At 44.6% G+C, this 55,898-nt stretch carries 63 protein-coding genes, 1 tRNA gene and 1 riboswitch (1 of these 65 running past the window's edge); of the genes, 11 read left to right on the top strand and 53 right to left on the bottom strand.

Annotated elements, in window-relative coordinates:
* A protein-coding gene (locus OKX56_RS12885; RefSeq protein ID WP_287896778.1) for a DEAD/DEAH box helicase crosses the window boundary here: on the bottom strand, nt 1-3,130 show its 5' portion. 173 nt of this gene lie to the left of the window's left edge; only the first 3,130 of its 3,303 coding nucleotides appear in the window; the start codon lies at nt 3,128-3,130; its stop codon lies off the left edge, out of view.
* An 809-nt stretch (nt 3,131-3,939) separates the two neighbouring features.
* Here OKX56_RS12885 and OKX56_RS12880 point away from each other — a divergent pair.
* The 3 genes from OKX56_RS12880 to OKX56_RS12870 all read left to right on the top strand — a co-directional run bounded on the left by OKX56_RS12880 (nt 3,940) and on the right by OKX56_RS12870 (nt 5,700).
* Entirely contained in the window at nt 3,940-4,539 is a 600-nt protein-coding gene (locus tag OKX56_RS12880; protein ID WP_287896776.1) for a MerR family transcriptional regulator, read from the top strand.
* Between the two features lie 93 nt (nt 4,540-4,632).
* Nucleotides 4,633-5,019, top strand: coding sequence for a hypothetical protein (locus tag OKX56_RS12875; RefSeq protein ID WP_287896774.1), 387 nt, complete (start codon nt 4,633-4,635; stop codon nt 5,017-5,019).
* A gap of 237 nt (nt 5,020-5,256) precedes the next feature.
* Nucleotides 5,257-5,700, top strand: coding sequence for a hypothetical protein (locus OKX56_RS12870; protein WP_287896772.1), 444 nt, complete (start codon nt 5,257-5,259; stop codon nt 5,698-5,700).
* A gap of 370 nt (nt 5,701-6,070) precedes the next feature.
* Here the strand turns inward: OKX56_RS12870 and OKX56_RS12865 are convergent.
* Together OKX56_RS12865 and OKX56_RS12860 are read right to left on the bottom strand one after the other, a co-directional pair.
* Nucleotides 6,071-6,146 (bottom strand) — tRNA-Thr (locus tag OKX56_RS12865).
* 275 nt (nt 6,147-6,421) lie between these two features.
* Nucleotides 6,422-6,844, bottom strand: a complete 423-nt coding sequence (locus OKX56_RS12860) for a sigma factor-like helix-turn-helix DNA-binding protein (RefSeq protein ID WP_287896770.1) — start codon at nt 6,842-6,844, stop codon at nt 6,422-6,424.
* Between the two features lie 552 nt (nt 6,845-7,396).
* Here OKX56_RS12860 and OKX56_RS12855 point away from each other — a divergent pair.
* Nucleotides 7,397-7,723, top strand: coding sequence for a helix-turn-helix transcriptional regulator (locus OKX56_RS12855; RefSeq protein WP_287896768.1), 327 nt, complete (start codon nt 7,397-7,399; stop codon nt 7,721-7,723).
* Nucleotides 7,724-7,819: 96 nt separating this feature from the next.
* Nucleotides 7,820-7,908: riboswitch (cyclic di-GMP riboswitch) on the bottom strand.
* A 281-nt stretch (nt 7,909-8,189) separates the two neighbouring features.
* On the opposite strand, the gene OKX56_RS12850 is transcribed toward OKX56_RS12855, so the two are convergent.
* From OKX56_RS12850 to OKX56_RS12830, 5 genes are all read right to left on the bottom strand, one after another.
* Nucleotides 8,190-8,561, bottom strand: coding sequence for a hypothetical protein (locus OKX56_RS12850; RefSeq protein ID WP_287896766.1), 372 nt, complete (start codon nt 8,559-8,561; stop codon nt 8,190-8,192).
* The gene (locus OKX56_RS12845; RefSeq protein ID WP_287896764.1) at nt 8,561-9,016 is read right to left on the bottom strand and encodes a hypothetical protein; all 456 of its coding nucleotides are present in this window, start codon (nt 9,014-9,016) and stop codon (nt 8,561-8,563) included. Before OKX56_RS12845 ends, OKX56_RS12850 begins: the two co-directional genes overlap by 1 nt.
* A gap of 106 nt (nt 9,017-9,122) precedes the next feature.
* Complete coding sequence (locus OKX56_RS12840) at nt 9,123-9,551, bottom strand: hypothetical protein (protein WP_287896762.1); 429 nt, start codon at nt 9,549-9,551, stop codon at nt 9,123-9,125.
* An 88-nt stretch (nt 9,552-9,639) separates the two neighbouring features.
* Nucleotides 9,640-10,380: a DUF4367 domain-containing protein gene (locus OKX56_RS12835; protein WP_287896760.1), complete on the bottom strand. Its 741-nt coding sequence runs from the start codon at nt 10,378-10,380 to the stop codon at nt 9,640-9,642.
* Nucleotides 10,373-10,933, bottom strand: coding sequence for an RNA polymerase sigma factor (locus tag OKX56_RS12830; RefSeq protein ID WP_287896758.1), 561 nt, complete (start codon nt 10,931-10,933; stop codon nt 10,373-10,375). The genes OKX56_RS12835 and OKX56_RS12830 overlap by 8 nt, the downstream gene beginning before the upstream one ends.
* 252 nt (nt 10,934-11,185) lie before the next feature.
* Between OKX56_RS12830 and OKX56_RS12825 the strand changes: the two genes are divergently transcribed.
* Nucleotides 11,186-11,545 carry a hypothetical protein gene (locus OKX56_RS12825; protein ID WP_287896756.1) on the top strand — a complete coding sequence of 120 codons (360 nt, stop codon included), beginning with the start codon at nt 11,186-11,188 and terminating at the stop codon, nt 11,543-11,545.
* Between the two features lie 38 nt (nt 11,546-11,583).
* Nucleotides 11,584-11,715 (top strand): hypothetical protein, encoded by a 132-nt coding sequence (locus tag OKX56_RS12820; protein WP_287896754.1) that lies wholly within the window; start codon nt 11,584-11,586, stop codon nt 11,713-11,715.
* Between the two features lie 143 nt (nt 11,716-11,858).
* Here the strand turns inward: OKX56_RS12820 and OKX56_RS12815 are convergent, their stop codons facing one another.
* The 21 genes from OKX56_RS12815 to OKX56_RS12715 form a co-directional block, all read right to left on the bottom strand.
* Complete coding sequence (locus tag OKX56_RS12815; RefSeq protein ID WP_287896752.1) at nt 11,859-12,848, bottom strand: radical SAM protein; 990 nt, start codon at nt 12,846-12,848, stop codon at nt 11,859-11,861.
* 107 nt (nt 12,849-12,955) lie between these two features.
* Entirely contained in the window at nt 12,956-13,732 is a 777-nt protein-coding gene (locus OKX56_RS12810) for a hypothetical protein (protein WP_287896750.1), read from the bottom strand.
* A 1-nt stretch (nt 13,733) separates the two neighbouring features.
* The gene (locus tag OKX56_RS12805; protein ID WP_287896748.1) at nt 13,734-14,927 is read right to left on the bottom strand and encodes a U32 family peptidase; all 1,194 of its coding nucleotides are present in this window, start codon (nt 14,925-14,927) and stop codon (nt 13,734-13,736) included.
* 15 nt (nt 14,928-14,942) lie between these two features.
* Entirely contained in the window at nt 14,943-16,403 is a 1,461-nt protein-coding gene (locus tag OKX56_RS12800; protein ID WP_287896746.1) for a radical SAM/SPASM domain-containing protein, read from the bottom strand.
* An 11-nt stretch (nt 16,404-16,414) separates the two neighbouring features.
* Nucleotides 16,415-17,242 carry a hypothetical protein gene (locus tag OKX56_RS12795; protein ID WP_287896744.1) on the bottom strand — a complete coding sequence of 276 codons (828 nt, stop codon included), beginning with the start codon at nt 17,240-17,242 and terminating at the stop codon, nt 16,415-16,417.
* Complete coding sequence (locus OKX56_RS12790; RefSeq protein ID WP_287896742.1) at nt 17,223-17,489, bottom strand: hypothetical protein; 267 nt, start codon at nt 17,487-17,489, stop codon at nt 17,223-17,225. The genes OKX56_RS12795 and OKX56_RS12790 overlap by 20 nt, the downstream gene beginning before the upstream one ends.
* Nucleotides 17,490-17,531: 42 nt before the next feature.
* On the bottom strand, nt 17,532-18,059 hold the full coding sequence (locus OKX56_RS12785; protein ID WP_287896740.1) for a prepilin peptidase: 528 nt from the start codon (nt 18,057-18,059) through the stop codon (nt 17,532-17,534).
* 14 nt (nt 18,060-18,073) lie between these two features.
* Nucleotides 18,074-18,598 carry a TadE/TadG family type IV pilus assembly protein gene (locus OKX56_RS12780; RefSeq protein ID WP_287896738.1) on the bottom strand — a complete coding sequence of 175 codons (525 nt, stop codon included), beginning with the start codon at nt 18,596-18,598 and terminating at the stop codon, nt 18,074-18,076.
* A gap of 11 nt (nt 18,599-18,609) precedes the next feature.
* A complete protein-coding gene (locus OKX56_RS12775; protein ID WP_287896736.1) occupies nt 18,610-19,077 on the bottom strand; it encodes a TadE/TadG family type IV pilus assembly protein in 468 nt (155 codons plus the stop codon).
* Nucleotides 19,078-19,125: 48 nt separating this feature from the next.
* Nucleotides 19,126-19,302 carry a hypothetical protein gene (locus tag OKX56_RS12770; protein ID WP_287896734.1) on the bottom strand — a complete coding sequence of 59 codons (177 nt, stop codon included), beginning with the start codon at nt 19,300-19,302 and terminating at the stop codon, nt 19,126-19,128.
* A gap of 21 nt (nt 19,303-19,323) precedes the next feature.
* Nucleotides 19,324-19,503: a hypothetical protein gene (locus tag OKX56_RS12765; protein ID WP_287896731.1), complete on the bottom strand. Its 180-nt coding sequence runs from the start codon at nt 19,501-19,503 to the stop codon at nt 19,324-19,326.
* A 14-nt stretch (nt 19,504-19,517) separates the two neighbouring features.
* Complete coding sequence (locus OKX56_RS12760; RefSeq protein WP_287896729.1) at nt 19,518-20,420, bottom strand: hypothetical protein; 903 nt, start codon at nt 20,418-20,420, stop codon at nt 19,518-19,520.
* A gap of 6 nt (nt 20,421-20,426) precedes the next feature.
* Nucleotides 20,427-21,383, bottom strand: coding sequence for a type II secretion system F family protein (locus OKX56_RS12755; RefSeq protein WP_287896727.1), 957 nt, complete (start codon nt 21,381-21,383; stop codon nt 20,427-20,429).
* Nucleotides 21,380-22,804, bottom strand: a complete 1,425-nt coding sequence (locus OKX56_RS12750) for an ATPase, T2SS/T4P/T4SS family (RefSeq protein WP_287896725.1) — start codon at nt 22,802-22,804, stop codon at nt 21,380-21,382. The genes OKX56_RS12755 and OKX56_RS12750 overlap by 4 nt, the downstream gene beginning before the upstream one ends.
* Nucleotides 22,805-22,832: 28 nt before the next feature.
* Nucleotides 22,833-23,663 carry a CpaE/TadZ family protein gene (locus OKX56_RS12745; protein WP_287896723.1) on the bottom strand — a complete coding sequence of 277 codons (831 nt, stop codon included), beginning with the start codon at nt 23,661-23,663 and terminating at the stop codon, nt 22,833-22,835.
* 24 nt (nt 23,664-23,687) lie between these two features.
* A complete protein-coding gene (locus OKX56_RS12740) occupies nt 23,688-24,458 on the bottom strand; it encodes an SAF domain-containing protein (RefSeq protein WP_287896721.1) in 771 nt (256 codons plus the stop codon).
* A gap of 85 nt (nt 24,459-24,543) precedes the next feature.
* The gene (locus tag OKX56_RS12735) at nt 24,544-26,469 is read right to left on the bottom strand and encodes a C40 family peptidase (RefSeq protein WP_287896719.1); all 1,926 of its coding nucleotides are present in this window, start codon (nt 26,467-26,469) and stop codon (nt 24,544-24,546) included.
* Between the two features lie 43 nt (nt 26,470-26,512).
* Entirely contained in the window at nt 26,513-26,920 is a 408-nt protein-coding gene (locus OKX56_RS12730) for a DUF6075 family protein (protein ID WP_287896717.1), read from the bottom strand.
* Between the two features lie 69 nt (nt 26,921-26,989).
* Complete coding sequence (locus OKX56_RS12725; protein WP_287896715.1) at nt 26,990-29,326, bottom strand: VirB4-like conjugal transfer ATPase, CD1110 family; 2,337 nt, start codon at nt 29,324-29,326, stop codon at nt 26,990-26,992.
* Nucleotides 29,319-29,684 (bottom strand): PrgI family protein, encoded by a 366-nt coding sequence (locus OKX56_RS12720; RefSeq protein ID WP_287896713.1) that lies wholly within the window; start codon nt 29,682-29,684, stop codon nt 29,319-29,321. The genes OKX56_RS12725 and OKX56_RS12720 overlap by 8 nt, the downstream gene beginning before the upstream one ends.
* A gap of 57 nt (nt 29,685-29,741) precedes the next feature.
* A complete protein-coding gene (locus tag OKX56_RS12715; protein ID WP_287896711.1) occupies nt 29,742-29,939 on the bottom strand; it encodes a hypothetical protein in 198 nt (65 codons plus the stop codon).
* 91 nt (nt 29,940-30,030) lie between these two features.
* On the opposite strand from OKX56_RS12715, the gene OKX56_RS12710 reads away from it, so the two are divergent.
* Nucleotides 30,031-30,447 carry a hypothetical protein gene (locus tag OKX56_RS12710; protein WP_287896709.1) on the top strand — a complete coding sequence of 139 codons (417 nt, stop codon included), beginning with the start codon at nt 30,031-30,033 and terminating at the stop codon, nt 30,445-30,447.
* A 30-nt stretch (nt 30,448-30,477) separates the two neighbouring features.
* On the opposite strand, the gene OKX56_RS12705 is transcribed toward OKX56_RS12710, so the two are convergent.
* Nucleotides 30,478-31,317, bottom strand: coding sequence for a VirB6/TrbL-like conjugal transfer protein, CD1112 family (locus OKX56_RS12705; protein WP_287896707.1), 840 nt, complete (start codon nt 31,315-31,317; stop codon nt 30,478-30,480).
* Nucleotides 31,318-31,770: 453 nt separating this feature from the next.
* Between OKX56_RS12705 and OKX56_RS12700 the strand changes: the two genes are divergently transcribed.
* Together OKX56_RS12700 and OKX56_RS12695 are read left to right on the top strand one after the other, a co-directional pair.
* Nucleotides 31,771-32,667 (top strand): hypothetical protein, encoded by an 897-nt coding sequence (locus tag OKX56_RS12700; protein ID WP_287896705.1) that lies wholly within the window; start codon nt 31,771-31,773, stop codon nt 32,665-32,667.
* Between the two features lie 4 nt (nt 32,668-32,671).
* Nucleotides 32,672-33,625, top strand: a complete 954-nt coding sequence (locus tag OKX56_RS12695) for a DUF1848 domain-containing protein (protein ID WP_287896703.1) — start codon at nt 32,672-32,674, stop codon at nt 33,623-33,625.
* Between the two features lie 265 nt (nt 33,626-33,890).
* On the opposite strand, the gene OKX56_RS12690 is transcribed toward OKX56_RS12695, so the two are convergent.
* The 17 genes from OKX56_RS12690 to OKX56_RS12610 all read right to left on the bottom strand — a co-directional run bounded on the left by OKX56_RS12690 (nt 33,891) and on the right by OKX56_RS12610 (nt 51,589).
* Complete coding sequence (locus OKX56_RS12690; protein ID WP_287896701.1) at nt 33,891-34,118, bottom strand: hypothetical protein; 228 nt, start codon at nt 34,116-34,118, stop codon at nt 33,891-33,893.
* 5 nt (nt 34,119-34,123) lie between these two features.
* Entirely contained in the window at nt 34,124-34,405 is a 282-nt protein-coding gene (locus tag OKX56_RS12685) for a glutamyl-tRNA amidotransferase (RefSeq protein WP_287896851.1), read from the bottom strand.
* 52 nt (nt 34,406-34,457) lie between these two features.
* The gene (locus OKX56_RS12680) at nt 34,458-36,221 is read right to left on the bottom strand and encodes a VirD4-like conjugal transfer protein, CD1115 family (protein WP_287896699.1); all 1,764 of its coding nucleotides are present in this window, start codon (nt 36,219-36,221) and stop codon (nt 34,458-34,460) included.
* Nucleotides 36,208-36,456 carry a hypothetical protein gene (locus tag OKX56_RS12675; protein ID WP_502851341.1) on the bottom strand — a complete coding sequence of 83 codons (249 nt, stop codon included), beginning with the start codon at nt 36,454-36,456 and terminating at the stop codon, nt 36,208-36,210. Before OKX56_RS12675 ends, OKX56_RS12680 begins: the two co-directional genes overlap by 14 nt.
* 39 nt (nt 36,457-36,495) lie before the next feature.
* The gene (locus OKX56_RS12670; protein ID WP_287896698.1) at nt 36,496-37,167 is read right to left on the bottom strand and encodes a PcfB family protein; all 672 of its coding nucleotides are present in this window, start codon (nt 37,165-37,167) and stop codon (nt 36,496-36,498) included.
* Nucleotides 37,118-38,515 carry a relaxase/mobilization nuclease domain-containing protein gene (locus OKX56_RS12665; RefSeq protein WP_287896696.1) on the bottom strand — a complete coding sequence of 466 codons (1,398 nt, stop codon included), beginning with the start codon at nt 38,513-38,515 and terminating at the stop codon, nt 37,118-37,120. Before OKX56_RS12665 ends, OKX56_RS12670 begins: the two co-directional genes overlap by 50 nt.
* A gap of 3 nt (nt 38,516-38,518) precedes the next feature.
* Nucleotides 38,519-38,848 (bottom strand): plasmid mobilization protein, encoded by a 330-nt coding sequence (locus OKX56_RS12660; RefSeq protein WP_287896694.1) that lies wholly within the window; start codon nt 38,846-38,848, stop codon nt 38,519-38,521.
* A gap of 131 nt (nt 38,849-38,979) precedes the next feature.
* Nucleotides 38,980-39,171, bottom strand: a complete 192-nt coding sequence (locus tag OKX56_RS12655; RefSeq protein ID WP_287896692.1) for an aspartyl-phosphate phosphatase Spo0E family protein — start codon at nt 39,169-39,171, stop codon at nt 38,980-38,982.
* Between the two features lie 489 nt (nt 39,172-39,660).
* A complete protein-coding gene (locus OKX56_RS12650) occupies nt 39,661-40,620 on the bottom strand; it encodes a nucleotidyl transferase AbiEii/AbiGii toxin family protein (RefSeq protein ID WP_287896690.1) in 960 nt (319 codons plus the stop codon).
* The gene (locus OKX56_RS12645) at nt 40,607-41,377 is read right to left on the bottom strand and encodes a type IV toxin-antitoxin system AbiEi family antitoxin domain-containing protein (RefSeq protein ID WP_287896688.1); all 771 of its coding nucleotides are present in this window, start codon (nt 41,375-41,377) and stop codon (nt 40,607-40,609) included. The genes OKX56_RS12650 and OKX56_RS12645 overlap by 14 nt, the downstream gene beginning before the upstream one ends.
* A 227-nt stretch (nt 41,378-41,604) precedes the next feature.
* A complete protein-coding gene (locus tag OKX56_RS12640; protein WP_287896686.1) occupies nt 41,605-41,868 on the bottom strand; it encodes a DUF6809 family protein in 264 nt (87 codons plus the stop codon).
* 150 nt (nt 41,869-42,018) lie between these two features.
* Nucleotides 42,019-42,765, bottom strand: coding sequence for a hypothetical protein (locus OKX56_RS12635; RefSeq protein ID WP_287896684.1), 747 nt, complete (start codon nt 42,763-42,765; stop codon nt 42,019-42,021).
* Between the two features lie 42 nt (nt 42,766-42,807).
* The gene (locus OKX56_RS12630; RefSeq protein ID WP_287896682.1) at nt 42,808-43,356 is read right to left on the bottom strand and encodes a hypothetical protein; all 549 of its coding nucleotides are present in this window, start codon (nt 43,354-43,356) and stop codon (nt 42,808-42,810) included.
* Nucleotides 43,357-43,361: 5 nt separating this feature from the next.
* On the bottom strand, nt 43,362-43,994 hold the full coding sequence (locus OKX56_RS12625; RefSeq protein WP_287896680.1) for a hypothetical protein: 633 nt from the start codon (nt 43,992-43,994) through the stop codon (nt 43,362-43,364).
* A 212-nt stretch (nt 43,995-44,206) separates the two neighbouring features.
* Entirely contained in the window at nt 44,207-45,157 is a 951-nt protein-coding gene (locus OKX56_RS12620; protein WP_287896678.1) for a DUF3991 and TOPRIM domain-containing protein, read from the bottom strand.
* Between the two features lie 10 nt (nt 45,158-45,167).
* Complete coding sequence (locus OKX56_RS14995) at nt 45,168-48,548, bottom strand: helicase-like domain-containing protein (protein WP_502851392.1); 3,381 nt, start codon at nt 48,546-48,548, stop codon at nt 45,168-45,170.
* Nucleotides 48,549-51,247: 2,699 nt separating this feature from the next.
* Entirely contained in the window at nt 51,248-51,589 is a 342-nt protein-coding gene (locus OKX56_RS12610) for a TnpV protein (RefSeq protein ID WP_287896845.1), read from the bottom strand.
* Nucleotides 51,590-51,665: 76 nt separating this feature from the next.
* Between OKX56_RS12610 and OKX56_RS12605 the strand changes: the two genes are divergently transcribed.
* Both OKX56_RS12605 and OKX56_RS12600 read left to right on the top strand, forming a co-directional pair.
* Nucleotides 51,666-51,854, top strand: a complete 189-nt coding sequence (locus OKX56_RS12605; RefSeq protein WP_287896676.1) for a hypothetical protein — start codon at nt 51,666-51,668, stop codon at nt 51,852-51,854.
* A 234-nt stretch (nt 51,855-52,088) separates the two neighbouring features.
* On the top strand, nt 52,089-52,385 hold the full coding sequence (locus OKX56_RS12600) for a hypothetical protein (RefSeq protein WP_287896674.1): 297 nt from the start codon (nt 52,089-52,091) through the stop codon (nt 52,383-52,385).
* Between the two features lie 77 nt (nt 52,386-52,462).
* Here OKX56_RS12600 and OKX56_RS12595 read toward each other — a convergent pair whose 3' ends face one another.
* The 6 genes from OKX56_RS12595 to OKX56_RS12570 form a co-directional block, all read right to left on the bottom strand.
* Nucleotides 52,463-52,762: a hypothetical protein gene (locus OKX56_RS12595; RefSeq protein WP_287896672.1), complete on the bottom strand. Its 300-nt coding sequence runs from the start codon at nt 52,760-52,762 to the stop codon at nt 52,463-52,465.
* Between the two features lie 12 nt (nt 52,763-52,774).
* A complete protein-coding gene (locus OKX56_RS12590; RefSeq protein WP_287896671.1) occupies nt 52,775-53,383 on the bottom strand; it encodes a hypothetical protein in 609 nt (202 codons plus the stop codon).
* A gap of 60 nt (nt 53,384-53,443) precedes the next feature.
* Nucleotides 53,444-53,626, bottom strand: coding sequence for a hypothetical protein (locus OKX56_RS12585; RefSeq protein ID WP_287896669.1), 183 nt, complete (start codon nt 53,624-53,626; stop codon nt 53,444-53,446).
* A gap of 167 nt (nt 53,627-53,793) precedes the next feature.
* Complete coding sequence (locus OKX56_RS12580) at nt 53,794-53,967, bottom strand: hypothetical protein (protein WP_287896668.1); 174 nt, start codon at nt 53,965-53,967, stop codon at nt 53,794-53,796.
* Between the two features lie 86 nt (nt 53,968-54,053).
* Nucleotides 54,054-54,968, bottom strand: a complete 915-nt coding sequence (locus OKX56_RS12575) for a ParB/RepB/Spo0J family partition protein (RefSeq protein ID WP_287896843.1) — start codon at nt 54,966-54,968, stop codon at nt 54,054-54,056.
* Nucleotides 54,946-55,767, bottom strand: a complete 822-nt coding sequence (locus OKX56_RS12570) for a ParA family protein (RefSeq protein ID WP_287896667.1) — start codon at nt 55,765-55,767, stop codon at nt 54,946-54,948. Before OKX56_RS12570 ends, OKX56_RS12575 begins: the two co-directional genes overlap by 23 nt.
* Nucleotides 55,768-55,898 lie beyond the last annotated feature (131 nt).

The raw sequence follows: 55,898 nt of genomic DNA, 5'->3' as shown, positions 1-55,898 counted from the left end.
AGAGCTGCTTCATCTCTCCTTTCAAAAACCGAGTATACCCTTCTCTAACCCATATTTCGTGGCGGCGCTTTAGGTCGTTATATAGACGTGTCATTCCTAAATGTTTAACTGTTATGCTTTTTTGAGCCTGTCCGCAAACAGTATAGAAATTATCAATCTCGCCTGAAATTTGACCACCGATAGCACCCTTGCAATGAACCAAGCACAACTTAATCGTACTGTCATCAATGTCTTTTAAGCAGACAAGGTCACCGGCCTCGCCCTTACCGTCATCATTAAAAACAACATCAAATTCGTTTTCAACAGCCTGAAAGCTTTTATATTGTATCGTATTTGTGTTTCCGTTTTTGCCTATTGATTCCCTGTTCAGCGGTATTGATTCCCAATCCCAAGATTCAATCCGGTCTCTTGGAAACTCTCCTGCATTCATTGGTACTGGGATATGATAGCAGTTATACGAATATGTGCCGTCTGAATACCTGATTATCACAGGATCAACCACGAAGTATTCATGTAAAGCAATGTTTGTGCCATTAGCCTTTTGAAAATAAACATCCTGTCCTGAATGCTTAATATAGCGGTATCCAGCAGGAATGCTGCCATCAATCAAAAAACTGTATTCTGAAGATACATTGTCACTCGACAAACGAATAATAATTTCACCGTTGCCTTTTACTTCAGAGATTTCAAGCTCAGCCAGATAAAGAGGAACTTCCGTTGTGCCAAACACGATATACTGATCGCTTAATGCTACCTGTGCTTGCTCGCCCCATTGTACACTTATCGGATATTCAATATGGGGGGCATTTAGTCTGTTTGGTCGCAGAAAATCATTCGTGATATTCGCTGCGTCAATCTCATCCTCATTGGACACTTTCTCCCATGTTCGTGTTGTCCAATCGATCCACTCTGCAATCGTTCCTGCAGACTGTTGCCAGACCTTGCCTCTCTTTTGGGTACCGCCCCAGAGCACCCGATCACCATTTTCGTAGCCAACACAAGCGATATTGTTCAAGGCAGACTCTGCTCGCTCAATTAACGCAAGGCCTTCTGTGACATTAGGTCCGAAATATGACGTAAAACTGATTGCACCAATTCGTGAAGATCCAAGATTTTTTACAAGCGGAAGCTCAACATTATTTAAGATATTAAAAATCACTGGTCCTTGTATAAGAATCGTTCTATCGTCAGTTATTGCTTTTACCATTTCAATACTTTTTAAGCCGTCATAGTCGCTTGCATAAATGAAAAGAGCACCATTGTCTCTGTCCCATCTTGCCAGCAACAAATGATATTGCCGATCAAGTATATCTTGGTAATTGCCCCAGCGTACGCGAGTTTTGCGGTGGACTACCGCAACAAGTATATTATTATCGTTGCTAATAGCATGCCAACTTTCTGAATCATTGGGAAGAACGTCAGCATACTTTTCAGGGTTCCAATCTGTGCATTGTGTTTTGAAAATCTGGGTTGATAATGACGGACGTAAATTCCAAAGCGATAGGTAAGCATGGAGGTCTCCGCCTTCACGTAATTTATGTATCACATCCTGCAGTCGGAGTTCCTGCTCGATACGCTCTTCACTCAACCTTTTTATTAAGCCATCCCAGTCAGCGCCTTCAGCATATAAGGCCTCAATTTTTTTCTCCGTAGCGGGATCAGCAATATTGGCAACGACAGTAGCCTCACCAATTTGTTGCCAGTTGCCTTTGCGTGTAAAGCGCCCGACAAACTGCAACGTGATAGCAAGAGATTTATGAGCGTCATGTAAAGCAGCAACTTTTAGATTTGGCAGGTCAAATCCTTCTCCCAGCATATCAACGCAGACAACAATATGAGCGGCGTTCTCATCCCTATTAATCAGTTTAGCAAGCGCCTCACGGTTTTCACGCTGACGTCCTGCTCCAGAGTAAACAAGCTGAGGAAGCATCTCAGGAGCAAGCTCCTGATAGAGCCGAAACACCTTTATAGCACGATCCTTGCCCTCACATCGTGCCATAAGTATGTGGTCGAGATGCAGTTCGTTTCGGTCATGCCGAAGTGCAGTCAGGGCTTCTTCCGCAATACTTCTGTCGCGTTGTTCTTCGTCTCCGAACTCCTCTATGGTTTTCAAATGTATGGGGCGATAATATCCGGCAGCCTGAGCATCACCAAGCTTATAATTGAAGATAATCTTCCCATCTACACGCTTGTTGTCCCTTCGAAAAGGTGTAGCAGTAAACTGTGTAATCCGTTTTTCCGAAAACATTTGACGCACATTTGACCACTGAGAAGCTGGGATATGATGGGCTTCATCTACTATGAGATCTGTGCAACTCTCAGTAAGAACCCGCAGAGCTTCAGGTGTTGAAGCGCTTAGTGATTGAGGTAGGGCAACAATAATATTCGATTTTTCAATTATTGCCCTCGCCGCACCTTCTGAACGAATGCCATTCTTTAACACTGCAACATTCGGCCCAATTGTCTCTGACGGTATAACTTTAACATCAGGCATTACTCCCAAGGTCATGAATTTTTTCGAAATTTGTGTTCTAAGTGCATCGCTTGGCACGATAACAAGTGTTCTCGGAAGCCTCTTGTAGACCTGCAGAGAGAGCATCGTTTCCGTTTTTCCTGTTCCTGTAGGCAATACAACCGTAGCAGGTTCAAAGCTGTTTCCAACTGCAAAATGTGCAGACAACGCATGCAATGCGCCAAGTTGAGGAGAACGCAAACCTTTAGTGCCATCTTCTTCATTCTCTTCTCGGAAGAAAAACTTACCCTTCCAGCTTTCAAGAACCTGTTCAGGAGTGGAAAATCTATTATTGAGAAGACCAAGGTCATCCCATTTTAATCGGGTATCTACCCCAAGATCATGAAGTCTTCTTAGTTCGGGGGCTAAAAGCACTAACCGTTCATCATTAGTCTCTATCCGCCGTGATCCTTTAAGTCGCATCATTATTTCATCGAAGGGGAATGCTAAGCCTGTTCTTATAATGTAGTAATTGCCGTTATCAGATGCCTCAGCAAATGCACTTATTCGCAGCCCTCGAAACGCCTGCTGAAACAAGACATTTTTACCGATAGCCACTTTTTTTAGTGGGCTTTTCGGTATTGTGATATCCCCTTGCCAATCAGGAAACAATCTCATTACAAATCACCCCCGAAACAAAATAAATTACCTCGCAGGGAAGTAATTTAAGTAGTTCAAGATTATAATCCCATCGAATTCGAAGAGTTTTAATCGTTTGAAGGTTCTGCTATATTGGATTTATTATAACAAAAATTTCCTTTTTTCTCAATTCGTATTCTATCAGGCAATCTCTTCTGCAAGTTCCTTTGCTTTGGCTATCAGCGCATCATCAATCTCGACATCCTTCGCCATCGCCATGACCATCGGTAGCCCGAAAGTCGCTTGTACGGTTCGGGAAGGGGCGGGTTACTTTGTTAATCCGCCTATTTCATTCAGCAACACACCAATACCGTCAATCTTTTTTAATAGCTATACATTTTCCGATATATTTTCATTCGGAACTTTGTCAGCCTGAGTGCTTTAAAGGACTGCTCTATAAAGTCTCCGACCTTATCAAACAGGAATTTGTCTCCGTCGAAAAAGCTGAAGGTCACATATTGTACGCCATCAATAATTGTACAATTATCTCTGAAACCTCCTTTGAATAAAACATAATCTTCTTCTCTTTCAAACCCCGTCCATGACCCCGCTTTGGACTTTCTTTTTCTGCGATAAATACGGTCTTTTCTCCGTGTACGACCTCGAAGCCTACCCCAAGGGGCAAATTCCAACCCCGCTATAAAATGCCCTCAGACCCGCATTGAGGGGCGATGTTAGCCGCACACTAAGCTGGATAATTGATTTAAAAAATCCATTGACAACTTTAACTATGTATGTTTAACTTTAAATGTATCACAATTACGGTGAGTAAAAGGAGGTGAGTTATTATGGCTGACAACGCAAGTACAAAAAAAGAATCAAATCAACATGATGCGATCTTCAATCAAATCCCTGACAAGGTTAAGTACTCATCGGTCGAGAAATTCTTCCGAAATGCTCCTGAACCATTTAATAATGTAGAGATAACGAGGCGAATATTTACATCGTATATTCAAAATGGAATTCTGCCTGAAACTGAAAAAGCGAATCGCCTGAATGACAAGTTTACTCTATATACAAAGGATCAGATTGTATATTTTTATTTAGCACAGCAACTTAAATCATTGACTAAACTAGAAAATATAAGTAAATTGTTTTCGGCTTTGAGAAATGATGAAATCGGCCTCAGTGCCCAAGATGTATATGAGCTATTTAATCTCGGAAATGAGTTTTATGCTGAGATTGAAGTAACTTTGGTTAAAACGATTAAAGAATTACTAATTTCAAATATAACAGAAGATGGTAATAGTGTTGAAGATTTAGAAAATGAATTTGAAGAAAGCAAGGAAATTCTGATGCCTCTTCTCTGGCTAGTTATGGCGAAATGTTGTATTGATGGCTTCAACGAGCATGTGAAAAACTTTGATAAGAGGGGTATAGATAAGTAAGTTAAAATTTCTAAGCCAAGAGAAAGGCGGATGAAGATAATATAAGTGAATCTGTTAGCTATGAAAAATATGGTGGAGGAGGACATATCAATTATGTCTGCAGAAGAAAAAAAGAAATTCAATTTTCTAATTGGTTCAGATACAATAATATCTTTAGCCACTTCAGCTATGATCCCGTATGCCATTTTTGAGTTTGCGGTAAAAATGTCAAGCTATAAAGGAGGCCCAGCAATTTCACACGCTCTGAAAGCTTTCGGACCTGGAGGAGTAAAAGGTGGTATCGCTACACTTTTACTTAGTGCAGTAACGACATATGCTGGCACACAAATGATACTACCACTTATTTGTGAGAAAGTTATAGAAGCAGATTACGCTAAAGGTGAGAAAACAAAAGAAGATCTTATTGATCATATCAATCACCTTCCAATTTCCAACCCGTTGCGGGATTTACTTATAGAAAAAATTAAAAAACTTTCGTAGCCCATTTGTATCTTACAGAATATTGGGAAGGACTGATTATAGTTATGGGTGAAAGATTTCCCGACGTTGATTGGTGGTGCGATCGCTGCAACGCATACCTAAATGGTCAATCAGGATTCGATGATCATAAATACATTTGGCAGTGTACAGAATGTGGGCACAAAAATAGCATTTCAAATGCTAACATATATGAGTCTGAACATGACTACCGAAATCAAAAATAGGAGAATAAGGAAAATGAAAAAAGCGGCAATCACTGTCCTTTGTGTGGCGTTGCTCTTAGCTCTAATAGCTGGGTGTGGTTCTGAACCGACAAGCTCGATCAACAATGGCAACACCTCAAAACAAATACCTAACTTGGCAGGTGAATGGAAACAAACAAATAGTAAATCCAAGGACTCTTATCAAGCCGCATCAATAAACGGTAATATTATTGAAATATACTGGATAAGTAATAATGGCGACACAAAATCTCTTTATTGGGCTGGTTCTTTTGTCGCTCCTACAACTGCGGATGAACCTTATAAGTGGGATTCGGAAAATGACCACAGTAAAACTAATAATGCTATGCTGGCATCTTCTGCTGGTACTAAAACTATTACATATCAAAACGGAATACTAAGTTACGAGGCTTCAGCTCTGGGGACTACTACAACGGTTAAACTTGAGAAACAAAAATAACGACAATTAAAAAAGTTCTAGACTGCTTTATCAATATCGTTAAGTTACTGCTTATCGCTCGATTTCATAGCCGCAAGAAAGGCTTTCCGCGCCCATTCTGGCCGTAAAGCAGTTTGTTGGAGTTTCTCCCAAACCCCCAACCGTCCGCTTGTACTCCCGATTTTAAGCCGGCTTTCGCCGTCTGCTGTGTACCGGTAAGAAGGCTGGTTGTGTGCTTTGTGCGGTTGGAGAACCCGCATTATTATAGCAAAGGAGGATACTTTTTTCTGGGTATATCTAAAAACTTTTTGGAACCACGCGTCGAAAGCGTGGTTTTCTAGACAATATAAAATCCTTAGAACCACTACGATTCTAAGGATTTTATATTGAATGGAGTTGGCAAGGTGACTTGAATACCCGACCTGCTGATTACGAATCAGCTGCTCTACCAACTGAGCTATGCCAGCATATTTGAGGACGGGACTGCCGTCCTTTTATTATGATAACTTCTTACTTCCTTATAAACAATCACCGACCTGCTTATTAAGAGTATCTTTAAGTACATTTCAACTGAAACTGTCGAATCCTGAAATGCAGGAATATAAAAGCATTCAGATTAGACCTTACTTTTAAAGAACCTGTGGAAAGTATCAGATAAGACTCGCATTCAATTATTAATGATCAATTTATGGGGGTTAGAACAAGTCCCTCTATCAACAGATTTTCAGCTGTTTGTTTCTCCTTATAAATTGTTCTTTAAGAATTTCTCAATATTTTTCAGCGCCTGGTTTATCGAATGGGATACTCTGCTTTTGCCAACCCTTTCTATCCAAGCAATTTGCGCTATGCTCATATCCAGGAAGAAATGAGCATAAAGACGTTTTGCCTGCTTTTCCGGTAAGCTGTTTATAGCGGCATACAACTCCTGATTGCTCATTTTTCTTTCATAGATTTCCTCCGGAGATAAAACGAGCAGAATAACATCCTTTTCAATACCATCGTCAGCATCAAGAGAATAATACGCCTTATGCACACGCCTACGTTCATGGTCTGCATGGTCTTTTCGGTTAAACTGTTTAAGCTGATCAGCAACCTCCTCAGTCACTTCAACAAAAAAATCAGGTATATCAACCGGGTAGTAATCCCGTAAATTGATCCTTTTCATATAAACCTCCGTTTCGGTTTTTTCAAGGTAGAAAACCAAAACAGAGGGAGGTGCGCGGTAGTCGACAAAAATCTCTCTTTTACAGCAAAAAACGCCCAGTTGGATACAGTCCAAATTAGCGTTTGCGAATTTTAAGCTCTTATTTTTAGGTTCTGACAGTTCTACAAACCGGTCAGACTTGCCCCTTGCGCAGAAAAAGCTTTTTTTAACAATTCAGTATTGATGATCGGGCAAACATAAATAGAGATGTCTGCTTCATCACGCCAAGCCGCTGATCATAAATAGCGGCTTCCTTTTTCGGTATGCTCTTTTTCGCATAAAAAATCCCCCCTGAACGTGAATCCGGAGAGGCGTCGGTAATTAAGCATGAAAACATCCCCGCCAAACTCAACGTTTTTTTTATTGGCGGGTTCGCCTAATATATTTAATTGTTGCGCAATCCAGTAATATGGTTTTTAACAAAATGTGTTCTATTAGTTCCTAAATATATAGCTGCAATATCTCGTTCCCCTGTCCAAATAGGAACTGTAAACTGATATTGGAGGTGAACTAATGGATCACAATGATTTTGACAGACTGGGCGGCATTATAAAAGCTGCCCGCAAAGCGAAAAGACTTACACGGGAGCAGTTATCGGAACGGATACACATAACGCCACGTTACCTAATGTCTATAGAGAATGAGAACCAAAAACCCAGCTATTCAATTCTTTTTCAACTCATTCGGGAATTAGAGATATCCGCGGATATGATCTTTTTCCCTGAAAATAAATGTGCACATACTGAAAAAGAACAGTTGATCCGGCTGCTCGGTTTGTGTGATGAGCGTGACCTTAAGATTTTGACAGCTACGCTAAAAGCATTGTTGGAAACAAAATAAGCATACAAAAACAATTAACTGTTTTTGTATGCAAAAGTCTTTGCGAGATCTAGACACAAAAAAACAGCCGCATAAAAGGGCTGAGCAATACGCCTTTACGGCAACCCGGCTGTCATAGCACCAATTAATGCCTTAGACCCGCGGCTTTGCGTCCCTGCCTTTTGACAGGTTTGCCCTTATCGTATGATTATATAATAATCCAAATGTAGTACGAAAACGTCGTACTATTCAAAACCCATTCTGTAATTTTATTCAACTTCCATCTTTTATAATGGGAAGCAAATTACAAGCAGGAATTAAATACTTTTTTTGATTATAGGCAAAAAGAGAGCTGCTGAGAGGCACCTCCGTTAATTGGTTGTGCCTTTCAGCCTTTTATTATTTAGAATTTTTTACTTTTACCAGTACTTCATTGCATAGGAAGCCTTAACTATTTTCATACCACCATCCGGATATACAAAATTACCTATATTTCAGCGTAAGAAATCGAGTCACGTGATCCCAATGTGATACCATTATCAGTTGCCGTATGCCAACCATCCAAATCCCAATCTTGCAACCCAGCAGGATTAGAATAAAATACGGGGGTTTGTGAATAAGTACTATTAAAGCTTCCACTAATATTATATTGAACATAGTTCCCATCCATATATAACCAACCTTTTTGTTGTATACTATCAACTACTGAATCAATACCTGTAACGACATAACTCTGTATTTGAGAATCAGTATGATAGAAGACACCATAGCAATAAGAAAAACTTGCAGCATAGGCAACTGATGAACATAATAATATAAAGGATAGTGTTAGAGTAACAAATAAACCTTTTCTTCTCATTATTCTACCTCCTTAGTTACATGATCAATTTTCACTGGTTCTTCTTTTGATATATCAAATTTCGTTAGAGAGATGGTTCCATCAGCATGCATAATTGCTACTGAAACTACACTATTTCCTTCGATAAAATATACTGGAACCTTATCACCTGGTATGAATATCTTATCTTCTGTCAATATCGTAAGGGCAGATACTAGTTTTTCCCCTAAATCGGCACTCACAGTCGAACTTTTTTCATTAAATACATCGCTATTAAGAACAATCTTTACATTTTTTGTATTAATATCAAAGCTTTTTATAGCCAAGTTTTTCACATTTGTCTCTGCTTCAAGATATTTGTTGCTTTTTTGGGGTAACTCACCAGAAATAGCATTACTACTAAATGCGACCAGTACTGCAGCGGATAAGACTAATACACTCCCTAATACAATAAAGAAATTTCTCTTTTTATTCATCTTTTAACCACCTTTCGTTTTCAATTAAATATTAAAGAGTATTCTCCTTTTCTGTGATCAGGAAATTTTGGCCTGATTAAGGAATAAAATTTAACAAAGAAAAACCTTAATACCAATAACTCGGTCCGGTGTAAGAAGTTTGCTCCATCAAAACATCATTTTGATAAACTAGACCGGTTGAGACTAAACGGTAGTAATATCCGCTCATTACGGCCCAATTTTGATACATAGACCCGCTGCTGCTGTAGGAAGTGCTTGTCCAGCTTTTGATTGTCTGCCAGCTTCCATTGTTGTATTGCTGGATACTGGCATTAATAACCACTTTGTCAATATTACTACGGGCATAAAGCCTTGTCTCGAATTCAAATATCCCGCTGCCAGTTATGTCCGAAGCATTTACGAATGAAGTAATATTTACCCATAACGGTCCCATTTCTAAACCATTTTCAGAGTTTGTCTCCAGAGCAAATACCTGTACAGGCGCTGTACAAAGAAGCATGATCACCAGGACGAGCAGAAAAACCCTTTTCCTCATAAAAATCACCTCCCTTCATTTATCCTTTCATCCAAATAAACGAAAATGGGAGGTGTTTTGTTACACTTCATTTGGAAAAATGTTGAATTTATTTTTTCTTCATACTTTCTGCCATTTTTAGCATTTCCGTCTTATCCGCATCCCCTATTAGGGAAAATAAATACTCTTCTTTCCAAACGATACTGATCAGTCCTTGTTTTTCGGATAAAAGTGCTTCATTATTTTGAACCGTAATATTTTGGACCGCAGCTCCTTCCGTATCAATTCGCAGGTCTGTATTGAGATTTAAATACTGTGTGAATACGATGCTTTGGCCTTGTCCGCTTTTATAGCTGATAATCTTCATCATCTTGCTTTCTTCCGAATTATCAATCCTAAAACCGGGAGGAATATAATTGGGAACATATCCGTTCCAATCCTGCGGTATGTCGATAAGCATTTTTGTGTTATCTTCGTCTGTTGTCCGAATGCTGGTGAACTGATTCTGCATATCATAGATAATATTTATTGCTTTAACCCGCAGAGCCTCAACACTGGCTACGATTATAGTAAAGCTGCCTATTAAAACCAGCAGAAAAATTGCTGCTTTAGGCAAATATTTTATTGTCTTTTTTCTGATGTCTTTTAAGGTTCCTTTTCTGTCATGGCGGGCTATCATTTTCTTCATTTTCTTGTCAAATTCGGGTGGAAGGGTAAATTCACGGGATGAATCCTCCCCAACCGGATTTTCATCTAATATATTATCGACGTGGCAGGCAGCAGCATATTCAAAAAGAGCTTCCATCATTTTTTCTTTTGCATGCACTTCTGCAGGTTTATGCTCACTCATGGTTCGCCGCCTCCTGTTCCTGCAGTAATAGCTTAATCAGGTTCTTTCTAGCCCGACTAAGCCTGGTCCGGGTATTCTCCGGAGTAATGTTTAACATCTGCGAGATTTCCTCATCTTTATAATTATAAAAATATTTCAGAGAAAGGATGTCCGCATAAGAAGGATTCAGTTCCTTCATCTTTTTTGCCAGTTTAGCAAAAGTCTCAGCACTCACAAGGATCTCTTCTACACTTGGTCCCTGTTCTGATAAAGTTTCTTCAATCTCTTCATAAGAAACGCCTGTCTGCTTTTCCCTCAGCCGGTAGATATCGATGGAAACATTTCTAACAATAATAACGAATAATGCCCTTGTTTTGTTACAGTCAATTTTAATAATTTTATCAAAATTCTTAGAGATATTAATAAATGCTTCCTGAACAGCATCCTGGGCCAGATGCTGATCTTTCAGGATTCTATAGGCTATCTTGTACATTAATGAAGCATGTTCATTATATAAAGCTTCCAACCGGCTTCGGTGTTCTTTATTTTCAAACACAGCAAGAATAAACAGCATATCTTTTCTCTTCTTTCAAATGGGATTCTAGTTCTCTTGCAATTATTTTTTAATAACCTCTTGCTTAAGACAATATTTTCTAATTATTGATAATTATAACATACAAAATGCAATTAAGTTGCCCCGTCGATTTAACGTCTAGTAACCTCCAAAGATATTGTAATATAAAAATAGTTAATTGTAATACAATTTACAATATCATATTGACTAAATATCATTTTGTTGGTATTATTTTCCTCGGGAGGAATAAATATGAGCAGTATAAATGAAGAATTTCTTGATCGTTCAGTACATAGTGTTAGAATCAATGATCACCTGATTGAGTGTGCTAAGAAAACAGGCATTCCAATTAGCAATATAATCGAGGCTGGATTAACTCATTTTGTTACTCTTAGTGATGAAGAAAGGATCAAATATCTCGTTGAAAATGACCCGGATAAAGTTGATCCAAGCCAAATTCAGGAGCCTCATTATAATTATGCTGAAAAGGCCATAGAAAAGGCCAAGGAAAGTTTAGGCACAAAATCCACTAGCAAAACAAGTAATAAATTCCTTATTGCTGTAGGATTAGTTTTACTTTTATCCATGTTCATAAAGAAACCAGAAAGTTAATTTTAAGGGTGGGGAAAACAGACTGGAGGTGAAATAAAATGGACAATATAGGTATCGCATTAGGAGGCGGTAAAGCTTTTGGCGTTTCTATGTTTACCGTTATATTTGTTGCGTTAGTAATCTTTTCAGCGGGAATATTCTATTCAAAGAAAAAAGAGCAGATTATATAAAAAAAGTACCAAGGTAAAACCCTGGTACGGAAAAAAATTGCTTATCTATATTATAATCAATTGATTCACTGCTTCAACAATTTTTATTAGTCCCCCCCTTTTATATTTTTCAACCTTTAGCAAGAAGTAATTCTACAATTTCCTTAAGAAAAGTTTCTGCTATTGCATGCAGATAACTTTCCCCTGACACTATACCCCAAACAACCGCCGATACATTTCTTTTCTTCCCAGAACCTGCATCCGGAACATTGCTTAAACGGAGGATTGCTATATCTTCTACTGTCAATCTTACGCAGAAAGAAATCGCTGACCTCTTGAACGGTATTAAAGTCTTTAATATTTACGCTTAGATAATCTTCAAAAACGAAACACCGTGCGACACTTAAGTCGGGCCTTATATCCATAACCGGCGAACAGATTCCCTTGTGAATCAGATCAAAACCCGAGTAGATGAAATTCACAAGCTGCTCATTGGAAAAGATACACTTAGGCGGATTATTGCAATCAACATGGGGAGAAATCCCGTTTCTATGGCAATCGTCTAAAAAGTCAACTAATCCGGGAACAAAACTTTCATAATGTTCAAGACTGCCCTTCTGGTTATTATCCGAGGGTACGGTAATGCTGTACCGGATGGTCTTTAATTTTAGTCTCTTGCTTTGCTCAATAATATATTGATATTGAAAGTCCGGCTCAAAGATATTAATGCCGAGCGTAACCTGGGGTTCGATATTCTTTCTGCGATATTCGAATACCAGGTTTTCTACATTGCCTATTGTCCTTTTATATAGATGCTCACCGATTACATCCGGCCCATTCAAATTAATCAAGAATGAAACCTTATTATCCACAATGGATCGGCTCAAGGCATTATCTAAAGCAATAGCATTGGTGAAAATCTGGATTCTCCGGAAAAATGGATCATCTATTCCTTGATTCACCCACTTTTCAAAGTTCGGATGCAGTGTCGGCTCTCCCCCGAGCAGCCTTAAATCAGCATGCGCCGATTTCTTAAAGAAATCGATTATATAACCATAATTATCATCGGAAATATCGACCTTGTTCTTTGGATCACAGTTGGCAAAGCAATAGGAACATTTCAAGTTGCAGTAATTATTTAACATGATATTCATAGGAACCTCCATTCCGCCGCGCCACTGGCGGCACATATTGTAATGAAGAAGGAGAAATAGATATCTTAAAATATTTGGACAGTAAAAAATAACAATCAAGCTTTCATTTACCGGGTAATGACATTTTGAAAGTGTTTCACATTTGTGATGGCAACGGCATTGCTTGATCCTGAACTGTTGCTGGCGGTAACATAAAAAGTTATCGGCTGGACAGTTGTCCCGGCGGGAATCGCAAAAGATCCCATCCATGTATTTCCTCCGGTATTTGTAAAAGCAATGACTGTTGAATTTAAGGAATTGGTCGCGGTGACGGAAGTAGTGCTCCCGGTCGTTGTAGCTGTAATCTGGATTGTGGTGTTAGGAAAGGCGACGGCCTGCACGCTGGCCACAACCGAGGGGGGCGGTGTCCAGTTATTCCAATCGCTATAATTGGAATAATTGCTGTAAGCGCCCCAATCACCATAGTTGCCATAGTTGCTGTAGTTGCTGTAATTAGAATAAGCCGTCCAATTCGAATATTGGCTCCATGTTTCGGTATGGTTTTCCCATTGCGTGTGGTTTTCCCAAACACCGGCATTCGAGTAATTGGCGTTCCAATTTACATAATTGCCGTAAGTATTGTTGTAGACATCGGTATAAGCGCCGTAATTTCCATAATTGCTCCATCCGGAATTAGGCCATGACCATTCCACCCATGCGAAAGCTTTTTCGGGCTGCAAGGAAAACTTAAGACCCAAAGCCTTGGAGTATTTGCCCTCCTTGGCTTTGGGCCCATCCGGATGATTGTTGTCAAGAACCAGGTCTTGAGTTATTGAAGCATGCAGGATGCTTAATGAAACAAAGGCAAACAGCAATTTTTTCAATCTGGAAAACGTTCTTGCCATATCATTCACCTACCGCACAGGACAATGCCTCCGCCTGCCCTTTCTCCGCAACATAATTCTCAAGCTGTTCCGCTTTATGGAAACAATACTTGCATATAGCCCCGCACTGGGCAGCACATTGCGGCTTATTATCTATGAAGTAATCAAGCTTGGGCAAAAACTCAAATATCTCCTTCATCTTCAGTGTTCCGTACGGATGGAAAACCTTGTTCATAAAACGTGAATTGTAAGTATTGTAGAATTCATTCAGCGCGTATTCCAGATCGGCAGCGCCAAACATATAGGCCCTTATCTTATTGACCAATTCTGGCTTGGGGTGATCCCTGCCAACCAGCTTGATGCTGTTCACCCCTGCTTTCTCATAGCAGGGGATTTCCCAAGGGTAAATAATCCTATTCAGCACCATTTGAACTGCCGGACTTTTAAAGGTAATCTGATCGCAGATGAATTTAGGGAATTCCCGGAATAACGGACTGCATTTATGAATATTCTCCTGCCTGCCAAACAAAGCATAATGAATATTCTTAGTCGGACAACAAAATATGCAGCCCTCATCGGCCATCAACTCCAAGCCAACATCAGGCAGCAGCTTCTTAAACGATTCGATAAAAGTAAAATCTTTGTTGAGATCGGAAGCAGGAATGACAGTGGAGATCCCTAGATTTTCGCTCACATACTTTGCCTGGTTGATTGACCGGATATCCATCATCGTTGAGGCGTTTACCGTGAGCCCGCTGAATTCCTCTTTCAGGAAGTCGGCAAGAAGCTGGCTTCCAACCGTAATGCTTCGCACCCCGATATCCGCCAGATGCTCGACAAACTGCTTCAGTTGAGGAATATTGGCTTCAAAGTCATACAGGGAAATAGTTGAGATATTATTCATTAGATAAATGAACGCTATCCTGTTATCGGAAAGCTCTTTGATATAAGGTCTTAAATCTTCCAGGGTCCGGGTTTTGCCGCTGTCTTCCTGCAAATTAACCGACCGTCCATGTTCATACCCTGATTTGGCGTAGGATGTAACAGGCAGACTGTTATATACGGAACGGATTTTATACTTGGCCTGATCCTGGCTGTTAAGCTTGATTAATTCCTGAATATATCCATAGTCAAACAATAAAGGAACTGAGTAGTACAGTTCCTGCGGCTGGTTCGGGGGTTGGAATTTTTGCTTTTTCTTAAAGATATTGATCATTATATCAACCTCTCTTTAAATCGCGAGAAACTCCTTCAGCTTGTTTTCCGCGTTGACAGGAGTTTCTATCCGTTTAATCGATTCTTCTAAAATATTTTTCATCATTTTGGCGCTCCGGAATTGATGCCTGAATAAAAAGTTCAAGAATCTTGGGTTATATTTCGGCATATCGTCATAATCAATCTCATTAATAACCCGTATGATATGGCTGATCACGTGCCGGTGGGTGTAGCAATTTTCAGGCTCCGGCTTATTCATGGTCAAATCATACTGGATATTGTCATTGTAGCAGCCGCTATGGCAGCTGTAGAAATAATCGCAATCGCCGCAATGCTGCAGCATCCGCCGGGTTCCCTCGTACCAGCTTATATGGTTGGGATGATTTAAGATATCCTCAACCGATTCCATCTCAAAAATATTCCCGAAAGACACGGCGGCGCTCTCCGGCCAGTCCCGGCCGCAATGATAAATCGTCCCGTCGGGCTGGGTTGAAAACCAGTAATCCTTGCCGGCGCAGTCCGTAAAAGCGCAGGAACCGCCGGCATCCAAGGCGGCCATGAGATATCGCTCGCACAGATCCGAATCAGCCGGTCTATACGTATCTAAAATCCAATAGTCAAAGAATTTGCAGATTTCCTCAGCAACCATTTTCCCTTCCAGGGTATAGGAATTCATATTTTTATGGGCCGCAAAGATGAGGTTCATCTTGCAGCCCAGGCCTAAGCGTTTGAAGTATTCGTAATCGTCAATCATGTGGTGGATGTTATCTTTCGTAATGATCATGATGGCTCCGCCCAAGACCTCGTTTTTGTCTGCTGTGGCAATGGACCGCATCAACCTGTTGGTATTTTTCCGGGTCAAATGGTTTGTCAAACCATCGAAACTGAAGCCCGGCCGGATATTCCACTTTCTCAAAACAGCGGCGTTCTCATCGTCAATCAGGGTTAAGTTGGATTGCATGCAAATATTGACTTTCTTGAATTGCTGCTTAATCAGGGCGTTTGCTTCATCATAAAATTCTTTTCCGATCAGCAACGGCTCTCCGCCGTGCCAGATCCAAGTGCCGACATTCACGTCTTTGAACACTTTCAAAATCTGCCTGACCACTTCCAGCGTGACTTTGTTGCCTTCCGCGTCAAGATCCTTGCGGAACATCACATCGTAGCAATAGGGACAATGCAGGTTGCAGGCATGCGTCGTTTTTACGATCAAAGTAGTTTTATCGGGGTACGTAATATTTTCTGCGGCAGCCATCTTTTTGAAATCGATATCGCCCTCAAAATACTCCTTATGCCTTTTAATCTGCTTGAGAGACATGGAAAACATTAAGCTTTTATTGCCCGCAATAATGTCCAGAATCTCCCCGGAACTCATGCCGGGCATAATTTCCTGGTAAATACAGCTGCGCAGTTCCCGTTCGTATTTGTTGTTGAATTTGCGGAACTGATACAACTCATCTTTGGCTATTAAATTCATAAGCATACCCCCTACATCTTCAGCTGGGTGTTTTCTTCAGAATCGACCTTCCAAACCCCGTTTACCTGCAGCAAAATAATTCTTTCCTCATATTTGCTTACCCAAAAGTTGCCGCCGTTTTGCGCCGCATTAATAACGATGGTAAACTTCAGGAATGCCCCTTCCTGATTATTTAATTGGGGGATTTGATTAAAGCTTATATCGTCAAGGCATAAAGACTTCATCTGTCTAGTATCCTTGTTTTTGATGCTTTCCGATCTGAAATTCGGGAAAAATTTGTCCAACGAACTTTGGAAATTCGCCGTCGTGTAACCGCTTCCCGGCATTTGCGACATTGCTTCAAGCTTCTTATAATCGGTAGATTTAAACTCTACCAACCACCGGGCTGCCGCTTCATAAGCAGCTTTTTCTTTGTCTGTTTTGGTGGCATTATTTTGGACATAAACCTGCTGTCCCAAGCTGTACAAAGATAATCCGGAATTGGCGGGAAGGTTCTGCTCCGGCGCAGGCCCAGGTTCAGGTTTGCTTGGCGCAACCGGGTCAGGCTCGCTTGGCTGATTCGGTTCAATCTTTTGCTGGCTTTGGGGCTCGACACTGGACTGGGCTTTTGTTTCGGTTTCGGCTTCGGTTTTGATTTCCGGCTGCGGAGCTTGCTCCGGTTCAGTCTCTTTAATCGGCTCAAGCTCTTTTTCCGGGCTTTGATTGTCTTTTTGAATCTGCGTCTCCTGCTGAGCCGGGGTATTTTGTACTGGCTCAGTCTTTTTGGGGCTGCAGCCAAAAAGAAGCATAGACAAAACAAGAAGCAAAATGGAAAATGTTTTAACTCTTAACTTTAACATGGTCGTATCCTCCTTTCGGGCCTACCGGAACATCCTCATCACCTATTTTGATATAGGTTTGGGAAAGTGTTTTATTCTCCGACGGGTCAGCAGTTCTGCGACGTTCGTCCATATTCATCTCCATTTCTTCCAGTTGAGACAATATGGCGAGCTTGATAAATCTTTCCCTGCTCATCCCAATCGAAGCGCTGAAGCCTTCCGTTCTTTGATTCAAATTGTCAGAAACATCCAATTCCCATTTAAACATATCCTTTTTCCTCCTAAAAAACAATGTTACTAAAAAAGAAAGTTATAAAAACAAGAATGAAGTAAGTATATAGCATGAAGAGATCAACACAGCTCCTCCTCCAGGAAAGGGTCTGCTTTTGACGCCATTGGCAAAGGAATTGTTGTTTTCTCCGATAGCGATTAATACTAGCGAATCTGTTTTTACATCATGAATCGTTCGGGATAAGCCTTTGACCCTTACAGTTTGAAAAAAGAAATAAAAGAAAGCTGAAAACATGAAGATAGCTGAGTTAAAGAAGAAGGCCCCGGGTGTTAAAAACAGGCTGAGAGCCAACAGCAATTTAACATCACCTCCCCTCATCGCCCCGTGGGAATAGACGAATAAGAGAATTAAGAAAAGGAAAAAGAAAGACAGACAGTAACTTGCGGAATATGCTTTGGCGTATATAAGATAAAAAATTCCGAGAATTAAGCCCGGAATCGTCACCCAATTATATATTTTCCGCTTCCGCCAATCCGTCAGAACACAAATTGACAGCAGTATTAAAGGGATCAGCAATGCCAAATCCTTAACCATTTCCTGCATCATCCTTACATTTCAAATTATGGCGAGATTTTCAAAGCAGCGTCTTTGGCTACTTTGATCGTCCAATAAGGGGTTGAATTTACGATTTGGGTCAAGCCGCGCTTTACTCTGACTTCGATATAAACCACGTAGGACGGCTCCGTGATAGCGTGACCATCAATCGGGCTTACCGCCGGCAAAACATCGGAATTATAGGTATGATAATAAAGCGTTGCTTTATTGACATATATAACCGGCGAGCCAGGAAGGGGATTCAGACTATTGTCTAATGATAGATTTTTCTTTACCATCTCCAGAAAAACAACGTCCGCTTGCACTGGGTCTATTGCCAAAACCCCTTGGTTTAATTTGGCCTGGTCGGTTTGCTGGCTGGCCGCTAAAGCGGCAAATTTCACACTGTCCGTTATTCCCCGCTTGATGTTTATGGCGTGGTAGTAGTCCGTCCCCCAACCGATAAGGGCAAGAGAAATACCCAGAAAAATCAGCAGTTCAATTAGAGATGAACCCCGGTCGTCTTGTATTCTTTTATATAGCTTCTTCATAAACACCTCACTTAAGGCAAATATTGACTCATAATCGTTTTGGTTACCGTAACCGTCTCCGATTTTGCAACCGGATGACCGCTTGACCAATCGGTAAATTGTCGGGGTCCGGTTATGGAAATGGTTATATATTGTCCGTAAGCAACGCGGCTTGCATCACTGCCCGATCCGGTAATCGTAAATAAACCGGTATCGACGCCGGTGTGTTTCAATTGATCTTTAATTAGATTCCGGACCTCTGTCGTGGTTCCGCCAACAATGGCAGCCCTTTCCAATCCGAGATTCACGGCGTTAACCATGGAGCCCTGCAGGTTGTTAAGGAAAAACATTGATATGAAGGTGAAGAATATCGCTATCCATAAGGCAAAGACGATTAGGAATTCAATCAAGGTGGAGCCCCGCTCATTATGGGGGTTTCTCATTGGTTTCTTTCGTAATTTCAGCATATTTTTAAGCGGATAGCACACGTCTGAACGCATGCTATCCGCTCTCTCCCTTCCTCCTCCTCAAGGTGAGGAATATTTTCATTAAGGAGTCGTGATGTTGGTTATACTGGTATTCATATCCGTCAATTTGCCCCGGATGGTAACAAACAGCACTGATACGGCTGCTACTGTAGCCAGAACACCGCCGAAGATCCAAATAATATTTTGAACGAGATCTCCGCCTTCATCTTGATAAAGGTTTTTCAGAATTTTGCCCATAAAAAAAATAACCCCCCCTTCTTAATTCAATTTGCTCATTCCGGCTGAGTCATTGGCTATTTTAGCGGTTATTGTATTGTAAAGAATCACCGCAATGCCTACTGTTGCCAGAATGCCCCCGAACAGCAAGACGATATTTTGAACCAGATCCCCCCTTTCATCACACAGCAATGCTGCCAGACAGCGGAAAATTTTTTTCACATATTGCCACCCCCTCACATGATTTGGCCAAGGCTTTGGTTAGCCTGGTATAAGAGCGGGACAAGAATGATTACCGGGATCATGATAAAAGGAATGGCGGTCAAGGCTTCGACAAGCATTTTTTTGTTTTTGTACCGCCTTATTTCTTTTAATCCCTCAATATATTCAATGTCCCGGGACCGGCTGGCCATATAGGCAACCATATTGGAACTGTCGATAGTAATAGATTGCATCAAAATATCCGCTAGGTTTTTCAATTCATTGATGTCCGTTTCTTTACTCAATTTGGCAAGCGCTGGTTTGGGCCCTGTAATGGACATATCCTGCAGGAGTTTCTCCAAGTGAGGCCGTAATTTATTGGTCGCGAATAAGGCCCCACGAATAGAATCGGCTATGGTTTGTCCTGCTTTTCTCAAATCAACGATATAGGCCATGATTTCCGACAACTCATTAATGAGGGTATTTTTGTACTGGTTGTAAAAATACGAAAGCATGGCTGTGGGCGCTATGCTCCCCACAAAAAAGCCGGTACAAATCAGCCCTATTGCCATCAGCAAGTCTTTTGTGGAAAAGCCTGCAAAGCCAAAAAGAATGGCGAATATGACGGGGGATAATTTTTTAAAAGTCCTAAATTCCGCATAACCCACCGGCATTGTTCCAGGTTGTTTGAGTATTTCCAGCATGTTTTCCGAACGATTCTGTCTCGGGGTTTTGCTTAATAATTTAGAGATATATTTTGCCGTCTTTTTGAGAAGTTTTTCTAAAGCAGGTTCCTGGGCTTGTCTATACGAAAGCTCGGTAGTGCCGAGAGATTTTATCTTCTTCGACTCCCTGCGGTTCGTCTTAATAAAAAACGCTGCCAAAAGCAGCATTAAACCCAGGGATATTCCTATAGAACAAATCAAAAGTATCGTCATATTTGCTTAATCCTCCATTGATAAGAATTTCATCAGCAGCGTGCCCTCAATTAAGACAGAGATAATGATGGCATTCGTATAAAGGTGTCCTAATGAAGATTGTTTTACCAGTGCCAATGAATCGGGCCAAACAAGGCTCACGCCCAGATACGTAAGAATCATTACCAGCGTAAAAGCCACCGCTTTGGAGATTAACGGATTAAGATCCTCTTTAATGGATTGCGCCCTGTTTTTTCTTGATCTGATTTTGTCCGTAAGCCTGTATAAAAGCTCTTCCGTGCTGCCTCCGGCCAGTCTCGAAGAAACGATAACATTGTAAAAATCCCTGAATGACTGCAGTTTTAAAATTAAAGACACTTTGTAGACAACCGTGCCAAATTCTTCTCCTTTATTCACCCGGGACTGGATTCTTATGAACAAAGAACGCATTTGAGAAGGCATGGCGGCAATTGAATCCCAGGTCGCGGCTTCAAGATTATTACGAACAATATAATTGTTTAAGATAAGACTGAAAGTGTTCAGGGCCTGTTTATTCAGCCTTCTTCGCGTACTGTGATAGATAAGATTTATCATGACCCAGGGTATCAGCAAGCCGATGACCGTAAAAATAATCATGCCGAAAATATTATGGCTGACGATTACAGCCCCCGGATTCTGGTAAGTGGGATTTGGAATTTTTTCTGAAAGGGTTAATATTGAGAGGAAAAAGGAAATAAAGCTTAACCCGATACTCATAAAAAAGAGAGCTTTTAAGCTCACCTTCAGATTTGTTATATAGATTCTTTGCTCATAATATCTTGCAATATTGCTTATCCTGATGTTGCTTTTCACTTTATCCTGTAATTGGCTAACCCTATCATTAAAGAATGCGGATACCTGCTTCTTTTCATTTTTTCTAAGAAACCAGGCGGTTACGGATACTAGGAGCCCAATGCTTATGCCATAACAAAGAACAAGCGTCATACCAACCACCTCTTAACATCACCGGCGTTCTTTCTGCCCTTGGCCATAAGACGGTAAACAAGTTTTTTGCTGATGGGGTTAAAAATCATTTTTCCGTCGCCGTCTCTTTTAAAGATATCTTTAATCACAATATTGCACTCCGCATCCAGCTCCAATTCAGCGACTTGGGTGATTTCAATTTTTCTGTCCACAATCCCCAGCTGGATAATGATATCCACTGCCGTGACGATTTCAGTATTAATGACCTTATCGCTAACGTTGGAAATCGCTTGAACCTTGGTTCTTAATTCCTGGCAGCATGCTTCAGCGTCATAGGTATGAATGGAAGCCATTGTATTGGCATGGCCGGAGCGCATGGCCCTAAGCGTATACATGGCTTCGACTGGAAAACGGATCTCACCGACTAAAATCACATCCGGGTCCATCCTCATAACCTGCGGGTAGATTTCCTCCACCCCGATAGGATTGTACTTAGTGTCGCGTTCCAGCATTTCAACAACCTCCAAACCGGGGTAGTATTTTACCAGCTGCAGCTCCGGCCCGTTTTCGATGGTGATGATCCGCAAACCGCTTTGGGGATCGCCCGGACCGTTTTCATCCGGAATAAGATCCTGAAATATCGAGGCCAGGGTACGGATCAAGGTTGTTTTCCCGGTATGGGTCCCCCCGCTGACAATGATCGTGGCACCCGCTCTTACCACATCCCGGATAAAATCAAGCTGCCGGAAAGAATGTTCCTCGCCTGGGATATTTGTGATAACTTCATACTCTTTGTTAGGAGAGTTGCGGAGTTTGCTTCTCTCCGCTGTCTTTAACGTCCCGATCTTTTCAAGTTCTTCCAGAGAGAAGTTTTTGTCCCTGAATCTCCGGATATTTAAGGTGATTCCATGGCTGGGGACGATGGCGCTTTTATTGATGACAACTCTGCTTCGATCCGGAAGCCAGGCATTGTCCACCATAGGGCTGCCCTCGTTGGCTTCCGAGTGGCAGGTGAGCAGGATGCGTTCCGTTATTTTCTCAAGATGGGCCAGATCGGCAAACTGAATATCCTTTGCCAAATACCGGACTCCATTCTTTTTATAGGTGATTTGATGCGGACCGTTTACGCATATTTCTGTGATCTCCGGCTCAAGAAGGAGGTCATGGATAACATCATAGCCAATAATGGTTTTATAGGCCTCCCAGGCAATTTTATCGATGCTCATACCGGGCACGTCGAGTTTCTCATGGCGAATGATATCTTTTATAACATTGCGGATTTGTTTTTGGCTTTCCCCTACCCCATAAATAGCGTCGTTAAGCAATTTGGGGTGGTTTTCAGTCAACATGAACTGGACAATGCTTGTTGTTTTATATAGGTGGGTTTTGCTATCCTTGTCATACGCTTTTGGGTCAGCAGCTTTCGCTGAACTGATTCTCATTTAAGGTTCCTCCAATCCGAATTCCGCATCAGCGTGAACTTCCGAAGCGCGGCGCGGTAAAAAATATACGGTGTTTTTTTACGGCCTTAGATAAATGAAGCTGCAGCAGAATGTTCTCAATTGCTTTATCAAACTTGCCGTATTTCAACAAGGGAATCAGTGAAACCGTGGCGTTATCATAAATCACCTTGGAAACACCGGGTATTGTCCCCAGCACAGGCAGCCCAAGATTGCTCTCAATTTTATTTTTCGTGTACAGCGCCTTATTGGAATACTGGTTGATGATCAGTTTGAATTTATCGATATCCATATTTCGGACATGCAGATTATTAAGCCATTTGGCGGTGTTCTCAATCGTATTTCTGTTTTGATCTACAATGACCAAGACATCTGTCGCTGCCCTAAGCGCCACGTCTGTAGGAATAATCAGCGTATCGCTTTGGACGTCAATAAAGAGAATATCTACAAGATCGGACAGCACAGAGATGATTGTACGGGCTTGCATATCCCCCAGTTTATCTATTAATTCCGGTTCTTTCGTTAATCCCGTCCAACATAATAAATTGGGAAGGTTCTTTGTTATGTGAGCATTTTCCTTAAGCAAATCGCGATAACTATAATTATCCTGCCAAGACTTAAGGATATATTCAATCGAGCTTTCTTTATCTTCCAGCTCTAAAAATAGGTGGAGGCAGGGCGTTATTAACGAAAAATCCAACAACCCAATTTTTAAGTTTGTTCCCTTTGCCAGCTTCCGGGCCAGGTTGCAAGCAAGCGTTGACTTTCCAACACTGCACACACTCCACAAGACGATTATTTTCTTCAACTGCTGATCAACCGCATTATTTTCATCAGCCATATGATTTCCTTCCTCCCATAACATTTACTTTTGAAGCTGAAGCAAGGCAACAATAAAATCTTTGCCGATATTCACCTGTGAATTTTCGATAACATCGTTTATGTTGTAAAGATCCTTGGCATCCCTATCGCGCTGCGCGAGCGAAATCGTTCCCATTGTCTCGGCCTGTTTAATTACTAAAAACTGCTTTGGCGTAACCTTGGCTATTATTTCTGTCGGGATGCCGGTTGTTTGCTCATTGCCTGATAAACTTCCAACCGATGCTGGCCCATTCAAATGCGGGATATCCGCGGAAGATAATATCTTGCCCGCTGAATCGGCAGTCGCTTCAATAAATAAATCCGTGACAATATATCCCGAAAGCGATAAATTGCCCGTTTGTTTCGGGTCAAGTGTTAAAGCAAGATCAACAGTCTGTCCGTACTTGGCAAGACCGGCAATGGAGCCGTTATAATCTGTTTTGAAGGCGATCAATCGCGGATTTTCAACTTCCGTCTTGGTGTTCTGCTCAATTTTATCCAACCGCACCGGATCGCCTTCTTTTAAAGGCCAATTCAGAGTCTTGTTTGCTACCTGGCTGATGCTCTCCGCAGTTCCCGAAGGAACACTTTCCCTTGGAACGCTTTTAACTTTCAATTGCTCTGCGCTTATGATGGTATCTTCGGGAATATTGGCGGCGGCATAAACCACAGGAATCAAGCCCTTGGCATAATCCATATAAAAATAAAGACCCATGCCACTTCCTAAAGCGATAACCAAACCTAAAATAAAAAATACTTTTCTCAAATTAAACACCTTCCTTAATTGTTCACAGCTTTGCTCATCCAATAAGCATTGGTTTAATCCAGCAAAGCAGAATACTCATATTTTTCGAGTGAAACTATTCAAAAAACTCAGGCCTGCCAATCATATAGAAACCTGAAGAACTTGCACCGGAAACACGGGTTACCGCTACATTGTTCTCCCCGGCATTGCAATTGGCAATCAGCAGATTTCCGTTTTGCTTTCCCACAATGATGCCCACATGGCTTAAGTCAGGATAGAACGCCAGATCCCCCGGTTGTGCGCTGCTCCAGTTTACCGGCGTACAGGCGGCATACTGACTTGAAGTTCCTGTTCCAATTATCTCCGCCGTACCTGTATTTCCTACCGCGTTGACGAATACCCATGCCACATAGCCGGAGCAATCCAAACCGAAAGACCGCACGGTTCCGGTAGTAGGGCTTCCCTCGGCTGTTACCTTGGCAAGTGTTCCCCACCGGCTGTCCCAGCCAAGGACTGTGGATTTGCCGCCCCAAAAATAACTGACTTTGCCGGTAAGGGAATAAGCGGCCAGCACCACATTTTTGCGCTGCTCGTCCAAATCAGGCGGAAGATTTTGTAAAATTGCAGCGATTTCCCAGGGAGAGAGAGTAATATTCGTATAGCTACCGATTAGCCTTGCAAACAGCTCCCGGTATTTGTCCTGTATTAGCTCATTCACCATCCCCACTTGCTGCGGATTGAAACGGTACAGGACGATCATGTTCACATAAGATTTTGCGGTTACCCGGATATGCAAAACAGTCTCGGTGCTGGTCGTTTCTCCATCCGAATGCTCAATCGTTTCCAACCAGTAGTCGATTTTGTTCATATCCCAAAAGATGTCCCGCAGGATTTCCACCTTTGTGTCGTCAAGGGTGGCGACCTGCATGCCTTTTTTCGGATCGGCGGCCACCTTCACCGCGTAAACCGCCAGGATGTCCCGCCAGTTGCCGACCATATTGCTGCTGCCGTTGTTGGACAAATCCAGCGTGTCATGCGGGTTTTCCCTCTCTATCTGTTCCAGTTTTGCCGTGAATTCTCCGTTCAGCCGACTGACGGCCTCCGACATTACCGGCGTGTTCTTGCCGGCGCCTTCGTTGGAAAAGAAAATTCCGAAAACGGAGCTTGCCATAAGCCCCACAAGGCATATCAGGAGGATAACCACTACGGCAGCCCAGCCGCCTGCGGCAATCAAAGCTATCAGGCTCTTTAAGGCCGCAATGATCGCTTTAATTGTAGCCAGCATTGTTTTTGCCGCTGCCTTAGCTGAGGCCGTCGCTGCTTTCGTTGCGGCCCGGGCTGCCTGCGCCGCCCTTTGGCTAGATTGGGCGGTTTTAACGGCAGTCCGAGTTGCTGATTGCGACGTCTTTATAGCCGTTTTGGCACTGCGTTCAGCGGTCTTGGTCCTTTTTTGCGCCGTTTTAACCATACCCCTGGCCGCTTGCTTTATGTTTTTACTGCTCGTTGCGTTAAGTTGCTTGATCCTGCGACCTGTTTGGCCGTATGTTTTGTCAGTATGCAACGCTGCTTTTTCTGAGCGTTGGAAGACGGGGTTGTGCAAGATCTGTCCCATTCGCCGTTCAGCCATCCGTCTTGTCTGAGCTTGAGCAGTTTTTTCCTTAGTCGTCTGAATCCCTTTGCTATAAACAAGTTTTTGCTCTGTCCTTGAAACATGGACTCCGGTTTCAGAAGTACGCCCTGGCTGGTTCCCATGAGCAATCGTATGCGAGGTATTTGTTTCCCCTCCCCGCCATCTTTTTATTTTCCTAACCGTGTTTTTGCCGTACTCTCCCGCAGCTGCCGCTTTTCGTCCGACTGTTTCCGAACCGTCTTTTACTTTGCCCACCGCATCATCCACATAGCTGCTCTCTTTGTTATGGTCAGTCTGTTCAGCCTGTTCTTTCGTACGGATATAGGCGTTTTTCATCTTATGGGACATATCCGAGGCCTTATCCAACATCTTTATATCTTTAATCGTTGATTTCGTCCTTATCTCTTTCATTACCCCACCTCCTTCCCCGCTGAATTCTAATCTTTTGAAGAATTTACCGCTCCATTACGGAAAGCTGCATCCTTGGGTAATCCTGGCCCTGGCAATATTCCGGATAGCGCAGCCGGATCGCTTCAAAAAAGTAGGGTGCAAAACGGCAGTCAAAAAGTTCATACGGCGCCGAGTATCTTTCTTTTCCCTCCTCCGTCCATCCGTTCCAAAGATTAAAGGCCAGACGGCACAACCGAATAGTTCCTCCGGTCTGCCAAGCAGCCGCAAGGTTTTGCGGTTTGATGCAATTTTCCTTAAAGTCAAATAAGGAACGGATATGCTCCCTTGTTTCCTTGCTAATTCCCATGGCGTAGAAAAAAGATCTGTGGTAGACGTCGGTATTGCCCGCCGCCGCGAGCATATCGTAATAAAAATTCTCATGTTCTTTGCTTGCGAACCTAGTATTTTCCATTGGTTTTTCCTCCCAATATGATAAAAAGCCGTCGTTTCGTACTCGGCTTTCCTCAATAAACTTATAGAATTAGACTTCCGCCTGCTCACCCAGTTTTGTGGTCATCAATCGGTAAAGCCTCGTGTTGTGCGGAAATTGGTCGGTAAAGGGTACCAGAGAACTTCCTACCTTAATGAGCCCGTTCCCCGCGTCGACGTTGGTGATGTAGCTGAGCTGAAGGTCGGAAATATTTAAGAGCCTGGCCAGCTCCATCCTGTCGGTGGAGGCCTGGTTGAGCATGACAATGAATTCGCTGTTGGCCAGCATCGTTCTCGCCGTGTGGCTCTGCAGCAAATCATCGACGTTCTGGGTTATGCCTGTGCAAAAGGCTCCATACTTCCTAACGCGCTTCCACAGGGTGAAAAGGAAGTTGGCGGAATACTCATGCTGAAACAACAGGTAGATTTCATCAATGATAATAAAAGTGTTCTTTCCCTTAGCTCTGTTCTGCGTAATCCGGTTCAGGATGCTGTCCAGGACCACCAGCATGCCGATAGGCAAAAGCTGCTTGCCCAAGTCCAGGATGTCGTAGCAGATCAGGCGGTTGTTGACGTCCACATTGGTCGGCTTGGCGAAAGTATTCAGACTGCCGCTGGTGAACAGTTCAATAGCCAGGGCAATTTCCTGGGCTTCCGGCTCGCCCTGCTTTAAAAGTTCGGCGTGAAAATCCTGCAGGGTAGGTGCAGGAGCCTGAAAATTGCTTTGGAGGTACTTACGGTAGACACTGGCTGTGCAGCGGTCAATCAGGGACTTCTGCTTGGCCCCCAGGTTTTGGCCGCCGATCAGCTGCTCACATAATGATAGGACAAATTCGGATTTCAGGATGACGGGGTTGGCTCCGTCCCCATAATCTTTGTTCATATCCATCGCATTGATATGGTTCTGGGAAGTCGCTGAAATATGGATGATCTCGCCGCCCATGGCCTTAACCAAAAGCGAATATTCCCTTTCCGGGTCAATCAGAACTATATCGTCATCGCTGGACAGGATCTGGTTGACAATCTCCCGCTTGGCGGTAAAACTCTTGCCGGAGCCGGAAACGCCTAAAACAAAGGAATTACCATTGAGAAGACATTTGCGGTTGGCAATAATCATGTTCTTGGAAATAACATTCTGCCCGTAGTAAATGCCGCCGCTGTGAGAAATCTCCTGCGCCCGGAAAGGAATAAAAACCGCCGTGCTCTCGGTGGTCAGTGTCCGGATCGCTTCAATTTTTCTTAAGCCCAGGGGAAGCACCGTATTCAACCCGTCCATCTGCTGGAACGTCAGGGCGGCAAACTGGCAGAGATGCTTCCGCGCCGTAGTCAGCAGGGTTTCAGTATCACTGTCCAGCTGCTCCTTGCTGTCTGCAACATGCACCATGGTCAGCACCGCAAACATCATCCGCTGGTCGCGGGTGGTGAGGTCGTCCAGGAAATCCTTGCTCTCTTTGCGCTGCTGCTCCATATCGTAGGGTACGACGGCAGAAAAGTTATTGTTCTGGTTTTGCCGCCGCTGCCAGTTGGTGATGTTGGTTTCCACCCCCAGCAGCCTGTTTTCGACCTCCCGTACAGCTTCATCCGTGGGAATGGGGATAATATCCAAAGAGAGCATCATGCTGCGGTTCAAGTCGCAAAGCTCGGACACCATGCTGTCTTTGATGTAGCTGGCGTATTCCCTTAAGAAAATGACGCGCCCGAATTTGCCCCCCATACGGAAATGGTCTTTTTCAAATTCGAAGGTGTCCGGACAAATATAATCCTTGAAATCGTGCCCTTTTCGCATAGTCTCAATTAGGTCGAACCGGAAATACGTTTCCTCTCCGGGGCGGAAAAAATCATGCAGGATACGCAGGCGGTCGCCCGCGTCCAGCTCTACACATTTGGAACCCAAGTGGGAAAAATGGGTAACCAGGTCCGCGCCGATGCGGGAAAAATAGTTCCGCGCTTCCTCAATATTCTTTTTAAGTACGGATACGGTCACGTACTTGTCCTGGACAATGTTGCTTACGCCTGTGGCTTTGTCTAAGAGCATCCGGTTGTATTCCCCACGGTATTCGTCCAGCCCGTCGTCCCTAAGCGGAATGAGGATGGAGTTCTCGAAGTCCGTTTTGTTCAAGCGGCGGTTGTTGATGGTTATTTTAGTAGTCGCTCCGCTGTCTAAGGAATTGAGCAACTCGGAATAGGACAGGAACATCGCTTCCTTGTCTTCTTTGGAGGCTACCGCGTAATTGATGTCCGTAAAGCGAAAGGATTTAGAAAACTTGTTGCCTGCCTTGAAAATTCCGTCCGGCCAGACGGCCTTGATCGGGATAGCCTGCTGTACGCCTTTGGGGATAACAAACTTCTCTTTATCCTGCTTGATAATTTTCTTCAGGGTCTTAATCATGGCGTTTTAATTCCTCCCTTTCCTTGTCTTGAATCGTCTGCTTCAGTGCTTCGTAATAAACATTCGTCGGGTAGAAAGATAGTTTTTTGGGCAGGAGAAACTCTGACTTAAGGTAGGCCCATAAAAACTGTTCCGCCGTCATACCGTGGTAACGGATAAACCCCATCGCCGCAAAGGGGAACGCCCCTAAAATACATACCCAACTCACCGTTTCCGTTCCTAAGACATTCCGCAGCCCGAAGTAGATGCCGACGGCAATGCCAACGGCCAGGAGCGAAAAAATAAACTGCCGCATGGACAGTCCAAAAAACAAGCTTTCGGTATAATCCCGGATCTCCCGGTTGATTTTGACTTCCATAACTTAGCCGCCTCCAAACAAAAAACAGCCCCTTAAAACAAAGCGCCGTTCGGATTCTTATCTTTCGTTTTGGTTCTTCCTGTATTTTTCTTTCTCCTTCTGAATCTTATATACCAACTCGTCAACCTTGAAGTTTTGCTTCATAAAAGCCTCATCCCCTCTTAAGGGAATGCCTTTTTTCATGGCTTCTTCTCCAAGCTTATGGAGTTTTTCCTTTTCTTTTTCCAGCTTGTCATTTAAGCTTTCTTTTTTCATGCGGAGACCTCCGATTGTACTATTTAAAACAATAAACTTCCATTTTATTCCTGAATACGGGATAATGAGCATAGGAAAGGAGTGAACGATTATGTCAATCGCGGCAATTATATCCCTATGCCTTACGGCAGGATTGTTTATTATTTCTTCGTTATTTAAAATAGCCGGAAAGCTCCGGCTTGGTATTCCGCTTATTTATCTGCTCATCGCTGTTGTCAGCACGTTTTTCACACGATGGACAATGGAACATGAGCAGTTGGTTCTAATGGGATTGTATATCGTCATTGGCTTAACCGCGTTAAGCTGGATTATATCGCTTATAAAGACGATACGACGCAGACGTGACGAGAAATATCTTGAAGATGATGTCGCATGGCAAATCCAGCGGGCTAGAGAAATGGGCGTACCTCTCGATAAAATTCAGTTTAACGGACAGGGAGACTTGCTTGATCCAAGAACTGGGGAGCCTGTTATCTATGGGCAGGCTACTTCGTTCAACGATATATAAGGATACTGGATTTTCACGTCCAGCATCATCTCATAATCCCATCATCTCCCGTACCACGCGGTCAGCCATCTTTACCGCGCCCACCAGCACCAGCATATTGAAAATTAGTTCACCGACATAGGACCATACCATAGTCACAGCACTGACACCGGTGTCCACAACCGGCGGGGAAGCTGCAAAGACCGAGAAGATAATACAGGCAAGGATAATAATCGCCCCTTCCAGACAGGCGGCTGCATAGCTTTTCAAAAAGGATACGCCGATACTCTGGCTCGGCTCCCCTGCAAATGAGGCCAGCGGCACAGGGGCGATAGCCGTATATAAATAGAGCTTAAAAAACCTGCCGTACACCGTCATGATCATAATGAAAGACAGTACGGTGATGAATAAGCCCCCGAGTAGAGTGACCGCCCACAAAGGGATACTCTCTAAAAAACCGCAATTCTCAACAGCCTGGACAATTGTATCCGGCATAACACTCTGATTGACTGTCCCAAAACCTGCACTGCTCATAATGGTGGAGATAATCCCCTGTACAATGCTGAATAGTGACATCATTAGTTCCAGCCCGTAGGTTACAACAGCTTTGGCCAATGCGAACCTGATGAATAGCTTCAAAGCGTGTTCAGGCTTCTTGACTTCTGCCAGGCTGCCGCAGGTTTTGACTACGCCGATGACAAAAAACAGCACCAGCAGGGCCATGCCGACGGCCTGCAACGCGCCGTGAATATTGACGATGACATTCCAAATTCTGCCGCCTTTAAATTCCTCCGGCGATTGGGTAATGATTTGAAGTATCTCCGCCAGCTTTGCATTCCAGGTTGCCAGGGCGTTATTGAGATTGTCGATGACCCAGCTGCCGCTTGACACAGATTAACCACCTCCAAAAAAAATAGGGAACAGACTTTGTATTTGTTTGTTCCCCTTAATTTCTTATTCTTTTCATAGGTAATGCCGGTACATGATTAATTTATATCGTAAATTCTTTTTATTTTTTCTTTTTTTTCACATCGCAATATACTATGTGTATGAGGATAACAAGAAATAGAACTTAGAAAATGCTGTATATGAAAAAATTATGGTTTTAAAGAAGGCATAAACAAAAGGTTATTTTTGCCATAAGCCGAATTATGGTATTAAAGGGAGAATTTATGAAATATTTTTATTCAATAAATACGGGGAATACAAAAATGTACGTTCGGTTATAGTTGCCAAATAAACTTGGTCACGAAGGCTACGCCGTCCTGGCGCGAACAGGCGGGATTCGCTTTTTAGTTTAAATATAATTTGATAATGAATAAAGGAACTTATTAGGAGGAAAAAATGGTTACAATTGAAGAATACCTTGAAGAAGTATTGTATGATTTTAAAAAGTATATAAAACGAAAGCCCTGTCTGTGTGATTTGAAAAGCGTAAATTTTAATTCAGGGCTTATACCAGATTATTCAATTATTCCTATTCAACAGTTATATTTACTTCGATACGCTTTTGCATATGCGTTTGAGTACAAAAGAATGTATTTATCTTTATTAGATAGAAAGAACTTTCCAAATGAGATTTCTGTGTTGTCTTTAGGATGTGGTACGATTGTAGACTACTGGTCACTACTGCAAGCATTAATCGAAACAGGTCAAAGAAAATGCGTGGTTACATATGTTGGTTCGGATCTAATTGATTGGGAATATAAATTCTTGGCAAGAAAGAAGGATAACGTTTGGTTATATCAACAGAATGGGGCAGACTGGGTTAATGAATCACCATCATTAGGTTTTGACGTTTATATGTTCCCAAAATCGATAAGTGAATTCTCTCATAGAGATTTTGAAATTATATGTGAAAATTTTCAAAATAAAGAGATAACTAAAGATAACTTCCATTTGTTAATATCTTTACGAGTCGATCAATTTAGTATGGAAAGAGATATTTCGAGGACAAGTCAATTAATGTCTGCTATTCAACGAAATGGTTATCATACTGAGGATAGGTATAATGTATTTACAAGCTTTAAGGATGAGACCAAAGGAATAAGATATTATGACGGTGATTTTGTATTCCCTGATGATGCAATAGAAATTATTAAAATTTTAAATCAATCATGTAAGAACTATATCGATAATGGAGAAAATTGTGATACTGATTGTGCGACATTACTTACTAGATGGCCTGTTTTAAAACCCACAACTATTAGATACCAAATTATATCATTTGAGAGAGGGTAATTGTATGATTATTAGTGCTAGTCGCAGGACTGATATTCCGACATATTTTTCAGATTGGTTTTTAAACCGTATAAAAGAAAAATATGTGTTAGTTCGTAATCCAATGAATATTCACAAAGTGAGCAAGATAAATTTATCTCCTGATGTTGTAGACTGTATAGTTTTTTGGACTAAAAACCCTAAACCAATGATTCAAAAGCTCGAACTACTACAAGACTATAAATATTATTTTCAATTTACACTTAATTCCTATGATAAGGACATAGAAGAAAATGTACCGTTTAAAAGTACTGAAGTGATTGATACTTTTAAAAAGTTATCAGATAAAATTGGTCCGGAAAAAGTTATTTGGCGTTATGATCCGATTTTCCTTAGCGACAAATATACAATTGAATACCATGTTGAGTATTTTGAAAAGCTGGCAAAGCATCTTCAAGATTATACTGAAAAATGTACGATCAGCTTTATGGATTTTTACGATAAAATAAATAGTAATATTAAAAGCCTTAATATTGTAGATATGCAATTATCTGATAAGCGAATGCTTGCAAAAAGCCTATCAAAAATTGCTTCAGACTGTGGACTAAAAATAGAAACATGCGCAGAAGATATTGAACTTATTGACTTTGGTATCACTCATGCAAGTTGTATTGATGCAAAACTGATTTCACGGATTATTGATAATCCTATTAATGTTGAGAAAGACAAAAATCAACGATTAGAATGCGGTTGTGTGGCAAGTATTGATATAGGTTTATATAATACATGTTTGAATGGTTGTAAATATTGTTATGCCAATCATAATCTTAATACTGTTAAGAATAATTTTGCAAAGTACGACAAGAAGTCTCCTTTGCTCTGTGGTGAAATTGATAATCAGGATGTCATCAATGATAGGGAAGTTAAATCTTTAAAGGTAGCTCAATTAAGTTTGTTCTCAGATGATTCTATACAATGAATTGGTTCGCTTAAAGGATAACATATTTTTTAGGGGTCGACGTTCTGTCGACCTCTGAATCTGAGGGCGCGACCAACTTCATTTAACTAATGCCAAAACTACGCGAAGATGAATGTGGTTGGCTTCGACAATACACGGGACGTTATCGGCAATTTGCCATGCATGATAGTTTTTGTAGAAATCATTTTTATTTGGGAGTTTATACTTCCCGCCTCATTCTCAAGACAAGCCCGCGTGTATAGCGCGGGCTTGTCTTGATGATCCGTTACCGGCACGGTTCATTCCTGCCGGGTATTTTGTCTTTGATGACGCCATACTTGTCATCCACGTAGAATTTATTGACAAACGGATTGTAGATTGCATGGCACTTAACGCCGTTAAATTCGGCTAGATAATCATTGTCACCCAGCCTTTTGAGAATAGTCGCTTCCCGCAATTCACCGTTCAATGAATGAATATGCATTTTTCCATTGATGGGATAGTTATTAAGCATGGCGATCAACCTCCTGTAATCAGGGTAAGGATCTCTTTGGCAAATGTAATAATTACACCGCCGGCCAGCGTCAGGAAACCGTTGGCCCGCTGGGACGGGTCGTGGGATTTAAGGGAAAGGCCGATCTGTACGATGCCGAAACCTAAAAGAATCATCCCGATGGCGCGAATGAGTCCGAAGATAAAGTCTGACAAGTTGTTGACGACTGTCAACGGATCGCCCGCCGCGTAAGCAGTCGCGGGAACGACAACAATTATCTGCGCTATCAAGCAACTTAGCGCAAACATTTTTTTTGTTTTTTTAAACACTTTCAAAAGTTACCACCTCCAAAGCTATTTTTTAGGACTGCAAAAGGACTTCTAGCTCTTCCCCGCTGAGAAGCTCGTAATCCCCTTCTCCATTTAGGTTTATTGTCTTCCAATCCAGAGCGTTTTCCGTCCCTCCATGCCGGTATGGCTGACTGCCCCCGTCGACAGTCAGCTTCAGATTGGGGTGTTTTAGGATATCGTACTTGTCATCCAGTACCGCCCGTTCCCCTCGTATAAACAGTAAAGCATAACGGTTATCCAGCATCCGTACTTCATCGGGAGTCAGAAGCTCGCGCCCGGATAGCTGGTAATTCGTAGAATAGCTGCCGTTCCTGCCCCTGCTCTGCCCGTAACTATTGACATCAATGGTTTCCTTGCCTAATAGCTCCGACACATATTTATGCGTTGACTGCTCATTGCCGCCCAAATACAGAAACTCGTCGCAGTTGCCGACAATGGATTCCCAGCTGTCTTTAAACAGGGCTTTCAACTGCGCTAAGTTTTGCAGGATAATGGACACGCTGATCTCCCGGGAGCGCACGGTGGAAAGCAGCTTGTCAAACTCGTCCGGCAAAGCGACATTGCTAAATTCATCCATAACAAAATGGACATGCACCGGAAGCCGCCCGCCGTGCACGCTGTCGGCCAGGAAATAAAGCTGCTGGAAAAGCTGGGTATAGAGCATACCGACAATGAAATTAAAGGACGAGTCATTGTCAGGTATGACAGCAAAAAGCGCCGTCTTGCGCTCTCCTATGGATGTTAGTTCCAACTCATCGGTATTGGTGATACCGGCGATGGAGGCAAGATTGAACTTTTCCAGGCGGACACCCAGGCTGATCAGGATGGATTTGGCGGTCTTGCCCGCTGCCAGCTTAAAAATGTTGTACTGCTTGACAGCCAGGTGTTCCGGCTCCCGCATTTCTAGCCGTTCAAATAGCTCGTCCAGCGGACTTTGGTAAGTTTCGTCTTCCTCCCGGACTTCAGCGGCAGCAATTAATTCCATGACCATCGAAAAATTTTGTTCCTTTGGCGGGGCTTCATACAGCAGGTACAACATCAAAGCCTCCAAGAGGGCGGTTTCGGACCGCTCCCAAAAGGGGTCGTTGGTATTGGAGCCTTTGGGCGTGGTGTTGCGAATCAGGTTGGTCACCAGCTTAAGAACATCTTTGTCGTCCTGCAAATAGGCAAAGGGGTTGTAGCAATGGGAAAGGTGCATATTGATTAAATCCAATACCTTGATTTCATAGCCTTTGGCTTTGAGTAGATTGCCAGTATCCCGCAGGATTTCCCCCTTGGGGTCGAGCACGACAAAGGAAGTATTCGCCTGCATTACATTGGGCTTTGCGTAGAATCGGGTCTTGCCTGAGCCGGAGCCTCCGACTACCAGCACGTTTAAATTTCTTCTGTGCTTCCTGCCGTTCAGCCCGATACGAACGTTCTTGGTCAGGATTTTATTTTGGAACCGCTCTTTATCTCTGTATTTTTTATTGACAGCTGCAGAGCCGCCCCAGCGGGCGCTGCCGTGCTCCTCCCTCCGCCGGTAATTGCGTTTGGTGGTAAGGTAAATTCCAATACCAAGACCATAAGAGCAAATAAATATCAGGATACACTTAGGGGAATCATTTACCCATATAATGTCAAAGGGATTCTCCAACGCTGCCGTGAGCTTAGCGATAATTTCCGGAAGCCCGCCCGATATGGCCGGGGCAGTCAGCAGGGCCGCCCAGACTACAGGAATTAAAAAAACCGCAAAGAGTATCAAGGTGCTCCTTGCGGTCTCAGCGCGCCTCATCTTGGTGCCTTCGTCTCAGTTTTTTAGCCGGGGCGTCAATGGTTTTAATCAGCAGTTCATCCACTGCGTCGGTCGGACGTTTTTCTTGAATCAAGTCGTTCCTGAGTTCGTTTAAGGCATTGACCATTACACCTTGCTCATAAGTGTCCAGGGTAAGTACCCGTTCCTCATCTTTCATGACTTTCCTCCTCACTTTTTTGGTTCCAGCTAACGGTTGGTTATGGATCTTAATCAAGCCTTACCTCTCTTTCGGCTTTGATTTTGGAAATTTTACCTACCGCCCTTGACGACCGGTATTCTGCCTTCCGGCTTGCGGTTGTTCCCTAACAGGAAACCCTCTCAGTTTTTCCGCCTGCTCCTTCTGAGCATTTTTGATTTCCCGTAGTTCTTCACGAATGGATTTTTTCGGACGCTCAGCACCCTCGGCGGCTTTCACGCTGCGCCCGGAGATAGGCTCGGACGGACGGGATTTCTCCGTCTTCGCCGTCATAGGGTTTGGGTTGTCAACCGGCTCTTTCTGCATATCCTTTGCGGCTCTGGTCTTCTCGATTTCGCTCTTGATACTGGCCGTATCCACGGTTGCCAGCTTTAAACGTTCCACAATACGGTTGATTTTGGCGGCGTCTTCTGCCCGCACCATGAGGTCGCACATTCCGTCCAGGTTTTTTTTATCCAACAGAACGCAGTACAGAACTCCGTAGCGCTTGGCCTCCTGCGAAAACTTTTGCAAATCTTCGTTTTTAACCGCAAAGACTTTCAACTCCTTGCCGCTTCGTAAAAGCCCTTCCAGTCGGGTTTTTCCTTTGGTCTTTTTCTGGTCTCTCAGGACTGCATAAAGATAAGTGGCAAGGTTTTTCGCTCCCGCTCCCGAGATTTTAGCAACTACTTCAATCCCTTTAAGGCTCATATTGACCATTTGATCGGCTGCTTCGGCTCCGCTGTTCATGCTCTTTTTCCTCCCTTTGTTTCTCATTTTCCTCAAGTTTTATCTTGGACAGTTTCTCCTTCATCTCTTCAGAACGGAATTGGATGCCCCTACAAAGCTTCGTCTCCTTCCGGAGTCGGGACAGCTTCTTGGAAAGCCCGGCAATTTGCTGTTTGTATTCGGCAGTCTGCACGTTGTCTCTACAGCGGCGCAGGAGACGGTAAAGAGATTTGCGTTCTGCTGACAAGCCGGCCATTTCCTGCTCGAGGATGGATTGATAGCCTAAAAGCTGCTCAGCATTTTCAATCCGATGCTTGAAAAGCAGCCTAATCTGAGCGGTTAATTCTCCTAAATAACGGATATCTTCCCGCAATAAAAAATGCGTCCTTTTCCTGGACGCGGTATGCTTCGGCAAAACCCCCATTTTATATAAGTAGTGGAAGTATAACCCCTGCAAGCCCTTGAGTTTTCTGGTCTTTTTCAGGTCAGAACTTCTTCCGGCGGCAATGCGTTTTCGTTTGGGCTCCTGCAGAACCTCCTGCTTCTTAGGAATTCGGTTTTGAAGTATCCTCTCCTTAATAACATCTTCACTGTAACCGTTTCCAAGAGTCTTCAGCCGGACAAAGCGTTGCTTGCCCTGCGGACGAACCGCGATATATTTTACGCCTGTTTTAACTTCATAACCCTGTTTTCGGAGAGTAGCAATAAACTGCGTGAAGGTCATGGATTCGCCGATTGCCTTGTCTACATCTTCGCGAATCAGCCCCCGCCAGGTGGGCTTGCCTTCCTGTCCGGCTTTCCATTCGGAATAATGTTCCGACCTGCCCTCCTGCGGATTTCCAATGACTGACAGAGAGTATTCCCGGCACAGCCGGTCGGAGGCCTGCCGCAATTGAGCGTAAGTAGCCTTGTTGTCGTAATAGCGCTTGCCATCGGCAAAAGAAACGGAGTTCAGCACAAAATGGTTATGCAGATGATGTTTGTCCAAATGGGTGGAAACGACAACCTCAAAACGTCCGCCCCAGAGTTCCTCTGCCAGCTTTACGCCTATAGCATGGGCTATTTCCGGAGTTGCTTCACCCGGCGCAAAGGATTGGTAGCCATGAAAGGCCAGAATTCCGTCTTTTTTTTGAAACTGCAGCTTGGTCTGGGACATTTGCTTATAGGCGATGGCTGGATCGCAATTGATGCCGGTAACATAATACTGCTTTTCAGTTTTATCTTCCCGCGCCGCATATTCCAGTACATTCTGCAAACCCTGCATGTTTTGGCTTGCAAAGCCCTGATTTTCAGTCTTGCCGGGATTGGCGGCATAGTTTATGACCCTGTCCAACCGGTCTTTAACATCCCATATCGCTGTGGCAGCCATGATTCACTCCAGCTTTTGCGGCGACGTAACCGCCTTGCGGATATCCAGTACCGCCTGGCGGAGACGATTGGCTTCATCCTGAAAAACAGTTCTATCAATATGTCCCGTGGCATTGACCTTGGCCGCGATTTGATTCAGATTATTGCCGATGGCATGAAGTTCCCTCATCACGGCATGATAATCAGCCGGAGGTAGCTCTTTGGGTACAAAGCCGTTTATAAGGATACGCAGGTAGGTTTCCCTGGATAGCCCAGACTTTTTGGCCCCGGCTTGCAGTTTTTTCTTTTCTTCCTGATCGAGCCAGACCTGGACACGGATGTTGCGTCTTCTCATCGCCATTTCATCTCCTTTGCTTTGGATTGGCAAGTCTATAGTTTGCATCAATAAGACAGCAAAAAAAACAACCAGTTGAATTTAGTAATTCATCTGGCCGTTTTCAGGGAAAAACGCTTTATCATATATAGTTAAGCAATTTTATTTGATTCCCAGCTTCTCCTAATATTAAGCATTTTATAATACTGGTTTAATAATTTATCCAACTTCTCACTTAGATTTACAACATCAGGATCAGTAAGAGGTTTACAACTCCCCAGCTGGTTCAGATCGATTTTCATATCTTCGATAATTTCAAGCAGCTGTTTGATTTGGCTTTCCATTGGTAACTTTTAACTCCTTCTTACGAAAACTCACGAATACAATTTTACAATAAGATTATATGGCTTTTCCATAGGTTTTTTTGTCGTAATATAACATTTTTAGATTAAATTTCCTTGAATTCATGGATTGGCAAATTTCTGATTAGAATTTTTATATACTATAAACCAATTACTCATGAGGCCGCGGTACGGGGAGTGTCTCCCACTCAGCGTACGGCGGCCCGGTCCCGCGAGCGCTTTGATGTGCCTTCATTCATGGTTCAGTGCATAGGCACTTGAAAGCGCTCGCCAGACGGAAAAGTAATACCCATGAGCGTGGTATTCCAAAGGGGTTTTAGGGGAGAGACTGTGTTTGGCACAGTCTTTCCCCTAACAAGCGAATTTGGGAGACCAAATTCAGTGCTTGCTGAAACATAAGACACCAATCTTGTGTTGCATATTTATTGCGATTACTACCTGCCGAAAAGAGAGAGCAGAAGATTACCGCTCTTATCCGGGAATAGATGAGTTTCTCATTTTCCATAATGCCATGGGATGGTTTTGAATACGCATCAAGATCTCTTTGTCCTCAAACAGCAGATCAGGACAATATTCTTTTTGGGCGAAGGAATGCAAAAAGGCTTTCTCGCCTTCATCAAGACACAGCAGGGCGGAAAGGAATTCTCTTACCCGTTTTTTAACGGACGGCAAATCAAAATGCTCCGCCCGGCGGATAACAGGCAACAGGTCCGTTTTAATTTTATGATTTGTAAGGTTATCGATATTGTCGAGTTGAAAGTTTGTCGGAATCTTTCCACCGGCAATCGCGCCATAAAAAACCGCACACTTTTTCAGCAACGGCAACTGGCTCTCATCAAACAACCCGAAATAGACCATATTGTTAAGATCGTACAAGTCCCTCGCCGCGGCTCTTGTGAGCAGCGCAACGATCTTGCTCCCGAATATTTCCAATGCCGCCAAGGAATGCACCGTCATTTCATCGAACAACCCGAGTGTATTGACCGTTCTGTTTTCAGTCAGCAATACATGCGCACGAAGGGAATAATTGATTTCCACCTTAATATTGTCCTTCATTCCGCCGGTGTTCCGGTAGGAGAACACAAAAGAGTCCAGGCTGTGCGGGGCCTTGGACTTGGGACTTGGCTCATAGCCGTTGGCCAACATATACTTTATAATGCTGACCGATATGAGGCTGCGCTCTTCCAGCATTTCTTCCCGTGTACCGTTATGCATGTAATCCAGATCAAGGTCGATCGACATTCTCGGCAGATTAAAAATCGTCAGGTTGATGGCCGTTCCGCCTTTCAGCGCCAGAGCGTCCTTCAGCAAAGAATCGGTATTCAAGTACTTAAGGATCTCTGCCAGACGGCACACCTTTTCCAAGGTATCGCGGGAGAAACCAAGCTCCTGCGCTTGTTTGCCAAGTTTTCGCTTATCATATTCCGGCAAATTCATTTCCTCCTTCAGATAGAACGGATAGCAAATCGCGCGGTGCAAAAAGCTGCCATCGTCTGTTGTACTGTGCATTATCCTTATTCAAACCACGATGGAGATAACGGACGCTCTCGGAAAGCCGGGAAGAGCATTGTTCAAAAAAACCGTCGCTGAGCTTCATGTCCTTTTTGAAGTGCTCCAATATATATCCGGCTTTTTGATATAGAACCTGCTTCCCGTAATTTTCCAAATAGCGCAGGAGTTTGCTCTCATCGGCATAGGGAATCATGGATAAGCTGCGCAGCAACTCCTCCAAACCGCCTATTTTTTCAAAGTCGTTGATACCGTCTATGATTGTGCGTTCGAGATCGGTTACAGTTACGCCGTCCGCCTTTTTTTCCACGCCTTCGTCTATCCGCGACATCACATACCGATAGGTTCGTCCGTCGAATTCAAAGGAATTAAATTTTGAAGCGGACGATACATAAACGTCGTAAAACACCTGGTTGGTGTACCCATAATACGAGAATGCCGAATGATGAGAAACATAAGCACTCGGAGTGATATGGCCCGCTATGGCAAAATGGCTGACGACGGGCATATTGTCCACTAGATTAACGGCAACATACAAATTGCGCTTCACGCTTTTGATATATCCCTTTTTTAAATAATTCTGGATAAGGTTGCTTGCTGTGTTGGGATTTCCCAACATCTTGCAGACATCCTCCCAGGTAAAGCAGCCTTTATCCAGCAGTTCCTCGTAGTGTTTCATTTGTCTTCACCTCTGATAGTTTCAATTATAGTATATTATCACCAATTTTTCAGCTATACAGAGGTAAAATTAAAATATTTTTTTACTTTTCGCATACTATCATTGCTTTTTAGGTGACATCAAGCCAAAAATAAAATAGCTGACCAACATAACTGCCAATCAGGTGAGCAAGTAAAAAAGCTATACAAGTGTAATTGCTGAATAAGCTACCTTAATTAGCAGCTGAACTAGGAAATCAGCGCTTCAATCAAAAGTTTTACGGCGTCGCTGAAACCCTTCTGATAGGAAATTTCAGAATGGATAGACCCAATGCATCCGGAGACACGTTCAATATTCTCGATTAGATCTTTCTGCTCCTGGCTGATACCCGTTTTAATCAGCTTTTCCCAAGCTGCACCGGCCTCATCCATATATTTATGGTATTCAGCTTTGTTTTGAATCATTTGATTGAGGTCTTCTTCATGATTTTGAATCAGGCTTAAGATGGACATCTTAACTCTTTCTCCTCGCCAGTTTAAAAATGGTATACCCTTATAAGTATATCAAGTTAGACGATCTGCCTGAATTCTGCAATTGTCCAAATAAGCCAGTTATTATATAAAACATACTAGCATGCCTGATGTGTAGGTTTTTTTGAGGTATTAGAGTTCCATCTTTTCAAAATGAGGACGTTTCCACTTCCATTTCCGCCCCCATGGTCCCTTCAACATTTCATCTACATAGACTTCAACTGCTGAACTATCCCAGGGTTGAAGCACAAATAAGTAATACCTTACTTGTTGCCTGTTAAATCTTAACAAAAAAAACCGCGCATTATTAAAAGATGGCTGCTCTTTAACGAAATCAAATCTTTCAAAATAATCCTGCTCATTTTGTCGATTAGAATGATTATAGACAATTAAACTGTGACCTTGATTATAATAAGATTCAATTTCTAGTGGAAAGGCATACTTTATGCCTTCATTATCAAAGCGGCTCCCTGTACCGTTTAAAAGTATATTATTATCTGGATCTAAGAATAAGAGTGAACATGTAGCTAGATGTTTAAGACTATCCTGAAACCATTTTTCTCGATAGGCCTTATTCGCTTTCAATATTTTTGAGTAAAATAAGGTTTGGGGCGGCAACAAGCTGCTCGCTTCAATCCTTTTAACGGTTCGGGCATTTTGTATATAGACTATTCTGTACAGTTCCTTAAACAATTCACTATCGCATTCAAGATACCCATTGTATTTTTCAGCCAAATAATCCGTCAAATTACCGGCACTCTCCTCACCGTCATCAGTCAAATACCAGTTGACCCCAATCCTTAAACCGCTTTTAGCTATATATCTTAACAAGCCGTATTTGCCGAAATCTCCGATATCTCCTGTAAATCTATTCTGCATAGTTCCACTCTCCCGGCCAGTTTGAATATACATCCAATAATACTAATGCCGCAGATTAGCAAACGGCATCTTTCCATGTCTATCCTCAAAATCGCGAATCAGCATTTTCTCAATCTCTACCGGGTTCTCACCATCATTGCTGATTCTCCAATATATTAATAAATCCCTGGAATACTCCAGCTGCCAGATTAACCGCCCGCCCCAGTGGCCGATGTCATACCCGTATCCAAATTTAATATAGGCAGTTATTCTGTCACGCAGGGTTGCCTTGCTTATCTTGCCTTTTTTGTCAGTCCCCCCGGCTTTTCCGAGGTATAGAATATGTGTTCCTTCTACCCAGTTCTTTAACACCACATGTTTAGGTACATTGGGATTTTTCCTTTTGAAGAATCCGCCGGTTCCTTCAATTAGAAACCTTTTTTCAGGATAATGAGGAGAGACAACGGCATAAACACCCTCAGTATTTGGTATTGATAAGGTAATATCTTGGTTTCTTTCATAGTCGCCAATACGGATAAAATGCTCAAATTTATTACTTGTAAGAAAACTGCTGTCAACAGAATCCATCGGTTCACCTCGCAGTCCATTCATATTATCTAATGCGCCAAAACCTCGGCAGACAGATACCGGAACCGCCCCCACCGCTTATCATTAATAAAGCTGAAGTCTTCCCAGTACATATCATACGAACCATTTAAGACTATAGGTTCTTCACGGCCCTTTTTCGTACCGATACCAGTACGCTCATCCCAGTTCAAAACACCACTAATCTTTGCGCCTTCATTAATTCTGAAAGCCGCATCACATGTGTTGGAAGCATTAGAAGTCTTCCAATAGGTTGGATCATTGGTCAACAATACCGCAAAGCCTTTGCTGAAAGGGCCACCGGAAGAAATCAGCTTCTCGACTCTCATAATGTCCTTCAAAAAGTCATACCGCCTGATATCTTGGGCACCTTGATTTTTTAAAATATATCTTTCTTCATTGACCACGACATTGCATCCCAATGTCATATATTTAAGCTCAATCGGAAACCACAAACCATTATCCTTAACTAAAATATCCACATGCATAGATTCATCTACATCTGCCGGGCAATATTCCATTCTAACTTCGGCCTGCGGTATATTTTTTTGAATTTCCCAGGCTAGAGCAAATTGAAAATCCTTCTCTGAAACAAATATTTTTCTACATGTTTTTAGCGACTCAATAAGCACTTTTATATCCATCAGGCGACCCCTTCTTCAGATAGAATAACATTCAAATAAATCAATTAAATAAGTTTTTTTATCTTCCCGCTTAATGCGGCTTTTAACTTTTTGGCTTATTTGACATTTCTCTATTTTTTTCCATTTTCCTTTAATTCCAAGTAAAGAAAAAACCTCGGATAATATCAATTTAGACATTTTCTTGTGTAAGTGAATCTACACGATGCAAGTTGTTAACATCGCTCCAATTCTCGCTTCCTATTTATCACCACTTTCAGATACTCGTTACAATCCTTTCCCCGTTCCGGCGGCTCATCTGAAACCGCGTAATGAGACGGAAGAATTGTTTGAATGCTCTTGGCCGCCAGCTGCCCGGCCAAATCATTATCCAGGTGCAAAGAAATTTCGCTGATCCGGGGGAAATCTTTTAAATATTGCATTAAAGCCGCAGGCGGGGTGCTTTCCCCGATATCCTGTCTCGGCTTGTAGATGCCGGCAAGAGAAAGGCAAAAATCTTGCCGCCAGTCCCTGTTTGCTAATAACTCCAAAGTACAATAAGACATTAGATCAATGGCGCTTTCAAACAAATGAAGTTTTCCGCTTCCACCTCTTGCCGGTATGGAAAAGGAATAGTGCTTGTCACTCCCGTTCGCTTCTCCCATAAACCTTCTGCGGGACGTGCCCCGGAGCGACGCGTACCGGGGAATGCCTTGCCGGTCAAACCCCACAAATATCGCGTTGTGGTAATTGCGGCTTTCATACAGGCGTTTGGTTTCTATACAATAACTGATTACCTCCCTATTAATTCCACGACCAGCCAGATAAGCGATTACCCGGTCATTGTTTTCGTTTTTCTCCGGCAGGAGCAGCTTTTTCGGGACGGGGGACGCTGGTTGTTTAGACGGAACAGGCGGCAGGGTTAACACTTGCCCATCGATTTGCATGACCGCTTCAGGCAGGGTCAGGCCCCGCACTTTAACCAAATAATCCAGCGCGGACCGCCCGCCGATGCCGCGCGACCACCAGCACCATTTGCCGTTGCTGATTTTCAGACTGTCATGGCTCCGGGTCGTATAGACATTGTCGGAAAAATGCACCAGCTCCTGCGACTCGTAAGATTGCAGGTAAGAGAGCAGATCCATTTGCTTGGCGCGCTCAATCTGCTCCGGTGTCACATAAGGCATGTTGATCACCTCATCTTTCGTAGCCCACGACTTTCTTTTCCGGAAGCCCGGGCTCTTCATCCGGCTCGTCGTCCAACACCTCGTTTTCCCGCTTGTCCATGTTGAGCAGGACATTCAACTCCGCCAGCCGGGCGGACTTTGTCTGCATCTCCTGTTCCTTCTCAAATGGGATCTCAATCTGCTCATTGGCCGTCTCCACCTGCTGACGAAGTGTTTTCAGTTGTTCCCGGCTGTATTCCAGTTTCTTGGGCATCTCCGCCAAAACATTGTTGATCCTGGTGATGTTGCCGAGGATATCCGAGCCCAGCGTCACGGGGTGGCTCAAAGCGCCCCGCAGGGCAACCTGGTACTGCTTGCCGAAGGTATCAAAAGAAAACAGCATCTGGAAGCCCATGTAGCTGCCCAGCTCCTGCGGCTCCGGAGAAGTCATCAGCTTACAGGCTTCGAGAATCGCCGTGCCCGCTTTTGCTTTTTCGATATAGGCGGCGTCCTTGACAGTCATCCCCGCGAACTTGCTATCCTCTGTGCCACTTTCGGTGGGTTCCGATGCGATGTGCCGTTCGTATAAGGCAAGGTCTTTTTCATAGCCCGCAATCCGTTCCTCGAGGGATTTGATTTGCTTCGGGTACTGCTTCAGCAATCTGTCCTCCAGCGCGTAACGTTGGCTTAGATGATTGGCTTTGAGCAATTTCAACTTGGAAACCTGGATGTCCAAATCCATCTTCTCCTTGATAAACGGATTGCCCGTCGCCAGCGCCTTGACTTCGGCGTAGGAAAGGGCCGTCTCGTCAATGTCTTCGGCGCTTCGCACAGGGGACTTGCTGGTCATGATCTGGGAAATAAACCGCTGCTTGTTCTCCAAAATCTGATAGAGATAGGCGTCAAAGGTGTTCTCGGTGACATAGCGAAAGATATGCACCTCATCGTTTTTATTGCCCTGCCGCACAATGCGTCCGGCGCGCTGCTCCAGGTCCCGCGGCCGCCAGGGACAGTCCAGATCATGAAGTGCGATCAGTTTGTCCTGGACGTTGGTTCCGGCCCCCATTTTAAAGGTGGAACCTAGGAGTATGCGCACCTGTCCTTTGCGCACCTTGGCAAACAACTCCTTTTTCCTGGTTTCCGTATCGGCATTGTGGATGAAAGCAATCTCCTTGGCGGGGATACTGCCGGCCATCAGCTTTTGGCGAACGTCATCGTACACATTGAAGTTCCCATCATTCTTTGGTGTGGATAGATCGCAGAATACAAGCTGCGTCAACTTTTTGTCCTGATGTTCCTGCCATAGACGGAAGATATTCTCTACGCAGGCGTTTACTTTGCTCTCTTTATGGTCGGGCAGCATAGGATTCGCCAACCGCTGGTCGAGAGCCAGCTTGCGGCCGTCGTTGGTGATTTTCAGCATGTTGTCCTCATTCGGTTCCACCATTCGGTTGCGCACCCGTTCGGCGCGGTCAGCCAGGTCGGCTACCATGTCTTGCTGGAACTCACTGGGCTTGACCGCCACATTGCGGTAATTGGCTTTGGGAACGGGCAGGTTCAGCATGTCCGCCGTCTTGATGTCGGCAACTTCCTTGAACATATTCATCAGTTCCGGCAGGTTGTAGAACCGCGCGAACCGCGTTTTGGCCCGGTAGCCGGTGCCCTCCGGCGCAAGCTCGATTGCCGTCACGGTCTCACCAAAAGTGGAGGCCCAGCAATCGAAATGCTGGAGCCCATTCCGGCGCAGGACTTCGTATTGCAGATAGCGCTGCATGGTGTACATCTCGGTAATGGAGTTGCTGATTGGCGTCCCCGTGGCGAAGATAACGCCGCGTCCCTCCGTCAGTCCGTCCAGGTAGCGGCACTTGGCGAACAGGTCGGAAGACTTCTGCGCCTCAGTTTGGGAAAGGCCCGCGACATTGCGCATTTTGGTGTACAAAAACAGGTTCTTGTAAAAGTCCGCCTCATCCACAAACAGCCGGTCAACACCCAGTTCCTCGAAGGTAACCACATCATCCTTGCGGCTAGTGTCGTTGAGCTTATCCAGCTTCAGCTTCAGGGCCTTTTTCGTCCTCTCCAGTTGCTTGATCGCGTAACGTTCGCCCCGTTCCTCTTTAAGCTCCTGGATGCCGCCGGTGATCTCCATGATCTGCTCCTCCAGCTGCCTTTTTTGGCGTTCCCGGGAGATGGGAATTTTCTCAAACTGGCTGTGCCCGATAATCACCGCATCATAGTCGCCGGTAGCGATACGAGCGCAAAACTTTTTGCGGTTCTGGGTTTCAAAATCTTTTTTTGTAGCGACCAGGATATTGGCGGAAGGATAGAGCTGCAGAAACTCTCCCGCCCACTGTTCCGTCAGGTGGTTGGGCACGACGAACAGGCTTTTGTTGCAGAGCCCCAGATGCTTGCTTTCCATGGCCGCCGCTGTCATCTCGTAAGTCTTGCCCGCACCCACGCAGTGGGCCAGCAAGGTGTTGCCGCCGTACAGGATGTGGGCCACCGCATCCACCTGGTGCTGGCGCAGGCTGATCTCTGGATTCATGCCCGTAAACCGGATATGGCTGCCGTCGTATTCGCGGGGCCGGATGGCGTTGAAACGGTCGTTGTAGATTCGGGTAAGCTGTTCCCGCCGTTCAGGATCTTGCCATATCCAGTTTTGGAACGCCTCTTTGATGGCTTCCTGCTTCTGTTGGGCAATGGCGGTTTCCTTTTTGTTCAGCACCCGCCTCTCCGCGCCGTCTTCGCAAACGGTGTCAAAGATGCGTACGTCCCGGAGATTCAGTGTTTCCTCAATAATTTTATAGGCATTGACCCGTTTCGTGCCGAAAGTCACGTTGGCCTTGATGTTGTCGCTGCGGTCGTCGTTTTTGCCCTTGACATTCCAGTTGGCGGTATAAGCCGAATAGAAAACGTCAATATACCGCCTGTAAATAGAAGGAGTTTCCAGAAGTTCAAGGATAAAGTCCTTAACCACCTCGGGCGGCAGCCAGGTCGCGCCCAACCGCACGTCGATTTCGGAAGCGCTCAGGTCCTTCGGCTGCACCGCTTCCAGCGCTTTGATATTGGAAGTCAGCTTTTCACCTTGTTCAGGCGGCAGGATTTTGGCAAGTTCCTGAACCTGTTTGAGTTTTTCGCGGACGTTGCCGGATAGGTATTCGTCCGCCGTGACATAGGGAAAAGAATCCACCTGAAAGAAAGCCCGGGGAACGACTTCCGGGACTACTTTGCCGAAGTCGCGGAAGATCACGCCCTGAAGATCGTCGGCAAGCCGTTCTTCCGACATCCCGGTCAGACTCTGCATAAACTCCATGTCCACACTGGCCTTTTCCGCGATGGAAATCGCCAAGGCTTCGGCGGCGGTATCCACGTGGGTGACAGCCGTGCGCTGCCGGATGGTGCGCTTGGTGAACATATCCGCCTTGCTCTCCAGTTCGCCGTTCTCGTCCAAAATCTCCAGGGAACAAAGGAGACAGTAGGAGCTGTCATCGGAAAAAGCCATGCTGTTGCCGCGACTGTTTAAAAGCCCGTACTTGGCGGCAAAAGTGTCATACAGGATATTCAGCTTGCGCTGCTGTTCCTGGATGGTTTCATCGCCGTAATCTTCTGTCTGGTATTCGATTAAATCCCGCACACAGTCCCGGATAGCGATCATACCTTTGATCCGGCCCGCCGCTGTGACGGAAGTTTCCACCCGGTTCATGCGGCTGTTTTCCCGGTAGTAGATCTCCCCCTCCGCCAGGCAGTAGCTGAAGTTGCGCACATTCGGATCGGCTGGAATAGAATCGTCCGCCTCGTCTCCTAGTTCTTCCAGCTCGTATTCCGTAATTTCGGCATGGATGTTTTGCAGCGCCTTGCTCAGAAGCTCGCCCAAATCGGCATTCTCATAGGGGATACAGGCAGTCTCACTCCTGTTGCCGTACATCCGCTCGTCATAAGCCATCGTCCCCAGCACCATCGCTGGATTGTCGGCAAAGTAGCAATTGACGGGGATTCCGTCCTCCGTCGTGGAAAGATACACCCAATCCGGCTCGATGTCGATCACCCGGTCGCGCTTTTGCAGGAATAGAATATCGGCTGTGACTTCCGTACCGGCGTTAGCCAGGAAAGCGTTGTTGGGCAGCCGGACGGCTCCCAATAATTCGGTCCGCTGGGCAATGTACTTGCGGACTTCGGGGTTCTGCTTGTCCATTGTGCCCTTGGAGGTGATAAAGGCGATAATGCCGCCGGGCCGCACCTTATCCAACGTTTTGGCGAAGAAATAGTCGTGGATGTAAAACTTATGCTTGTCGTACTTTTTATCCGCCACACCGTAGCTGCCGAAGGGCACATTGCCGACAGCCAGGTCGAAAAAGCTGTCGGGCAGGCTGGTTTCCTCAAAGCCCTGTACAGCAATGTTCGCGTTTTGATACAGCTGCTTGGAAATCCTGCCCGTGACGCTGTCCAGCTCCACGCCGTACAGCTTGGAATTCTGCATGCTTTCGGGGATAAGCCCGAAAAAGTTGCCGGTTCCGCAAGCCGGTTCCAAAATGTTGCCGGTTTTAAAGCCCATGTTTTCCAGGCAGGCATAGATAGCCTTGATAACGATGGGGGATGTATAGTGGGCGTTCAAGGTGGAGGCCCGGGCGGAGGTGTATTCATCGTCGCTGAGCAGCTCCTTCAATTCCGCATATTCCTTGGCCCACTGGCTGTTCTGCCCATCAAATACCTGCGGCAGACCGCCCCAGCCGACGTACTTGGAAAGAGTCTCTTGTTCTTCCGGTGTGGCCAGGCGATTTTGTTCTTCCAATTGGTTTAAGAGCCGGATAGCGGTTGCGTTCCACCCATATTTGGTCTTTTGTCCGCCCGCGCCCAAATTATTATCGGTAATACGAAAGTTGGCGCGGGGCTGTTTCAGCGTTTCCGGTTGAAAATCAATGGCGGCCTTTGATGCTTCGCTGTCCTCAATGACAAGTTCCATGCCTCCGGTCATTTCTTTTTCGGCAGGTTGGCTTTCGGTTCCCCACACCCATTCCGGCGCGTCAGGGTCGTCAGCGTAAAGGGTGACGCTATCCCTTTCTTCCGTCAGGAAATCCTCATACGTTCGCTGAAATACATCCTCGGCCAGCCATTCTTTGAACATCGGCAGTGCGGCATAGGCTTCATAAAAATCCGGATGCTCCTCCCTCATCGAAAGGACAAGGTTATCGATGGCTTCTTCCAACTCCCGCTCAGCACTGTCGGGGTCGGTATCCCGGTCGCGCAGGTAGGGATAGATCTCGCCGGTTCGTATCCGGTTGACGATTTCCGGCAGATATGCTTGGTAAAGTTCGCGGAGGGACATTTTCCCCGCATTTTCTTGGCCGGTTTCTTCCTGAACTGTTTGTTCTGTTTTTTTCCCGATAACAAGAAGATGGTCGTTCAACGGGTTTTCTTGCAGCATCCGTTCCAGGTCATCCCGCGCCAGCTCTCTGCTGAACAGCGGGAAGCCGGTATCGCGCAGCAGCGCCTTGCGATCTTCAAAGGATATAATTTCGTATTCGTCTGCTCCGAGATAGACCGTGTCGCCAGGAGATAAAACATAATGGGCGTCTTTTCTTGGCGGGTTCTCCGTCTTTTCAGAGGGAGATGGTTCCCTGCTCAGGATCTCCCGGGCGTAAGCCTGCCCGGTGAGCTGCTTGCGTTGTTCCTCCACCATCTGCTCATATATTGGACGGTATTCTTTTTCCAGGTATTCTTTTTCCCAGCCTTTCAAGTAGCGGCCGGCGGCAATCAGTTCGCCAAGCCGTTTGGCAACCTGGTTCCAGGACAGTCTTAGTTCCGGATTGGTCATTGAACTGCCGATTCTGCTTAAGGAGATTCCTTTGCTGTCATGCCATTGGTTGCCGCTGGTCCCATCCAGGAAAATATGCGTACCGCCGCCGATTCCGTACTCCCGTTTCAGAAAGGCAATGGTTTCTTTCGGGATATGCTGTTCCTGGTAGTGTAGATAAATTCGGAATTTGCCGTTTTGGAAACCTGTGCCCCGGCATAGGGCATGGTCGATTTCTTCTTGGGGAATGGAAAAAGCGGAGGATTTTTCGTCCTCCGCCTGTTCTATGGCTTCGATTTGATGTTCAACCGTTGGGAAAATGGTTAGCTGTATACGATCTCCGCCAGGACTGTTTCCTCCGCTTGATGTCTCAGGTTGTTCATGTATCCCGTCCAGCCCATCGGGTCGGCCGCCTTGTCCGGGGCGTGACTGCTCTGCAGGAGCTTGGCCGTGATCTGTTCGATCCGCTCCTTCGCCGTCCGGTCGGTCTCCGCCAGGTGGCTGTTCAGCTTGCCCGACAGTGTCAGGCTGGCGTACATCCCTTTCTTGTGGTTTTTCAGATATGTCTTGCGCAGCATCCCATATTTGCCGATGTGCGCCGTTTCCTCCAGCAGCGTCAGGTCGGGAATCAGGTATTCGCCCTGCAGCGTGTAAGTCAGTTCCATCTTCGCCACCCCTTTCAAAACTCGTGTTTTGTTTATCACTTTCATTGTGTCTGGCATCCTTATTTTTGGCAAAGGTATGGTTTGGATTTTTCTTCGTCTTTTGCTGCTCCTTTACCGCCACCCCGATTTCCCGCAGGAGCATCTCAGAAATGTCGCTGGCGGCGGCTCCCAAACAGGAAACGGTGTCCAGCGTATTGAAGTTCAAAACACTTTGGAAGTCCTCAAAACCAAAATGTTTTGCAGCATCATAGCCGCACCGGACTAAGAGCATATAGGCTGCGGAGCTTTTCAGCGCGTCTTTGAAAATGACTTCCACGTTCTGGACGTCCAATTCCTCCAGGAAACTGTTTTCGCAGGATTCCAACAGTTCGGAAAGATAATCCGGAAAATTATCCTCTACGGCGTTGCGGGCGGCGGAGATTAAGGCGTCCGCCAATTCCCGCTTTTCCTCCAGCTCGCCAAAGGCATTTCCCAATGTTTCTGTTACGGCCTCTCCGTATTGATCCTTCATTTCCCAGAGTATGATAGGGCGATTATAACGGCTGTTGGTATCCGACACGTCAAACACATAGCGCAGGTTCGAGCGGCCCCCGCTGTCGTCGATAAGGGCAATGCCCTTGGCGCCCTTGTTTACCCACCGGCCCAGTTTCTCGTTCCATACCTCAATCGGAGCGCAGGCGGTCGCGTCGGGACGCTGGGCGTAAATCAGCAGCTGGTCCTGGAAGGGGTACTTGTAGTTCCAAGCTGCCGTTTGCAGAAAGTCTGTCCAATTAAGCGGCGTTTTGACGACATTTAGAGCTGTCCGCTCTGCAAGCTCCGTAATCAGCCGCAATTTTACTGCCACGTTTATCCCTCCTTGCTCCTTACTCGTGCTTATCTTTCCGGCTCCCGGTTTTTCTTCTTGCTCTTCCCCACCAGACTTCCATCCGGATCCTTTTCCTTTTGCAGGCTTTTCTCATGATGAATCTCATCCAAAGCGCGGTTGCAAAGATCCTCAAGGGCGGTCAGCCGGTCGCTGCAGTAATGCCCCCAATGGTAATCCTTTTCTCCTTTTTTGCATCTCCAGGTTACAAACTTAGCGGGAGCATTTTCGTTCTGCCCGATGACAAATTCCAAGTCTCCCACACTTAGCCGGTCAGTGATGGCGTAGCCTGCGTTGGTTTCTCTCTCCATCCAAGACACCTCCTACCGCGCCTGTTCTTGTTTTCTGTGTTTAACTTGTCTTTCAGCTTCAATCTGCCGCAGCCGCTCCTTGGCCCAATCGGGCATGCATTCCGGTTTGATGACGCCTAAAATGTCCGAGCGGTTCCAGCGGGATTCCTTGCCGGAATAGAGATTAACGATATAAACCGCCCGTCCTCTGGCCTTGCCTTGGGAGCCGAAACCGCCCGTGATCAACACCAGCTGCTTGTCGGCGGTGCGGTATTCCGGGCGCAAAGACTCTTGGCGAATAACCGCCACTTTGTCCTCTATGCTCTCCCCGACATCATCCGGCACACAGTGTTTCAAAGTTAAAGGCTCCAAGGGAACGGTTATCTTGGCCCGTTCCGCTTTAACCGCTTCAATCTGGACCGTTGCGCGGGAGATAAATTCAGCCATCATCTCCAGATAGTCCGCGCTTACGACTCCCTCAGAATATTGCTCTACGCCAAAAGGGTTATCCCAGGAACAATTGCAAACCATATACGGGCTGCCGGGACTTTTTCCATCCTCCAGAAAAAGGATTTCCTTGTCTCCGAGACAGACGGCATGTTTTACTTCATAGGTGTCCACCATCCGTTTTTCATTGCTCACGTTCTCCACGCTCCAATCCATGAAATAGAAAAGCTCCCTGCATTCTTACAGAGAGCCGGTTTACTGTCCGAAAAAAGAAAGCGGCTGTTTTCTCCGTTCTTTTCCGGGGTTATCCACTTGCTTCACACCGTTATCCACAATATTCACATTTCCATCTTTATCCTGTAACTCCCTGTTTCCGCAATTAGTCTGCCGGATCAGCGTCCGGAAAGTCTTTGGTTTCTTCTGCACTGCCTGTTTCACAACATTCTCCTCCGTCAGTATTTTAGATCTCCTTCTTTAAGGCTGAGTATTTCTTTTTCGGCTAGTAATTTAAGGGGGTGAGGTGTGGAGAGGGGGACAAAACACCAGTGTTTCACGCCGCTTCCTAAAAAAGGAGAGACTACCCCCTTGGTTTAAGAATTTTTTTGCTAGTCTTTGAATAAAGCATGCCGCTCTTTACCGCTTTTATGGGAACGCTTATCGCCTTCCGGGTAAAGCCTGCAATCCTTCTGCCTCAGCTCTTTAAAGGGCTTGCGGTCATATCCCGGCTTTTCCTGCATGATGCGCTCGTAATCGCGCAATTGCCCTTCCGTAAAGTACATGGAACCATCTCCTCTCACAAAAGGACATAAAAAACACTCTTGCTTATGGAAGAACGAGGATGACGTTTAGCTGCTTATATTCTGTTTCAGCGCTCCTGCTCCCGCTGCCGTTTTTTATACCAGCTTTCAAGCAGCTGGATGATCAAGTCCTCCTTTTGTTTATCGGTAAAGTTTTTCGGGAAAAAGCGGTCGATGCGTTCTTTTTGGATATTGAATTTTTCTCTTTGGTTTGGTTTTTCCTCAGTAAGAATAGAATAAATGACATTCGCGCTCAGCCTGCCCTCCTGGCTGAGTTTCTTTAACCGTTGAGCCTGGGATAAGGACGGCGTGTTTTCTTCCTGTTTCATTGTCTCCAATAGTTCCGTCTGTTCTTTTTCGGTTAAGTAGGAGATTTCCACGGCTGGATTAAAAGCAATTTGTCTTTCGTCAACCATTTCCAGAATGGGTGGGATGAGTTCGGTTAGACGGATGTAACGGAATATCTGAGGCCCACTTTCTCCTGACTGTCTTGCTAAATCTTCTCTTGATGTAGACCGATTCAACTTTTGTTCAACTTGAACAGAAGTCAGATCGGTCCGTTGTCCTTGTCTGTTCATAGCTTCCAACTTCATTTTATAGGCGAAGGCTTTCTCGCTTGGCAGAATGCTTTCCCTCTGTAGATTGCTATCCACCATGGCGACAATCGCTTCATCATCACTTAACTCACGGACAATGCAGGGCATTGTCTCTTTCCCCGCCAGTTCACTTGCTTTTTTGCGCCGGTGCCCGGCAACCATTTCATAGCCGCCGTCCGCTTTGGACCGAACAAGACCCGGAACCAGGATGCCGTACTGTTTAACACTTTCCGCCATTTCCAGCATGGCTTCATCCGCCTTGACTTTAAAGGGATGATTGGGAAAATCGCTGATTTCCGATAAAGGAATATCTAAAACCTTTTCGCGCTGTTTGTCCTCGCGACTGGCATCGGTTTCAAACAGTTCATCTACCGAGGTCAACCTCATGTTTTTGACGCTGCTTTTGGCCAATTTCCAGCACCTCCTTTGTGAAGGCCTGATAGGCCTTGGCCGCTATCCCGTGCGGATCATGAGCAAATATGCTCTTTCCCTCGGCGCTTGTTTCAGCTGCCCGGATGGATAACGGGATTTCCGTTTGGAATACACAGATTTTATCGCCGTAGTCCCGCCGTAGGACAAAGGAAATATCCTTGGCAAAGGTGGTGCGGTTATCCACCATTGTGAGCAAAATGCCGTCAATCGTCAGTTTTGGATTGATTTGCCTTCTCACCCTGGCTATGGTCTGCATCAGCTGGGTCATTCCTTTGGCAGGCAGATAATGGGCCTGGACAGGGATAATCACGCTGTCCGCGGCGGCCAGAGCGTTGATGGTCATCATGCCGAGAGAGGGCATACAGTCGATCAAGATATAATCGTACTTTTGCTTAACGGTGTTAATGTAGCTTCGCAACACTATTTCCCGACTCATGGTATTAACCAGCGAAACCTCAATCGCAGATAGTTCGATGTTTCCCGGCATAAGGTCAACGCCTTCCGCTTGGTGCAATATGCCTTCGTCAGAATCAAACCTCTCCTCAGTCATGACTTTTGTGAGGATTGTTGCCAAGGTTACGGGTAAATTGTCCGGCTGATGAAAGCCCAAGGAATCCGTTAGGTTACCTTGGGCGTCTGCGTCAACCAGCAGCACTTTTTTACCTTGGACTGAGAGGCCGATTCCAAGGTTCACCGCCGTCGTCGTTTTTCCGACGCCGCCCTTTTGGTTAGCAAGGGCGATTACTTTGGACATATTGTTTCCTCCTCGTATAATTGATTTAGTTCCACCCCACGAGTCCAAAAAACTAATGGAACGTGGGGTATTTAAATGACCATAGAAAACTGGAAATTCAGTTAGTATGGTTAACATCAACAAGATGCGCG

This window comes from Dehalobacter sp., assembly GCF_030063005.1.
Lineage (GTDB): Bacteria > Bacillota > Desulfitobacteriia > Desulfitobacteriales > Syntrophobotulaceae > Dehalobacter > Dehalobacter restrictus.
The sequence above is the reverse complement of the archived record's forward strand: the minus strand, read 5'-3'. Positions and strand labels throughout refer to the sequence as shown.

What these genes read in the sequence shown, in the direction of transcription:
- OKX56_RS12670 (WP_287896698.1), bottom strand. Translation starts at nt 37,167, where the DNA reads ATGAACAGCGGAGCCGAAGCAGCCGATCAAATGGTCAATATGAGCCTT.
- OKX56_RS12770 (WP_287896734.1), bottom strand. Translation starts at nt 19,302, where the DNA reads ATGGGCAAAATTCTGAAAAACCTTTATCAAGATGAAGGCGGAGATCTC.
- OKX56_RS12595 (WP_287896672.1), bottom strand. Translation starts at nt 52,762, where the DNA reads ATGGAGAGAGAAACCAACGCAGGCTACGCCATCACTGACCGGCTAAGT.
- OKX56_RS12635 (WP_287896684.1), bottom strand. Translation starts at nt 42,765, where the DNA reads ATGCAGAATAGATTTACAGGAGATATCGGAGATTTCGGCAAATACGGC.
- OKX56_RS12855 (WP_287896768.1), top strand. Translation starts at nt 7,397, where the DNA reads ATGGATCACAATGATTTTGACAGACTGGGCGGCATTATAAAAGCTGCC.
- OKX56_RS12660 (WP_287896694.1), bottom strand. Translation starts at nt 38,848, where the DNA reads ATGAGAAGACGCAACATCCGTGTCCAGGTCTGGCTCGATCAGGAAGAA.
- OKX56_RS12625 (WP_287896680.1), bottom strand. Translation starts at nt 43,994, where the DNA reads ATGGATATAAAAGTGCTTATTGAGTCGCTAAAAACATGTAGAAAAATA.
- OKX56_RS12700 (WP_287896705.1), top strand. Translation starts at nt 31,771, where the DNA reads ATGGTTACAATTGAAGAATACCTTGAAGAAGTATTGTATGATTTTAAA.
- OKX56_RS12710 (WP_287896709.1), top strand. Translation starts at nt 30,031, where the DNA reads ATGTCAATCGCGGCAATTATATCCCTATGCCTTACGGCAGGATTGTTT.
- OKX56_RS12695 (WP_287896703.1), top strand. Translation starts at nt 32,672, where the DNA reads ATGATTATTAGTGCTAGTCGCAGGACTGATATTCCGACATATTTTTCA.
- OKX56_RS12665 (WP_287896696.1), bottom strand. Translation starts at nt 38,515, where the DNA reads ATGGCTGCCACAGCGATATGGGATGTTAAAGACCGGTTGGACAGGGTC.
- OKX56_RS12830 (WP_287896758.1), bottom strand. Translation starts at nt 10,933, where the DNA reads ATGCTGTTTATTCTTGCTGTGTTTGAAAATAAAGAACACCGAAGCCGG.
- OKX56_RS12810 (WP_287896750.1), bottom strand. Translation starts at nt 13,732, where the DNA reads ATGGCAAGAACGTTTTCCAGATTGAAAAAATTGCTGTTTGCCTTTGTT.
- OKX56_RS14995 (WP_502851392.1), bottom strand. Translation starts at nt 48,548, where the DNA reads ATGTTCACCAAGCGCACCATCCGGCAGCGCACGGCTGTCACCCACGTG.
- OKX56_RS12720 (WP_287896713.1), bottom strand. Translation starts at nt 29,684, where the DNA reads ATGGAAGTCAAAATCAACCGGGAGATCCGGGATTATACCGAAAGCTTG.
- OKX56_RS12840 (WP_287896762.1), bottom strand. Translation starts at nt 9,551, where the DNA reads ATGAGGAAAAGGGTTTTTCTGCTCGTCCTGGTGATCATGCTTCTTTGT.
- OKX56_RS12610 (WP_287896845.1), bottom strand. Translation starts at nt 51,589, where the DNA reads ATGGAACTGACTTACACGCTGCAGGGCGAATACCTGATTCCCGACCTG.
- OKX56_RS12715 (WP_287896711.1), bottom strand. Translation starts at nt 29,939, where the DNA reads ATGAAAAAAGAAAGCTTAAATGACAAGCTGGAAAAAGAAAAGGAAAAA.
- OKX56_RS12645 (WP_287896688.1), bottom strand. Translation starts at nt 41,377, where the DNA reads ATGAAACACTACGAGGAACTGCTGGATAAAGGCTGCTTTACCTGGGAG.
- OKX56_RS12745 (WP_287896723.1), bottom strand. Translation starts at nt 23,663, where the DNA reads ATGGCTGATGAAAATAATGCGGTTGATCAGCAGTTGAAGAAAATAATC.
- OKX56_RS12825 (WP_287896756.1), top strand. Translation starts at nt 11,186, where the DNA reads ATGAGCAGTATAAATGAAGAATTTCTTGATCGTTCAGTACATAGTGTT.
- OKX56_RS12750 (WP_287896725.1), bottom strand. Translation starts at nt 22,804, where the DNA reads ATGAGAATCAGTTCAGCGAAAGCTGCTGACCCAAAAGCGTATGACAAG.
- OKX56_RS12690 (WP_287896701.1), bottom strand. Translation starts at nt 34,118, where the DNA reads ATGCTTAATAACTATCCCATCAATGGAAAAATGCATATTCATTCATTG.
- OKX56_RS12620 (WP_287896678.1), bottom strand. Translation starts at nt 45,157, where the DNA reads ATGCCTTATGTGACACCGGAGCAGATTGAGCGCGCCAAGCAAATGGAT.
- OKX56_RS12785 (WP_287896740.1), bottom strand. Translation starts at nt 18,059, where the DNA reads ATGATGCAGGAAATGGTTAAGGATTTGGCATTGCTGATCCCTTTAATA.
- OKX56_RS12570 (WP_287896667.1), bottom strand. Translation starts at nt 55,767, where the DNA reads ATGTCCAAAGTAATCGCCCTTGCTAACCAAAAGGGCGGCGTCGGAAAA.
- OKX56_RS12850 (WP_287896766.1), bottom strand. Translation starts at nt 8,561, where the DNA reads ATGAGAAGAAAAGGTTTATTTGTTACTCTAACACTATCCTTTATATTA.
- OKX56_RS12805 (WP_287896748.1), bottom strand. Translation starts at nt 14,927, where the DNA reads ATGATCAATATCTTTAAGAAAAAGCAAAAATTCCAACCCCCGAACCAG.
- OKX56_RS12735 (WP_287896719.1), bottom strand. Translation starts at nt 26,469, where the DNA reads ATGAAAGAGATAAGGACGAAATCAACGATTAAAGATATAAAGATGTTG.
- OKX56_RS12680 (WP_287896699.1), bottom strand. Translation starts at nt 36,221, where the DNA reads ATGAGGCGCGCTGAGACCGCAAGGAGCACCTTGATACTCTTTGCGGTT.
- OKX56_RS12790 (WP_287896742.1), bottom strand. Translation starts at nt 17,489, where the DNA reads ATGTTTAAATGGGAATTGGATGTTTCTGACAATTTGAATCAAAGAACG.
- OKX56_RS12775 (WP_287896736.1), bottom strand. Translation starts at nt 19,077, where the DNA reads ATGCGTTCAGACGTGTGCTATCCGCTTAAAAATATGCTGAAATTACGA.
- OKX56_RS12795 (WP_287896744.1), bottom strand. Translation starts at nt 17,242, where the DNA reads ATGTTAAAGTTAAGAGTTAAAACATTTTCCATTTTGCTTCTTGTTTTG.
- OKX56_RS12730 (WP_287896717.1), bottom strand. Translation starts at nt 26,920, where the DNA reads ATGGAAAATACTAGGTTCGCAAGCAAAGAACATGAGAATTTTTATTAC.
- OKX56_RS12605 (WP_287896676.1), top strand. Translation starts at nt 51,666, where the DNA reads ATGGTTTGGATTTTTCTTCGTCTTTTGCTGCTCCTTTACCGCCACCCC.
- OKX56_RS12780 (WP_287896738.1), bottom strand. Translation starts at nt 18,598, where the DNA reads ATGAAGAAGCTATATAAAAGAATACAAGACGACCGGGGTTCATCTCTA.
- OKX56_RS12575 (WP_287896843.1), bottom strand. Translation starts at nt 54,968, where the DNA reads ATGAGGTTGACCTCGGTAGATGAACTGTTTGAAACCGATGCCAGTCGC.
- OKX56_RS12880 (WP_287896776.1), top strand. Translation starts at nt 3,940, where the DNA reads ATGGCTGACAACGCAAGTACAAAAAAAGAATCAAATCAACATGATGCG.
- OKX56_RS12820 (WP_287896754.1), top strand. Translation starts at nt 11,584, where the DNA reads ATGGACAATATAGGTATCGCATTAGGAGGCGGTAAAGCTTTTGGCGTT.
- OKX56_RS12860 (WP_287896770.1), bottom strand. Translation starts at nt 6,844, where the DNA reads ATGAAAAGGATCAATTTACGGGATTACTACCCGGTTGATATACCTGAT.
- OKX56_RS12845 (WP_287896764.1), bottom strand. Translation starts at nt 9,016, where the DNA reads ATGAATAAAAAGAGAAATTTCTTTATTGTATTAGGGAGTGTATTAGTC.
- OKX56_RS12815 (WP_287896752.1), bottom strand. Translation starts at nt 12,848, where the DNA reads ATGAATATCATGTTAAATAATTACTGCAACTTGAAATGTTCCTATTGC.
- OKX56_RS12870 (WP_287896772.1), top strand. Translation starts at nt 5,257, where the DNA reads ATGAAAAAAGCGGCAATCACTGTCCTTTGTGTGGCGTTGCTCTTAGCT.
- OKX56_RS12725 (WP_287896715.1), bottom strand. Translation starts at nt 29,326, where the DNA reads ATGATTAAGACCCTGAAGAAAATTATCAAGCAGGATAAAGAGAAGTTT.
- OKX56_RS12580 (WP_287896668.1), bottom strand. Translation starts at nt 53,967, where the DNA reads ATGTACTTTACGGAAGGGCAATTGCGCGATTACGAGCGCATCATGCAG.
- OKX56_RS12640 (WP_287896686.1), bottom strand. Translation starts at nt 41,868, where the DNA reads ATGTCCATCTTAAGCCTGATTCAAAATCATGAAGAAGACCTCAATCAA.
- OKX56_RS12685 (WP_287896851.1), bottom strand. Translation starts at nt 34,405, where the DNA reads ATGTTTGCGCTAAGTTGCTTGATAGCGCAGATAATTGTTGTCGTTCCC.
- OKX56_RS12835 (WP_287896760.1), bottom strand. Translation starts at nt 10,380, where the DNA reads ATGAGTGAGCATAAACCTGCAGAAGTGCATGCAAAAGAAAAAATGATG.
- OKX56_RS12800 (WP_287896746.1), bottom strand. Translation starts at nt 16,403, where the DNA reads ATGAATTTAATAGCCAAAGATGAGTTGTATCAGTTCCGCAAATTCAAC.
- OKX56_RS12760 (WP_287896729.1), bottom strand. Translation starts at nt 20,420, where the DNA reads ATGACGATACTTTTGATTTGTTCTATAGGAATATCCCTGGGTTTAATG.
- OKX56_RS12655 (WP_287896692.1), bottom strand. Translation starts at nt 39,171, where the DNA reads ATGGAAAGCCAAATCAAACAGCTGCTTGAAATTATCGAAGATATGAAA.
- OKX56_RS12630 (WP_287896682.1), bottom strand. Translation starts at nt 43,356, where the DNA reads ATGAATGGACTGCGAGGTGAACCGATGGATTCTGTTGACAGCAGTTTT.
- OKX56_RS12755 (WP_287896727.1), bottom strand. Translation starts at nt 21,383, where the DNA reads ATGACGCTTGTTCTTTGTTATGGCATAAGCATTGGGCTCCTAGTATCC.
- OKX56_RS12875 (WP_287896774.1), top strand. Translation starts at nt 4,633, where the DNA reads ATGTCTGCAGAAGAAAAAAAGAAATTCAATTTTCTAATTGGTTCAGAT.